The sequence below is a fragment of the Candidatus Hartigia pinicola genome (assembly GCA_020541205.1).
Lineage (GTDB): Bacteria > Pseudomonadota > Gammaproteobacteria > Enterobacterales > Enterobacteriaceae > Hartigia > Hartigia pinicola.
The window spans coordinates 749728-807398 of the sequence record CP048208.1 but is presented as its reverse complement, the minus strand read 5'-3'; the positions used below and the strand labels follow the sequence as shown (position 1 = coordinate 807398).

At 24.2% G+C, this 57671-nt stretch carries 15 protein-coding genes; 6 read left to right on the top strand and 9 right to left on the bottom strand.

The window, feature by feature from the left end; genetic code table 11:
- Window positions 1-1059: 1059 nt before the first annotated feature.
- The 3 genes from GFV14_RS01570 to rplY form a co-directional block, all read right to left on the bottom strand.
- Complete coding sequence (locus GFV14_RS01570) at window positions 1060-1239, bottom strand: YoaH family protein (RefSeq protein WP_457914588.1); 180 nt, start codon at window positions 1237-1239, stop codon at window positions 1060-1062.
- A 1529-nt stretch (window positions 1240-2768) separates the two neighbouring features.
- Window positions 2769-3347, bottom strand: coding sequence for a Fe-S biogenesis protein NfuA (gene nfuA / locus GFV14_RS01565; protein WP_457914670.1), 579 nt, complete (start codon window positions 3345-3347; stop codon window positions 2769-2771).
- Window positions 3348-7247: 3900 nt separating this feature from the next.
- Window positions 7248-7529 carry a 50S ribosomal protein L25 gene (rplY, locus tag GFV14_RS01560; RefSeq protein ID WP_457914669.1) on the bottom strand — a complete coding sequence of 94 codons (282 nt, stop codon included), beginning with the start codon at window positions 7527-7529 and terminating at the stop codon, window positions 7248-7250.
- Window positions 7530-17177: 9648 nt separating this feature from the next.
- On the opposite strand from rplY, the gene GFV14_RS01555 reads away from it, so the two are divergent.
- From GFV14_RS01555 to GFV14_RS01535, 5 genes are all read left to right on the top strand, one after another.
- On the top strand, window positions 17178-17765 hold the full coding sequence (locus tag GFV14_RS01555) for a TerD family protein (protein WP_457914587.1): 588 nt from the start codon (window positions 17178-17180) through the stop codon (window positions 17763-17765).
- Window positions 17762-18934: a TerD family protein gene (locus tag GFV14_RS01550; protein ID WP_457914586.1), complete on the top strand. Its 1173-nt coding sequence runs from the start codon at window positions 17762-17764 to the stop codon at window positions 18932-18934. Before GFV14_RS01555 ends, GFV14_RS01550 begins: the two co-directional genes overlap by 4 nt.
- A 21-nt stretch (window positions 18935-18955) precedes the next feature.
- A complete protein-coding gene (locus tag GFV14_RS01545) occupies window positions 18956-19411 on the top strand; it encodes a tellurite resistance TerB family protein (RefSeq protein WP_457914585.1) in 456 nt (151 codons plus the stop codon).
- 32 nt (window positions 19412-19443) lie between these two features.
- Window positions 19444-20463, top strand: a complete 1020-nt coding sequence (locus GFV14_RS01540; RefSeq protein ID WP_457914584.1) for a TerC/Alx family metal homeostasis membrane protein — start codon at window positions 19444-19446, stop codon at window positions 20461-20463.
- A gap of 68 nt (window positions 20464-20531) precedes the next feature.
- Window positions 20532-21110 carry a TerD family protein gene (locus tag GFV14_RS01535; protein ID WP_457914583.1) on the top strand — a complete coding sequence of 193 codons (579 nt, stop codon included), beginning with the start codon at window positions 20532-20534 and terminating at the stop codon, window positions 21108-21110.
- A gap of 982 nt (window positions 21111-22092) precedes the next feature.
- Here GFV14_RS01535 and ispH read toward each other — a convergent pair.
- The 6 genes from ispH to GFV14_RS01505 all read right to left on the bottom strand — a co-directional run bounded on the left by ispH (window position 22093) and on the right by GFV14_RS01505 (window position 55380).
- Window positions 22093-23037 carry a 4-hydroxy-3-methylbut-2-enyl diphosphate reductase gene (gene ispH, locus GFV14_RS01530; RefSeq protein ID WP_457914582.1) on the bottom strand — a complete coding sequence of 315 codons (945 nt, stop codon included), beginning with the start codon at window positions 23035-23037 and terminating at the stop codon, window positions 22093-22095.
- A gap of 9424 nt (window positions 23038-32461) precedes the next feature.
- Window positions 32462-32950, bottom strand: a complete 489-nt coding sequence (gene lspA, locus GFV14_RS01525) for a signal peptidase II (protein WP_457914581.1) — start codon at window positions 32948-32950, stop codon at window positions 32462-32464.
- Entirely contained in the window at window positions 32950-35760 is a 2811-nt protein-coding gene (ileS, locus tag GFV14_RS01520; RefSeq protein WP_457914580.1) for an isoleucine--tRNA ligase, read from the bottom strand. The genes lspA and ileS overlap by 1 nt, the downstream gene beginning before the upstream one ends.
- Window positions 35761-35786: 26 nt before the next feature.
- Complete coding sequence (gene ribF, locus GFV14_RS01515; protein ID WP_457914579.1) at window positions 35787-36725, bottom strand: bifunctional riboflavin kinase/FAD synthetase; 939 nt, start codon at window positions 36723-36725, stop codon at window positions 35787-35789.
- Window positions 36726-47643: 10918 nt separating this feature from the next.
- Entirely contained in the window at window positions 47644-49923 is a 2280-nt protein-coding gene (gene metE / locus GFV14_RS01510) for a 5-methyltetrahydropteroyltriglutamate--homocysteine S-methyltransferase (RefSeq protein WP_457914578.1), read from the bottom strand.
- A 4233-nt stretch (window positions 49924-54156) separates the two neighbouring features.
- Window positions 54157-55380, bottom strand: coding sequence for an FAD-dependent monooxygenase (locus tag GFV14_RS01505; RefSeq protein ID WP_457914577.1), 1224 nt, complete (start codon window positions 55378-55380; stop codon window positions 54157-54159).
- A 1920-nt stretch (window positions 55381-57300) separates the two neighbouring features.
- Between GFV14_RS01505 and zapA the strand changes: the two genes are divergently transcribed.
- A complete protein-coding gene (gene zapA, locus GFV14_RS01500) occupies window positions 57301-57606 on the top strand; it encodes a cell division protein ZapA (RefSeq protein ID WP_457914576.1) in 306 nt (101 codons plus the stop codon).
- Window positions 57607-57671 lie beyond the last annotated feature (65 nt).

The window sequence follows — 57671 nt, the reverse complement described above, 5'->3', positions numbered from 1 at the left end:
TACTTATATTGAATAACATTATTTTTATTTTAAAAAATTATAGTATTTTAAATCTTGTTGATCTAAAAAGATATTTTTTAGATTATTAAATATTAGTTCAGTAAAATAATAAAATAAATATAAATTTTATACTTGAAAGATTATGTTTCAAGAGAGTTACAACATTATTAAACTTTCGCAAAAAGTTTGCATAAAAAATATAAGAATATAATAAAATATGTTCAAGAAACATTAATATCTCATAGTACGTTATCAAAATATTTCTGATATTTTAAACATAAGAATTGTTAGATATTTTATTCTAAAATGTAAAAAAAATAAAAGAGTATCTTCTTATTATTTGATGTGCTTCAAATACACTTAATTTTCTATAATTGATCTACTAAACTATTTTTATACAACTCTCAGTTAGTATAAATTAGATAGTGATGTTAATAATAGTATATTATTAGTATTTAGAAAGTAAATAACTTTAATACTTAATGATTATTAAATTAATATAACTGATTTTTTATAAGATAATAATATTGCTTTCCTAATGAAAAATTATATTATTAAATAAATTTAATTTTAAATTTTCATCACTTATAAGACCAAAATACTTTTAATTTTTTATAAAAACTCATAATAATTGTTTATATATATAGTTATTATTCTTTTATCTCAAATCGCAATTTAAACAAATTCTTACAGATAATGAACAGCGTAGTATAATATTTTATTCCTACTTAAGATACAATAAAAAAATAGCAACTCACTTAATGCTTGTTATGGAATATTTTTAGATCCTTTGGTTCTTAAGTAATATTATAGTTCCCATATTAATTTATAATGAATACTTACATAAAGATAAAGTTTTCATGATTATGATGTTCTAAGTATTATTTACTCATTAATTATAAATTAATCAAATTATTTAGAGTTATGTAATTAACTAAATTAGTAATTTATATATTAATATAAATAACAATAACAATAAAATTTAACGTTACGCTCAATAGCATTACTAAACTAATTAGTGTGATATTTAGCATATATGTTAATTATTTATTTTATATATTAATCATGATCCTCAAACAAAACATAAATTTGTTCTTTGTCTTTATATTTATTACGGATCTCTTTTGCTACATATGTAATCGCTTCTCCAGTTTTCATTCCATCTGTCATTAACTTATGTATTTTATTCACTGCTTCTTGCTGTTCTTGATAATTAAGTGCTGGCATATTTAAAAACATATTTTCGCCTTGCTATGAAAGAACAAGTTTATAACAAAAAAACCATACAAATTCCAATAACTATTTATTTTTTCAAAAATAACGTCTTATTTTTAAATCTATTAAATTTTTTAAATATCATACTACTCATTAATCTCATTTCACAATAAGAAAAACTTAACATATTGATATCATTTAGTAATTTTTATAAATGAAAATTCTTTTATACAGAAATTAAAACATAAAAATCACTGACTGAGAACTGAATATTTATACAATTTTTTATACGTAACTCTATATCTTAAAGGTAAATCAATTATCAACACCGCTCATTCAGTTTTTTTGTCTAGAGCAGTGCCACAGATTACTCTTTTAAACTTCAGAAAGATTTACTAAAAAACAATACTAAACTTAATATAGAATTAGTTGACAATATGGTCAAAAAGATTTATATTAAAATTATTTTTAAGTACTCATATAAAAATTTCATCATTATTAACATATAGAAACAGATTAATCATCTGTATAAAACTTGTAAAGTTTATAATATAAATAAAAAAACTTTAAAGTAAAATAACAAATTTTAGAAGACATAGCAAGTATATGCTATAAAATTATAGTAATTATGTAGAATATTTCGAATAAAAATCATCTAAATAGATTTTAGTGTACAAAAAAATCACTTTCTTACCTAAAACATATTAAGAATAATAAAGTGTATTTATATAAAGGAAATATTTTAGATGTTGCATATCCTATGTTTCATACCATTACTCAAATAGTGAAATATAGTTAACTCCAGGCTTTAATGTAATCCTTAACTTTTACTAATGATACATTATATTAGAAAATTAGCAAAACACTGTTAAATATGAAGAAAATATGAATATATTATCAGACTTTTCTTTAATATGCTCATCTATTATTTATTATCTTTCTATCTCGCAAAGCTACTTAGTTTCTATTAAATCTTAGCTTCTTATCTATCTATAACTAGTTCTGTATTGCTTTACTTACTTATATATAATTAAATATATTAATTATTTTATTACTAATAATATATAATCTATTTTAGGTTTATTCAAAAAAAACAATCTAAAATATACATACCTGTTCTCACTAAATATATAAAATTTATAACAATTTATAGATGTTTATTTTAAAAATCTAAATCATTATTTATCATATCAATAAATTTAAAGCTAATATTTATTAAATATCATCTAGTGCCTTACTTGCTACAACAGTAATAACTAATTACTATACAATTTTATAGTTAACTTATTTTGAAAATGCTTTTATTACTTCTTAATTAAGTGATATTAATAATTCATATGACCTATGTAAAGTTTTATGAATATTGTATATTATTACTAATATATTATAATAATTAATGCGTTTTGGAATTCAAATGCGCTAATATAAAAGTATTAATTTTATATAAATACAATATTTTAAACAATAGATTTTCAACAGAATAATAAAACATACCAAACTAAATTCTAGACCTGATATATTCATATACGTTTACTTTGAGCTGATGTCAGTAATTAATAAAAAGAGTGTGTGCCATGTTGATGCGCAGTCCAGTCCTTAACCCCTTTCAATTCATCTTTAAATATTTTTAACAGTTCTTTCTCAATACCTTCTTTTAATGTGACATTAACCATAGAACAACCATTGCAACCACCACTAAATTGTAAAATAGCAAATTTTTCATCAGTAATTTCTATTAAAAATACGTAACCACCGTGTTTAGCTAATTTAGGGTTAATTTGTGATTGTAAAACATATTCAACACGCTCCATTAAAGGGGCACTTTGTGAAACTTTAGGAATTTTCACATTATGTAGTTTAAGCGTAAGCTGTGAGCCTAATTCATCTGTCACAAAATCAATATCGGCATTATCTAGAAATGGCGCGCTGATTTCATCAAGAAATACAGATAAATGTTCAAATTTTAATTCTTTATCTGTTGCTTCAACAGTGTATGGTAAACAATAAGAAACTCCACACTCTTCAGAAGGTGTTCCTGGATTGATCACAAATACACGAATTTGAGTTCCCGGTTCTTGCTTTTTTAATAATTTAGCGAAATGAGTTTGTGCTGCTTCAGTAATATTAATCATCATTATATACTCAGTTAAAGTTATTCTCTCTAAATTCCTCATACTACGAGTAGCAGAATTATGGTTTATTTAATTACATAAATGATATGCTTTATATATTTTCAATAATAATCTCGCTTGTTATTTGTTAATAACTTGAATCATGTTTTATTAAATTAGTCGTAATACTTATATTGACTTTTTTACAAGGTAAAATACATAGTCTAAACTTAGAGACTATAAAACTATTATATAGTAGCTATTATACAGAGAATGCATATTTTCTGAGTATATAACAAGAAAATTACTAAAAATAATCACTTTACGACTTATGAATGATGTCATAAGGGTAAATACTTTATATATTCTGTAAATTCTATGAGATTATCTTAGCTATATTATTCAAATCACACGCTACATCATGATTATTATAAAAGAACGCTTTATCTCTTCACATGTAGAATAAGATAAAATTATTTAACGCAAAAATATTATTGATCAAATAAAAAAATTTTCTATAAAAATTAAATATATAAACATCAATTTAAATGAAAAGTTTATTATAAAGTCAATTCCTAAAACATAATAAAATCAATTTAATTACTTTACTTTTGATAATTTAAACATTAATAATATTTTTATATTACATATTAAAGAAATATTTTATTCGTTACCGACATTATAATACAATTCATTTTAGAGTATAGTGATATTTTTAAAAATTACTATTTTACATCTTGTATCAGAATGAAAATAAATATGCTATGATATAAGAAATACATCAACAAATTAATATTTTTTGTGGAAAAAAACTAAAAATCAATAGATGTTGTGAGTAATGTATATAAAGTCTTACGTGAGTATTATATATCCGAAAGACAATTAACAGTCAGTTTGTTTGTTTAAACATTGGACTGAAATACTGTATATTAATGTTTTAAACTTTTTAAATAAAAAATAAAACACACTTTTAGATAAAAAAACAAACATGTACTAATACTTTATATATTAAAGTAATGAAAATACTAACACTACTTTTTTAATAATTAAAAACTCAACATTAAAAATATAAAACACTGATCGTACAATACGCTAATAATATTAGGAAAAACTTAAAGTATAAAATAATATATTTAGAGGTAGATAGTAACAATTACACAACACCATTCAAGTAAAAATATAAAAGTTCATAAATAAATAAAACTACTTGATAGTTTTAGCTTGTATACAATTATTTATACATATAAATATATATGGATAGCAGTTATACAAATCAAATATTTTATATAATATTTCTTGTATACTAAAACAATAGTTACAATACTACAATGTAATAAACTGCATATTTTCATATAATATTTTATAATTTTAAAATCAAAATATAAGTACTGTTGACTCATTTAATTAATATTACTCAAAAATATCTGCTAAGATTTAGTATTTTTTTACTAAAGATGCGAAAAAGAAACTTTCAAAAACAAACATTATACATCTGAATATAAGTTAACAACCAGGTTAAATAAATAAACTGACTATTACAAACGTTTAAAAAAAATTAGCAATTAATTAAAAATTATAAACGAAATTTAGAATATTGATATTTAAACAGCGACAAACGTATTGTAAATAACAATTATCAAGTTTTAAACTAAAAAAATACCGATATTCCATGAATTTATACTAGAAAAACGTTGATATATACTGAATATCAAATAATAATGCTCATTTTACTTCTGAAAACAAGATAGAATTATGTAATTAACTAAGTTATAAAGATTAATGTTATGCAATTGCTTAAGCTCAGTAAAATTTTTAATGATTCAGCCAGATCTATCTGTTGATTTTTAATTGCGATTTTTTGAATATCATCAACATTAACTTAGCCCTAGATATTTATCTATTAGATAATGTTCTGCATTATAATTACAATATTATTATAACTATTAGTAATAATCCACAGATATTTATGATCAAAACTAAAGTAATTTTCTCCTTCACTGTAATGATCTAGAAACTTTAAAATATATAATCATTACCACATGATACCTATCAAAAGATCTTGATAGTTTCATTAATTTATGAATCTTTTAGTGTAAGGAATTGAATCAGTTAATAAATAACAGTGCGTATATTTTACTCACAACGTTTCTTAGTAAACAAGGTAATATGTTTTGTAAAAACAAGCTAAATTAGCACCATTGATATGGTGACACTTGAAGCAATACAAAAAGCTTGTAATTCATTAAGAATGTGATCAAGATTATTAAACAATATACCATACAATCATATTAAAATATAAAACAAGTAATATAATGATTTGAAAACTTAGAATACGTTTCTTTCATGATTCAGTAAACAATATGTAATTAGCTTTTAATGTATTATCTAAATCATCAATAACCAGTAACGATCAGTTGCAATCTATACTTTAATTTCAGAAACTCAGTGGTTTGAGTAAGTATAAAAATTTTAAGGAAGTTTAGTTTTCCATATTAGAACACATGACTTTGATGTTCAGAAAAATCTATAGACTATACTTATCGAATAGTGTGCTTACTTTCATTGTCTGTACAAGGAAATAGTTATATCACTGCATAGTAATTAAATGATAAAAATTTATATCTAATTGTAAATACATTAAATATGATAAAATCAATTTTACAATGAATAAAATAGCTAATAACTTACTAAAATTTTAATAAATCAGGCTGCGTATTTCTTCTAAACCCAAGTAAAAGGTAACATTTTCATAAGAAAGATTATGCGTATGCTAAAATATTAATTTTCATTCACATCTTCTTTCTTTTTTCCAGTATTAATAACAAGATCTAAAACTTGGAGAATACAATAAAAATCACATTAACTATACACACGAATATCAAACATTAGTAGTGCAATACCAACCGTAAAAGAGTGACACGCTCTAATCTTAGAGGTAAGTAAGAAATCATCATACAGTTAAAGAAAAACAATAAATAAGTAAGAATATAAATTATAAACTAAAGTATCTCATCGAACTAATCAACAAAAAATTTGCCAGATAAAATTTTTAACCAATTAAAAATAAATAGATACCTACCACTTAGAACAAATATGAGTACAGTATTAAGCAATAAAAATAAACGTCTAAAATAACCATCTTTAAAACCGTATTATAGCAGCGTTGATGGGTGATCGTACTGTTTATTTTATTAATGTATTAGTAATAATCATTATTAATTGATTTTAATACTGGGAGATTACAATACTACATTGGTTAATAATATCTTCAAATGAGATATCACTCAGTATATAAATATTTTACATAAATATTTCTTTTAGCATCAATTTACCTACATTAAAAATTACTAAAACTCAATATATTCTTTATTTTTTTAAAATATCAAAACAGTAATGAAGTATATAATATTTTGTGAACCAGTTACTCATACCTAAAAATATAAAAAACACAAGCACCAAAAAAGTTCTTTATCATTTTATTACATAGTATAAATCAATCAAATATATGCCATCTTTACCATTAAAAAATCCATAGTAATTATACTTAATAAATTGAATCAAACTAAGAAAATAAAAATGCAAACGCTATCAATCAACTTTTTGATAATTCAAGAGTACAATTTTCGTATTTGACATATTAAAACAATTAGTAAATAATTTTCTACTAACCAAACGACATTACAATAATTAATTTAATTTTCAATAAATATCAATGAGATAATTCTTAATTTAATATAATATTAATAAAGAAAAAATTTTTAATATCCTATAATTAATATATTCATAGTTCATAATATACTACCTATATTATATACTCAGCTTGAGAAAATAAAAAATAATTTTTATTATAAATAACGCAGCTATTTTAATATAATTTATTTCAGTATGCTAAAACTTACGCAGTTTATTTTGTAGCATTCATTAAACGCACAAAAAGTCAATATGCGTCACTTTTGGTTTAAATGGATGACGCTGCACAGCCTGAACCTTGACTTTCATTTCTTGACCATCAATAACTAAATTCAGAACTTTGTAAAATTCATCTTTGCCTTCTTTATTAATAGTATCATTGTGGTTCAAAGTAATAGAAATAGCTTTTTTATTTACACCATACACGATAGCTGGAAATTGATTTTTTCTGCGCAAACGACGGCTTGCACCCTTACCCTGCTCTTTACGTAAAACTGCATTAATAGTTAACATCATAATGTCTCTATATAAAAAATAAAACCTTACTGCAAATAACACAATAAAAGATTTCATATTAGTGAAGTGATAATTTAATATACAGATGCGATACACTTAGATAAACGATACGATAATAAAACATGTATCCTAGAACAATTATAATTTTATTATTATTCATAATATAGCCGATAGGCTATGTACATAGCTCTATTATCATTTTTTTAAATGTGCTATAATTATTTTGTATGCATCTCACAAAATATATCTAATAAAAAAAGCTTACTAAATAACACCCCCAGTATGCGAACAAAATAAAATAGAAAATATCAGTGATAGTCATATCAGATAACACAGTACAACACCTATAACCATGAGTAGAGATATATCAAACTTAAACATACTGAAGCAGAGATGCTACCTTGATTATCATAAAGAGTAAAATTACTTTTCTTGAATAGTAATCTAACTCTCACTTTGGTACGTTAAAATAGTATTAACATATTTTAAAATTTTGATACTGGTTTCAATCTATAATCAGAGTTAAATCATATCTTACCATATTTTTGGAAAAACATCTTTTAATATTTTTTTAAATGCCCAGTAATCACAGCGCTTAAAGTTAAAACTAAAACTAACCTAACTAGTTATTAATATAAATTATTTTTAATTTAATAAATTTTTACTACAATTGTCATTAAATAAACATAACAACAAAAATTTATACCAATACATTGCGAAAAGTAACGTAAACGAACTTTATTAAAAGAAAAAATAAATCATTAGAATTATTTTCATACGTTAATATCATAGTAAAAACTAAAATATTAAGTAACATCTCACATCTACTAGATGTAATCCTGTATTCTGCATTAGAAGATCATGTAGATAATCGTGTAGTTTATATTTTAATAATTTTTTGTATAAATAGTAGAAATACTCATAGTATTTGATATAATTCACACAAAAAGCTATCATTAATTTGCAAAGAATAGTCTAATAATAAGTTTCCCCAACGAAGTTGGAGGAATCTATTTTTCAAAATACAATAAATAAGAGAATATTTTATTTGTAATCTTTTATTGATAACTGCAATTACTTGCAATTAATACAGAACGTATGTTTTATTCATTATTCATAAAAATCGGTTTTATTAGCTATTAATGCTACCTCCTTAAATTATGTGTAAAAGTCTTATTATAATCATTATTAACTTCATTTATTTAAATCTTGGTCTTCTCACTCAATATGTATTACATATATTCATATAACGAAAAAATTTCTAAATTTTATATTTCTTAATTTTTGTGTATTACACTTAAAGATTTTTTAAAATTCATATTTTCAATATTTAACTTAAATGATGGATTTTAAACTAATCGCAACATATATGCAATCCTTAGAAAAATCAACAATTGCAATAGATACTCTAAACTAATTCAATATTATGACCCTAGAAATTTAGTGATTCATAAATAACTCATAATAATAATGTCAAGTAAATATTTATCTCTACTTAGATGTATATGTACAAAACCAAATCTGCGATATTTTATACTACTTATTTAATATTTCACTATGGTTTAATCCCAATAAATTAAATTTTGCCATAATACGTTATATTTTATTTTTCATGAAAATACTTACTATTTCACTTAATTTCACGGATCTCTTTCTAAGAAAGAGATCCGTGATTTAATATGATAAGATCATGAATATTAACTAAGCAACAAAAAGAAAAAAAATTAAATATCTTAGTAAAGAGATCATAAAATTCACCAAACTAAAAATACTATTTTAGTATTATATTTAGCAGTGGGAATACCACAAAAATTTTTGTATAGCTCTATTATATATTAATCGTGATGATAAGAATATTCATAAATTCATAAACTGTTCTATAATTTTTATACAAGACAATTTAAAATCTTCCAAATCTTACATGTAATATTAATCTAACATTATCAATTTAATATTGATATGAATATATATGAAGATTATGCATTCAAACTTCACGTTGAACAATATAAGAAAGAGCTTGCAATTTTTTATTATGCTAAGTTAAAAATCTTAGACATACTATTGTATTATTCAACCTAATCACATATGTCTTTATAAACTTATTTTCTTCATACGAGAAATATTCACTTTAATTGCAATAAAGCTATTAAAGTGAACTTAGCATTAATATTTTCATTTTAGTACTACTTCCATTTTAATACCAAAATCTTCTTGTAAGAAATTACTTTCTTAATGAAGCTTAATAATATCCCTTTATTTTTTAAAATTATTAAACAATATACTATCATCATTAAAATAACAGTGAGAATGAACTAAAAAAATCGTATCAAGCGATAAATACTGAATAAGCATTAACCTTGGTACTATTTAATCTTAAAAAGATTGATATACTTATTTATATTTAACATTAAGATATGATCTTAATCAATAAAACAAACAATTAATAATTATAAATTATATAATTTAAAATCAGTTTAGCAAACTGTACTTATTGTTCATTAAATAATAATCATAGTAATATCTATCAATATAATAAAATTTTTATTTTATTATATCAGTAATGTAGAGCTAATAATCTAGATATTCACTTAGTTAATATATATTGTACACAAATCCCCAACAATCAACAAAAAACTATAAATCAATATTTACATCTCAAAGAAACTAGAAATAAGGTAAACTCAGAGATTTAAGTTAACATTTAATCGAATTTAATAAAATTTTTAAACTGTTTAGATAAAAATTTAAATACTACTGTATTCAACACCAAAAATAAATGGTATATAAAATTGTAGAGTATAAAAGATAATGTTATTTTACAAAATAGCAAGACGTGTTATCTAGAATTGACTCAATATTGTTAAGCTTATATTAATAGTATAAATTTTCACTAGGATCTGACTTTTATCGCCAACACAGAAATTATAACTTATTACTCAAAATACGCGCTCAGCATTAATATTTTTTATTAGATACAATATAAAATTTTTAAATAAAAAACTGTGTTCTAAAAACTTTAAATGACTGACTAGACTTTATTAAACGCTGAAAAATAATAAATAGAACTCCTTCTATAATTTTATTTTTACTATTATATTTTAAATAAATTTTCATAAAGTTAACACACACGAACTGTATTAAATAACTAGGAGCAGTTATTTAGCTAAAATAAACGATCAACTTTTTAGTATTGATATCTTTAATGATAAAAAGTAAATTGTTTTTCTTTGGATCTAATCTTATTCATCTAGTAATTTTTTGATGCATTATTCCTTAATAAACAATCAATTTTTTTGACATTGAACGTAATGCTTTATTTTAAAGAAAATATTTTGTGATTTCCTGATAAAAATGATTGAATTTCCTTTCTTGTATCTCTTTGTCATAAAACTCTTAAAACTATTTTAATACTAAAAGTTAACATCAGATCAGACTATTCCAAAAAAAAAACAGAAATATTTTTCTTACAACAATATGCCTCCCTTAGTTTAACATTGTTGCTAGCGTATAAATCCTTATTTAACACATTCTGAATTACATCATGCTATACCTGTTTCCTTAAGTGAAAAAATATAAAAAGAATAAGATTATTTTATATTTTTATAAAAGTTCTAAAATCTATTTATATTTTTCTTTAGAACACATACAATTCATCCACATAAATAAACTTAAAGTGGTATGAAAATATTTTTCAAAGTGATTCAGATTCAATAATATTTTCTCGATAACCTTCTAAGTAAGTTCAACGAATTGTATATTTTAAAATTTTATTGACAGTACAAGGTTTGTGCTCTTTTGTGATCTCAAAAATGTTTCTTAGTATATTATATAGACTACTCGAGAAATTTTATCTGTATCACTCGTAATCGTTAACACATTTTTATACATTCAAGTAATTATTATAATATTTAAGAATAATAAAGGTTTTTTGTTCGAGATATTGTAAAACATTTCTAATATCAGTATTATTTTATAGGATAAACATTGAGTGCATATATCTCAATATTTTCTATTATAATTTTTTTAAAAATCGTACTCATATTCTTAGCGATCTTAGTTATTTAAAAATCTAAATCGTGCTGTTAGTATTCTTATTCCTTCTGAGAAATATCTAGTTAAATATTTTATGTTAGTTTTAGAAGACTTAACTCTGTTTTTAGTTTTTCTATGTCTAAAAATGTTAAATTTTAACGTAAAGATCTCTTTCTAAGTCAATGATTATAAAGAATATTATTTTATAAAACCACTATAAAGATATAAAAGTTAATACACAAATCTAACATATATTGATTCATTATCAGTATGCATATTTGAGACGTTTGAGTAATAACATTTAATATATTAAGATATATATTTATTTATACTAGCGCTAAAATTTATCCTGTTCTGAAAAAATACGTAAATAATATATTACAAAAGATCATAAATAGGTTTTATAATAATTTTATTTTTTCATCAACTATATACTTACAATATGTTATACTTCTTACTATGAATTTGGATAAAAGGTTTTACTTGCATGTAAAACTAATAAATTTACATATAATAGATATTATTATAAATATAATAATTACATTAGGTTTATGAGTTATTAATTAATATTGAATCAATTTTATACATACCCATGTATTTCTTGATTGTATACAACACCTAACACTTCTATATTATTGTTACATAAGTGAGCGCATGGTATTGTAATATTTTAAATACCACCTATATTAAGTATTTATTGCGTAATGTATCAAGACCTGTAGATTATAATACCACAAAAACCTATTTTATTTTACTTATCAATTTCAGATAGATGATCAATATACATACTCAACTATTGCAATATCAAGATTCATTCTTTCTTGTACTTTAATCATCATTAATATATTTACATGCTATTGTAATTGAAAACTAATGACATAATTTACATATAAAATGAGTATTGAATAAGATAATTTATTAGAGTACTATAAAATAGTATAAATGATACAGTTTAAAAAAATAATATTGATACATAGCTTGCCTCAATATATCAATCAACTATCTACTTTAGCCAAAAGTATCTAAATATTTCATTTGTCAGAAATATTATTTAAATGATATCAAATATTTTTTTTAATTTTTAACATCGAAATGGTATATAAATAAATATTTAATGATATTTCACTATAATAAGTAAAAAAATTCCATATAAATTTCAATAATGAAAACTGTCAATCACACTTAAATTGGAATTACGCACTATTTATTTTCTTATTTTTACTTATTTTAAGTAAATGTTATCAAGTGAAAACTACTATTACTCATTTTCTTATAAAGTTGTATATAATATCAATTGCAACTTTTTTAAGTTATTACAGCTACAATATCATGCTCACTAACTAATTTTTATTCATACCTTCATTCATATCTATATGTATTATTAATATATAAAAATACCATTAATTTTACAAAGTAAACATTTACATTCTATTATTAACATTATTAATAATAATTCTTACAGAATGTTTCCGATATCATTAGTAACTTCTTTAAAAGCAATACTTTAATGTGTCAAATTAATCAAAAAAGAAATACATAAATTATTGACATCTCTAACAAACATAAATTCTAAAATATACTCCAATATAATACGAGTCACTTTTTCTACAATCTAGGTTTATATGAGAAATATGAGTAATGTGATATATTTTACTAAAAATTTTATAATTTTTATTGCATTAATGTAATGATGAATATTCTTATTTTAAAAACAAAAAGTACTCATAAAATGAATATTTACTTTACTGCTCTATCCAGAAACACTTTAATAACTACTAGGCGATATTCACACTTACTCCCTTGATTATACTTTAACAAAAATATAAAATCTAAACTCAATCAAAGTTAAGTATAGTATCAGTCCAGAATCAGTAGTTTATAATGCCAAAAAATTAATTAATCATCTAAATTAGCAGATGACTAAGCATAGAGAGAAAGAGTCTACATCAACCATTAATCTAATCTATTTTAGGTATACTTTTCTATCAGTGAATAAATATATTAGTGAACCGCTTATTGCATCTTTGCCTATCTTCGTTATCTACAAAATACAATTTCTACAGCGCTATAACGCTGCTCCATCTTGTCTGGAGCATTAGTACCATTTTTTCTATTTAAAAGAAATATTTGTACTATAAATAGCGTAACTTGTTTTTTATTGCATACAGAGTTTGTTACAGTATGCTTCATAAGAAAATAACCCGCTACAAGATACAATCGTGAACAAAAGTGATATTTTAGTAAATTATTGACAAAATCGATTTAATATAGCTGTTGCTATGCCTCATGTTTAAAGTCTGATTAAACTTATAATTATTTGACTCTTTACTCTTATATCAATAATCATGATAGATTGTAACCAACATGAACATCGTTAAAGAAAAGTCCCCGAAAAAAGATTCGAAATTATGCGTTGTTAATACAACCTAAAAATTGTTTCAGTAATTTTATGTATCAGTTAATTTTACTGTAATATAATTACGCCAAATAAAAACTACAGAAATCAATGGTCATTCAAACTTGCATCTAGAAAAAACTAAAAAATTCCGCATGCACATCCTTATTTATCAAGTAAACAGGGAATCAACTTTGTCCTATTATTAACTCAAAAACTACGAAATATTGTTGTTATCATAGATATAAAGATTTTATTAAAAATAATATCGTTTACTACATCATGCTTAAATATACATTATGAAATTCAGTTCTAACATAATGTTTTATAAGCAAATAAATTAAAAAAATCGCACTCCTAATTAATGTAATCCTAAATATGTATATGAAGTATTTTCATTAGAACTATAATATCTTTCTGTATGTTTCACTAATTTTACAAGATAGTTATTAAATGATCTAAAGTTTCCGCTCTCAATTTCTTATCTTTTTTAATTCTCTAGCATGTAATATTACTGAACTATCTATTGCAATGATTCACAACTAACATAAAAATGCAATATAATCTATTTCTTCTGTTCCTTCGAACTTTCACAAACATTGAATCCATGTTTTTATTGGTTCAATCAAATCAGTATCAATTATTCTTCAGTCGTAACTCTGTGAGACATTCATGCTCTATATATAGCACTTTGATAAATAGCAATTCAATTAAGTTCATTAATAATTTTTCTATCAATTTTAAATGATATTATTTTATTTTATAAATTTACGAAATTATTTATAATAAATCACCTGCACATTTTTAAGCTACTTTACTTAATGAATCTACAAATACTGCATAATAAATTTTTTTTAATATTTTAATACAGAGTAAAAACGTAAAACATGAGATCAATCATTTTTATAAATAGAGTAAAGAATACCAATCTCGTGTTTCATTTTAAAAATTTTTAATGAAATTCATATGCTTATTAAAATAGTAATATGAACAACAGAACTATATTCAATCTCTGCACAGATATTTTTTAACTGATCATCCAATGAAATAATTTTTAGAAAAACTGGTGCGAACTAATAAAAAGTGATTTTAATTAGAAAACACGGATATAATACTTTAAATTTTAGATAGTCCTTGTAATTCTTTTTTGAGAAATAACTTAATATTACAAGATTAATATTAAACAAAATTAAAAATAGTCGCATTTTTATTTTTAAATCCCATTGACTATAGACTAAGAAAACGTTTTATAGATAATTAAAAACATATTTCTCGTATATTATCACGCCAAGCCATTTTAAATAATAATTACTATTTATGTAATATACTAAATTACGTTTTTCTCTTTTCACACATAGAAAATGACTATCTTTATTTCTAATTATCATTTTATAGTTAATCAATATCAGTGTTTAAATATTTTAAATATATTTTACGATAGATAAATAAAATAGCCTATCACATAACTTTTCTATTAAAATCATAAAGTAACTTTCCACATTAAATAATATTTAATCTAATTTAAATAAATATTTTATTTATAATACTTGTGTATACAATTAAATATACTAACATCTAGACCTACTGTAATTTCTGTTATTTCAACAAATAAATAAACCTTTTAAGAATAAAAAGAGAGATGACTAAAATAAGTATTTATAGATTGTTAATTAAGTAAAATTTTTCTAGAATAAATGAACTCAACATCTTACTTAACAACAAAAATCCACGTGTATTTTTACATTTTTCTATAATATTCAAAATATTCATTTAGCGCTCACCAAAAAAAACATCTTTACACCACTATCAACATTCTAAAAGTCACATATCTAAAATGAAGACAAAAAAATCTGTTGAACTCTTTATGATTAATTTTTATCTATGATAATTAAATATATTTTATCAAAACTTTCATTTCTTCAATTTATAATTGAGTATATAATAGTAAATAAAAAATGAATTTTATAACTATTGCTTATTATTAGCTGACTAATCTAAGTTAATATACAGTAAAATTCTGGTATAGTGAGTGACGTAATTTTAGATTGAGCTAAGTGAAAATGGAAACATATAAATCTTTAAATCTTAAACAGCATTATATTTAAAATATTATTTAAGGTTTGCTGATTAATAATACTGTTATCTTAGCATACTATCACTTAAATATAACTCCATTAGTAGAAATCATTTCAGCTCATCATTCATTACCATTTTTAATTTACAAGAAGAAAAATGTTATCACATCAGTATTATCAACAACTTGATCTGCTAAGTAGGTTCAACCTAATCAATACAATATACAAATAAGAATTTTAAAGATTTGAGCTGATTTATCCCTCTTAAATATAATTTTAAATTAACTAGATGGTTTTCAGTATAAACAAATACCAACATTGATAAAATGGTACTATTAAAACACTACAACCTATATTATAAAAATCTTTAACAAATTTAAAAAATACATAATATCACTTGATGAAGTTATGAATAAACAATAAATATTTACAACTTATCCAAAAAAATCTTTTCGAATAAACAAGACAAAAGAAATAGCATTTGCATTAAATATACACATACATATTGATCATGAACAATACTAAATATATTAAGATCGGATGTTCCAGTAATTAAGTAGAGATTCAATTATTTAATTTTCATTTTATCAGATTTAAACTATCAGTTATTTATTTTAGACTAGATTATATTAATGTCTTTTCTTTGTGCGAATTCATAAATTTACAACAGTTTTCAGTATCTAATTTTATCTAAATAATTAATAATCTAACTAGAATCATATTCCATTTCACAGTTATGAAAATAAGAAGAAATATCATAATTTTTAAGATATTAATGAAGACATTAACATAATGATCCTGCTATACAATAAACTTTTTATATTTTACTTTTAAGTTTTAAAATACTCTTTAAGAGAGCTTACGCGAACTTGAAAATAATTACACCTAACAAGTAGTATGTTAATCATGTTATAATTTTTTAATGTAATAAGTTTTTTCAAAAATTGATATAAAAAAATAAATATTTATTTCAACTATCTTTTAAAATAAATTATTTTTTAATTTCAAATTATTATATTAAATTCAATTAATTTTAATAAAAATAATATTACTGAACTACTTCATCATGATAGCATTAACTTTTATATTAATATTTAAATTGTTTAAATACACTATTTACTATACATTTAAAGGAATTTCCCTATGATTTCATTGAAAAAAAACCAAACTGTCTATCTGAGAAAACACAATCCTAAATTGAATCATCTAATGTTTGGTTTAGGCTGGGATCCTATTAAGAAAAAAAGATTCCTGAGTGGACTATTTGGTCGAGGTAGCTCTATTGATTTAGATGCTAGCTGTATTTTACTTGATGAAAAAGGTAATCAAATAGATGTTGTATTTTTTGGTAATCTACAATCTACTTGCAAGTCAGTTACACACTCAGGTGATAATTTAACAGGTGAAGGAGATGGTGATGATGAATCTATTCTCGTTCAATTAAATAAATTACCGTTAAATATAGAATATCTAGCCTTTACTGTTAATAGTTTTCACGGTCAAACGTTTAATGAAGTTGAAAATGCTTTCTGCCGTGTCGTGGAACAAACTAGCAAAATAGAGTTAGCAAACTACAAACTTACTGAGAAAGGTTCACATACAGGTATCATAATCGCCTCCTTACGTCGCAATCATGGTCAATGGGATTTTACAGCTCATGGTGAACCTTGTACTGGTCAAACAATCCAAGACATGAAAACTGATATTATAAATGTGGTAATACGCCCATGAATATGATCCCAGGTGAAAATACTGTAGTGCCAACTCAACTACTGATTATTCATATTACATCAAGCATACCTGTTAATGCATCTGTTTTCTGTTTATATGAATCTAAAAAAGTAAAAAATAATACAGATATGGTATTTCATAATCAACCAACTAATAATGATCAAACTATTTCTTATCGTCTGGAAGATAATAAAAATACCTTTACTATTGATTTAAAACACTTAAATCAAAGTGTAAAAACAGTAGTTTTTACTGTAACTTGCAATAATAATGAAACTATTTCTATATTAAAGGGTCTATCTATTCAGGTTTACACTAAACATAAAATACTGCTAAATGGTACAGTTGAAACTTATAGTCGACAAGAATCAGCTTTGATTCTTGGTGAATTATACCTACGTAATAATACTTGGAAATTTCGTTTTATTGCTCAAGGATTTAACGGAGGTCTTAAGCCACTAGCGGAATATTTTGGCGTTAACCTCAAAAATACACTTACATCATCTTCTGCGTTATTAACGGCTTCATCAGAATCTATACAACAATCACATAACCTTAATAAGGTTTCTTTAACTAAAGAAACACCTATTATTAGTTTAACTAAAAAAAATAGCTTTAAAGATATTCGAATAAATCTTAATTGGCATCGTAATAATAAAAATTACTATTCATCTAATTTTTTAAGTAGTATATTTAATATTAAAAATCAAGGTATTGACCTTGATTTAGGTGCTTTTGTAGAACTACAAAATCGTGAAAAATATGTTATTCAAGCATTGGGAAATACATTCGGAAACTTTCATCAATCTCCATTTGTTGCACTGCAAGGTGATGACAGAACCGGAGATACTTCTGATGGAGAATGGATACATATCAATGGATTAGAATGGAAAAATATTAAACAGATATTAATCTATGCTTTTATTTATGAAGGCATACCTTGCTGGGAAAAAACCGATGGAGTTGTGACTATTCTTATTCCTGATCAACGACCTATTGAAACAAAATTAACTGAAGGGAATGATAATCTTAGTATGTGTGCTATCGGGCGCTTAGTGAATAATCACAATACTATAAAAATTGAACGTATCAACCAGTTCTTTCAAGGACATAAAGATATGGATAATGCATTTGGCTGGGGATTTCAGTGGTCAGCCGGATCTAAATAATTTAAAAATAGAGGAATAAATATGAGTTTTTTCAATACATTAAAAGATGCAATTAATTCAAGTCGTTCTGAATTAACTAAACAAGTCAGTCGCTTTAAAAACAAAAAATTCATGCAAGGAACTGTAGCTATTTGTGCACGAATTGCAATTGCAAGTGATGGAGTCAGTTCTGAAGAAAAACAAAAAATGCTTAGTTTTTTAAGATCATCTGATGAACTTAAAGTTTTTGATACTAATGAAGTCATGAATTTTTTTAACAAGTTAATTACTAATTTTGATTTTGATTCAGAAATTGGTAAAGGTGAAACAATGAAGTACATTCTTGCAATGAAAGATCAGCCAGAAGAAGCTCAGTTAGCAATTCGCGTTGGTATTGCAGTTGCGAAAAGTGATGGTGATTTTAATAATGATGAAAAAGAATCAGTACGAGAAATTATAACACTATTAGGCTTTAAACCCTCAGACTTTGGTCTATAATTTTAATTAAGGAACCTGTTGAGGAATTATTTATGGTATCCACTCAAATTGGATTTCCGACTGAAACCGTGGTTATCTTTATAATCTTAGCCATTGGAACAATTTTTATTGATTTGTTTATGCATCGAGTAGATCAACCGATTACATTAAAAAATGCGATTTTCTGGTCTATATCTTGGATTGCTGTTGCAATGGGATTTGCTGGATTCCTATATATCCATCACGGTTTAGAAGTTTCTAGCTTATTTCTTACAGGCTATGCGCTCGAAAAAATTCTTTCTATTGATAATTTATTCGTTATGATGGCTATTTTTTCTTGGTTTTCTGTGCCAGACAAATTCCGACATCGGATTCTCTACTTTGGGATTCTTGGCGCTATCATATTTCGTGCAATTTTTGTCTCCATCGGTACTGGTCTGCTTAGTTTAGGACCCTATGTTGAAATCATCTTTTCTTTTGTAGTTTCTTGGACCGCGCTAATGATGTTAAAAAATAGCGCTACTGATAATCAAATTGAGGACTACTCTCAACATATTGCATATCGGTTAATTAAACGTTTTTTTCCAGTCTGGCCTAAAATAAGGGGGCATTCATTTTTATTAACACAACAAGAAGTCAATTTAGAATTAGTTAAACCTGAAAACAAAGACATAGCTATTGATCGTACAAAAAAAGCAATATTATATGCTACACCACTAATGTTATGTATCTCTGTTGTTGAGCTATCTGACGTGATGTTTGCATTTGACTCTGTACCCGCTATTATAGCAGTTAGTCGTGAGCCACTCATTGTTTATAGCGCAATGATGTTTGCGATACTAGGTTTACGTACGCTTTATTTTGTTCTTGAAGCATTAAAACAATACCTTTCCTATCTAGAGAAAGCTGTTATTATTCTTCTCTTCTTTATTGCTATTAAACTTTTCTTAAATGCAACAGATGAGATTTGGAAACATAGCTATAATATTTCTGCTAGCACAAGTTTACTTGTCGTACTTAGTGTACTTATATTAGGTGTAATTGCGAGTATCATTTTTCCAGAAAAAAAATAAATTAAAATGTGAACAAATAATTCACATTCTTTTATAAAGCGTTTTTAAAAATCAAAGGAGTTATAATAATGAGTGTGTCTCTATCTAAAGGCGGAAATGTTTCTTTAAGCAAAGCGGCGCCAACAATGAACAATGTCTTAGTTGGACTTGGGTGGGATGCTCGTTCAACAGACGGTCAGGATTTTGACTTAGATGCTTCTGCATTCTTATTATCAGCTAATGGGAAAGTGCGTAGTGATGCTGATTTTATTTTTTATAATAATCTTATCTCTTCTGACGGCTCAGTCACTCATACAGGAGATAACCGTACTGGTGAAGGTGATGGTGATGATGAAGCACTAAAAATTAAATTGAATGCGATCGCTTCTAATGTTGATAAAATCATTTTTGTTGTTACTATTCATGATGCTAAAACTCGACGTCAAAATTTTGGACAAGTATCGGGTGCATTTATTCGTTTAGTGAATGATGATAACAAAAATGAAGTAGCACGGTATGATCTAACTGAAGACGCGTCAACAGAAACAGCAATGTTATTTGGTGAATTATATCGTCATGGTACTGAGTGGAAATTTCGTGCAGTCGGTCAAGGCTATGAAGGTGGTTTAGCCTCTGTTTGTACGCAATATGGTATTCATGCATCATAATATAAATTAAATAATATAGTAAACATCAGTAAAGAATCTGATCTTTCTGTTTTAAATAGCAAAAGAGATTATATAAAACATTTTCTTTAACTAAATATGATATATACATCTAAAGACATAACAAGCAAAAAATGACAATTGTAATAATCAGTAAGAGAGTAAAATTCTTATACTCACTGACAGTACAGATCTGATTTAGATACGTCTTTATTGATGATTAGTAATATAAGAATAGCTATCACATCAGCTTATAATTTTATCTTCTTTAATCATAAAATAAGCTGATGTGGTTCTATAGAGAACAAAAATTATTACCGTACTAGTACGTAATAATAAGTGATGGTTAACACATTACAATTAACGTTGTAACGGTGATTTAATTAAATTAAATAGTTTCTTTGTTAGTATTTAGAGAGCTGAAGACCATAACTGCAATTGAAGTATATACAATAATAGTGTATATATTTATAATAATTATAAAATTTTAACTTATCTAAAATCTATCAACTAAATTATAATGGTATTCGTGACTGAACTATACAAAACAATCATCAGCAAATATTTAAAATAATAAAAATTAGACTTTATAATCTACTAAACAAATACTTTAGTAATTTCATGTCGCTATTTATTAATTTTTTTCTTGATTATTATAACAATAGTTTTATTATAGAAATAACGTCATGATATATATTTTACTAAATATCATTATTCACAATCTCTTCTCGTACCTCCTAAAAATGCAAGATAATTTTACACAGATCATCATAGATCTGCTTTAATTGTTTTAATATTGTCTCATGAGAAAAATTCTATCTTATAATGTTAGATAAAAATTTTAAAAAATAAACAACTATCTTAATAATTTAATTATATTATCAAACAAGTTTATTATCAGATATTCATACCTACCCCACAACGACACACTTGATATACTCATACTTAAAAATATAAATTCTTTATTGTAAGTAATATAACTAATTTATTTTCTTTCAATCTGGAGATCTTTAGAAATTTTAAAAACAATATTTTCTTTACGACCTTGAAGTTCAACAACGTTATGAACTCCAAATTCTTTTAGCTTGTTAACCACTTGAAGGAGCAAAATATCTGGTGCAGAAGCTCCTGCCGTTACACCAATAATTGATTTCCCTGTTAACCATTCAGTTTTAATATTTTCAGCGCCATCAATTAAATAAGTTGGCTTTTTCATGCGAGAAACTAATTCAGCGAGACGGTTAGAATTTGATGAATTTTTAGAACCAACAACTAATACAATCTCAGCTAACCTAGCAAGATCTCTCGCTGCTTTTTGTCTGTTTGTTGTAGCGTAACAAATATCATTTTTACGTGACCTCATAATATTTGGAAAACGTTGAATTAAAGCATCAATCACATCAGATGTGTCATCTACAGACAACGTAGTCTGGGTCATAAAACATAAATTATTTTCATTTTTCACTTGAACTTTCCAAACATCTTCTGGTTTTGCAACAAGATATATTCCACCTTCTTCATTAGTATATTGCCCCATTGTTCCTTCGACTTCTGGATGTCCCGCATGACCAATTAAAATAGCTTCCTTACCTTCTTGACTGGCACGTGCCACTGCCATATGAACTTTGGTTACTAATGGACAAGTTGCATCTAATAACATAGTTAAATGACGCGAACGAGCTTCTTGTCGTATCGCTTGAGAAACACCATGAGCAGAAAAAATCAAGATTGACCCATCAGGTACTTCAGAGATATTTTCAATAAAAATAACACCGCACCGTCGCAAATCATCAACTACATAGCCATTATGAACAACTTCATGACGAACATAAATAGGGGCACCATAAAATTCAAGTGCTTTTTCTACAATACTGATTGCACGATATACTCCTGCACAAAATCCACGAGGATTAGCCATTAATATTTTCATTATACTTCTCTAGTTTAAAATGTATTGCTAGCATTGTACTATTACAAATCATTTAGTATTTTACTAAAACATTCTTAAAATCTCTGGTGATTTATAATCACCTTATATTAATGTTACTATTAGTAATATTTAGATTATATTTAATTTTATGAAACAAAAATAATAATAAAATCCTAAATATTCCTATTTTATAAAATTAAGATAAATATTTAATTAAATTAATATTATATTATGTAATACATCGTATATTACGATATATAAAACTGTTTAACTCTTAATTCTAATCATAAAACTTTCTTGCTAGTTTAGATCAAAAATACAGCCCTAGACTACGCACACTAATTTTCCTTAACTAAATGAAATATGTAGAGATTAAAAGATATATTATTTTTAACGTAAAATATGGTAATATTTTAAGCTGTGTGTTTTTTTGAATAAGCTTAAATCACATTTTTCTATTATAGAAATTACACTAGCATATCTAAATTGAGAATATTAACGTTCTAGCTTATTTGATATTCTTTTTACAGTACAAACAAGCATACTCCTAGAGTAATCAATGAAAGTATTACCACTCTTTTAGATTTTTAATATTTTTCTATCAAGTAAACGTATATTTAACTATATAATACTTAAAGATTCCATTAAATATGGAGTGTTATTGTATTTCACTATTACAATTATTACGTACAGATTGTATAACATACAATATGAATATACGTTTCATCAAGATCAATCTTATCTGCTAACGCATTTCATGCATACCAATTATCTTCTTCAGGAAGAAAACTATTAAGTATTTGTTTTTAAATAATATTGTTAATTTTGAGTACAATTTCATAAAATAAATTTTAATTTTTTTAAGATGTATTATTTAATACCGAAAAAATTTTACCTAGATTATATAACGTTTTATAACCTGTGCTCTTATTTACATCTTTTTTGATTAATTATCATGGAATTGTATGCTTATTTCTAATAAATAATGAGGTGACTTTTATAAGCTATCTTTTAAACCTCCTTGTCTAGCATGAATAAAGTTCATCTCTAAATTTTTTAAAAGTTAAAACAATAATATAGAACATTTTTCTAGGAAAGTAATTGAACAGGTATACAGATCAAAATAAATTACAAAATATATAATAATATAAAATATCTACTTTATATGCATTAATTATTCTAAAATAAGCGTTGTATTTTCTAAAGTAGAAATTCAATCTATAAAAATTTTTCAATTAATATTACTTTTTCAATCTGATCTGGTGATCAGATTAATATTCAATATCAATAATATTTAAAATTTCTAAATATAATTTAAAAAATCAAAATTAACTTTCTATCATCAATTATATCATTACAATATTATCATTAATAAAAACTGATTATTTCTTAATAAGAAATACTTTATAGGTGATTATTTTTTTAGTTATAATCTAGTTAAATAAATTAGACTTATACTATATATATGTTAAAATTACCCGAAATAATTAAAATAAATATTATATTTTTCTATTACTTATGTATAGATATATAAAAATTTAGACATTTTAGACTATAATCGTCCATAAAGATAGTATAGAGATATATTTTACTGATAATAAATTTTTATTAATATAATATACATCACTAATTATAATTTTTATAAAGATTTTAAAAAAATATTTCAAGCTTTATAATGAACAAATACTTTTTAATTCTTAAATGTGAAAACAACATGATGTAATTTATGCACTCAAGATTAGTTCACTTATATTATTATGCTATTTTTATTAAAATATAATATTTTTTTCTTGACAACTTTATTGTTTTAAAGAAAGTTATATGTTATAATTTTTTTTATTTAATATGTCATATTCAGTAACCCGATAGCTAATTTTTATTTGTTGCTATTAGGTTTTTGTTATTTCCCATCAAACAGCTTAACTACTATTTAATGACTTCCATTTATATACTAATATTTAATATGCAGTAGTTAATATTTTCTACGACTATCATTGTTTATAAATACTTATGATTATATTTAATTTCACAAGATTGATACGTACACCTTAATAAAAAATATCATTTAATATTAAATTATATATTAATACTTGAAGTATGAATGTAATATTAATTACATATCAATAAATATTTAAAATATTAGTTTTATTTTAAATATATAAATTAATTTAAGAGAATTCATATATATAATAATCATATCATAATTTCAATATTAAATAACTAACACTTTTGATAAGTTATATTATTTAAAAATAATAAAAGTTATTTTGACTGATTCTATAAAATTAAAATAATAACCCTATTTTTATTTTAAATACTTCATATTTAATTAAAATTATTACAATCTAATATCTATAATATTTTCAGGATTATGTAATTTATTTTTTTATCTTCATTTTAATTTAATTTTATGTTAGTAGTATAATCAATTGTCAGAATATTGATAGTTATTTAAATTAATTTAATATTATTTATGTATTAATTAAATTTAATATAGTTAATAAAATAAAAATATATTCATAAAATAGTAATGAATTATACTAATCTTTTTACTATATAATACACAATATTTAAAAATATATTTAAAATTTTTAAATATAGTTATTGTATATATTTTATCAGAATAAAAAATATCATAAGAACGATTTATGTAAGTCAAAAATATTTCAATAAATTTAATCCTTATTGCTCAGTAGTAAAAAATTAAGACTTTAGGAAAGAACTGATATATATGAAGTATTATGTGTATGCTACTGTAAATTCTAAAATATGTTATCAAAATAACATTCTTGTCTTTGATTTTCTTTAAATTACCGTATATTAGTAGTTTCAACTACAGAAAGAGATTCTATCAAAAAGAGAAAGAAGACTGCTTCAAGCAGAAATTAAAAAAATCTACCTTTCAAAATAGATTTGAAAAAAATAATTAAAATACGTACTAATATAACTTTTATAAATATTCATATGTAAGACTTAAGAATAAGGATATAACTAATTCTAAATTAATATAGCTATAACACTCTCTATCTATCACTAAACAATACGACACTCTAGAAAGTTAACTACTTATCTTTATCTTTAGATAATTTTAGTAAAACTGACAATGTAACAGATACAAAATAAATATTGATAATAACTGCTATATATAAAATGACTAGACTGCATATAATAATATATTAAAAAATTTAAGTATACAGACAAAAATATTTTTTCATGGTGTATATTGGTGTACTCGACATCATGGTTAAGACAGAAAAATACAATCTATTCTATATTATTCATATATATTATAATTATGATCGTCATCAATTGAACATTTAATCTTCTACAAGCACACTATTCAATATGAAACAAGTATAAAATATATGTAAATATCATTTTCATTATGTAAATTTGTATCTGTCTTCTTTAATTGCCTAAAAATACTAAGTAGGTACTTGAAAATATTATTTTTAAAGTGTTCATTGATGCTTATCATACTTCACATTACAAAATATTTAAGAAGTAAGTAATACAAGTCATATCTTACAAACAAAGATCTCATGTGCTATTCTGAAATAAAAATTCTTTTCATGATTATTCGATTTTTCCTTTAATATTTTATTAAATACATAATAAAAGTAATAATAAAAGTGAATATCATGAGGCAGATATCTTTTACTAAACTGTAAAATTCATGTTCACATTCACCCTCAACCATTTAGAAAATATTGACTTGTAAACTGATTATAAAACTGAATATTACTATTCAGTAAAATTATTATCAGTACTCAAGATATGAATACTCATATCAGTTATTTTTATTTAACATTCATTCAAAAAAATATTGCATAGTTTTTGCTTAATATACTTTTCGGCAATACTAATGACTAGCTTTCATCACCAACAATATACATAATAGCAAAAGAGAGAAATTCTTATTTTTGTAATGATTACTGATTTACTGTATTTGAATTATTGCTTTTCATTTAGTAATTAACTATGTTTTAATATAATTTAGTCATATTCACACACATTTTATTTTAATTAATTTGTTTAAATTGAAATAACCGTTAACATTAATATGTATGTACTCAAAAAAATTTTATTTACATAATCAAACCAAAATATAATTATAAATACAAACCTATAGATCAGAAAATAATTATATTAACAAAAATTATTGAATCAACAACACTTACACGATTCATTTAAGAAACGTAAATATAATAATATAACTTTCTCAACTTACTCCTACGATATATTCTCACTTATAACCATGGATTTCTAACGTTTTATTTATTTTAATTATTAAAATTAGTAGTATGGTTGCATTCATGATAAATAAAGACCTTATATAGTATAAAATAAAATTTTATTCATTCTAAAATAGTTTCAAATATTGTTTAACTCAGTTCTAAAAACTTATTAAATAATATTTCATGCAACTAAGCTATAATATTACCACATTTCAGTATTTTCACTTGACAATAAACAAATAGTATATCTAGATATTTTATGATTGAAAATGTCTCTGTAAAAAGACTGTATAAGTATACCCAACAGTTTATCTTCCATGATTGTCTAACCATACAACCATGCATGCTGAAAGTAATAAGCACCGTAAAGCACATTACAAGGTATGCATTCACATTTTATATTCAAGTCTATTCACATATAAGTTAACTAACTTTATTGCATTCAGTTAAAAAATGCAAATAGATTGTTGTATTATTCGAGATTATTAAATTTTCCCTTCGAGACATATTAATTTTATTCTAAAAAAACAATAAAATGCACTTAGATTAAATAATCTAAATAAAGAGTATATTAATTTTTTAAACATTACATACTCTATTTCATTAAACTATTTAAATCTAATTTAGAATAATATTTTATGTATAAAATATAAAAAATATTTTATATTTTTAAAATTCTAATAAAAAATATATAATAACCTATAACTATAATTAATATTATAATCACTGTATACTCAGAAATAATAATTATTTAAATTAAAAAATTATTGTTATATTCTCATATTTATTAAATACTTAAAAGATAATAACCTATTTGCGACCTAATATTAAAAACTAATAAAACAGTTAACGTACCTAAAATTTTTAATATAAATAAAATATTTCAAGTAAATTTAACTTATTTATACTATCTATGACATAGTGAACCTACAATACAACTAAAATCTAATAGTATCTCAAAACAAGATTTATAATCTTATGATTCGACCAATTATAAAAATAAATCAGGTTTTGTTAATTAGATTTAACATCAAGAATACCTAAGAAAATAGCAAAACCTATTACCAGATTTTTCAATATCTCTATATATAGAATAAGTGAGATAACTAATATTAAAATTCATATCATAACATATTACGTTTTTTAAAAATTACACAAACAGGAAACTGTGAATAAAACTTAAGAAATAACATACTATAGAATTAAAATTCTATATAATAACTTAATTATATAAAATTTTAATTTTTTAAATTAACAAAAATTTTTATAGAAACACATAAGTTAATATAAATGTAATCAAATATAATTAAAATTAGTAGATAATATATAAACACTAAACATAGAAAACTCTCATTATTACTCTGACTTTTATATTACTTCATTTATATTGTTTAATAATATCTACCTAATCTTAATGTGTGTATTAAATTTTATAATATTGTCAAAGTACAAAAAAAAGATAGATGCGAACAAAACTTAATAATAAAATAAGTGTATTACATTTCTTACATAAAATAAACAATATAACTGAATAAAATACTCAATACAGCTACTATAAGCGAAAAATTAAATATTTTAGATCTATCAAGAATTTTATGATTTTGATTACTAATTTTAGAAACTAATAAAAATCTCATAAATAAATGATATTATTTATTATTATTACTTATTTTATTTTTTTCAACTAATTTCCAAATAAAATAATAAATTATTATGTAATTAATCTACTAAATAATAATACGGTATAATATTTAATTAAGTAATATTTTAATAAATGATAAAACACTTATATGTCAACGTAATAATATAAATCTTTTAAGTTCTTAAATTACATAAAAGATAAATTAACATAATCTTATTTTATATTACTAATATAATAATATACTTGTATTTTTAGATACTATTAAGAACTTAACAGGTTTAAAGATAAAAATTTATAATAATTTATAGCATAGTATATTTTCTAGATATTATTACATATACCATAATAAATAAAAAATATAGTGTAAGGCGAATATTATAGTTTTTTTAGATTTTAAAGAATCATTATAACTGAATGATATCATTTTAAATGTACCTAATTTTATTCTATATTTAATTTTTAATTTAAATGTTTATATTTTTTTATAAAATCACTCAATAAAATATTTATACAATTAGTATTAATCTTTAAAATTAATACTAATAATTATTTAATATTTTCATTAAAAATTAATTTTATATCTTACCAGTATTTTTTAATAGATACATAATAATACAATATATCTCTATAATGTATATTATTAATTATATTACATAATATTTTACATTGATACTTGAAGTAAATTTTATTTCTATAAATTTAGTTAAATTTCTATTCTTTCACTAAATAAAATTTATTAATATGTATAGTTAAATTTTTATATCATGAAATAAATAAAGTAATAAAATAAATAATAGTACTATTCTTTTTTAATCTAACTAGTAATTTTAATAAATTATTTCAATATATATAAAAATAAAAAAATAAATAATTGATTAAATACTACTATTATAGTATATGAATCTATATAAACATTTTAAGTATATATTATGAATTAAGTTAATAGATTTTTAACTTTCTTAAAAAAATTTTCGAATAATATTTTTGTATATTATATTACATAAAATTACTTAAAATAACTAATTTAAAAATGTATAAATATATTATTTATTTAATTTACAGAAAAACTATGTATTTTATTACACGAAAATTTTATCGTGTTTATAATCTATTTATTTATATTAAAATTATATTTTATTTTCAAACATTATAAAATATACGAATTTCAAATTTTCAGTATGTATACTAAAATAAATATTTCACATACTTGATTTTAAAAAAAGTAAGAACCTAATTTTATAATATTGTTAACATGTAAATTATTAATTATATTAAATAATTAATTAAAATTTAGAATTTTTGACTTAAATAATGAGATTCTTAGATTGTATTTAATATAATTATTTAAATTATTTTTTGTTTTTAGAATAAATCATGAATATTTTATAAATTCTGTATGTACTGTATTAAAAGTCACTTCTATTATTTAGTTTCTTTTAGAATATGACGATTGACTATTCATTACATTTACACTTTATACATTTATATAAAATAATCAAGATAGTACTGTAAAAATTTTTATTTTTAAAAATAAAAAATATATTTATAATTAAAATAATTTCATTTTTAATTCATTATATTTCTTTATTAATTACCTATTTTAAAAAAAATTAAATTCTCGTAAAATAATCTATATTTAATATTATCTAATAATGTAAGTATAATCTAATAAAGTTATAGATAAGGATTAAACTAAATACTAAAATAAAATGAGTTTATTTAAGAATACAATTAATAATCTTAAAATAAAGAATTCACTCATGAAAAAAATAATATTTAGATATTAATAACGTTCTTCCTTAGTATAGCATACACTTTATTAATTATAGAATATAAAAATATAAAATATAAAATAACTAAACTATTTATGAAAATATAATAATTATTATATTTTCATAAATTGTATTATGATGATTTTAAATTATTTTATATAAATCATGTAATAATATATAAAATAGAATTCATACTTTTAATAAGTTATACTCATATGTTTAAATGAATATAAGTCACATTAATAATATGGCGGTCATTTTTCTCTTTTAAAAATATTCAAAAAATAAGCATAATTGTATCGATTCTACTACATTACAGATTTTTATCATCTCCTTGTTATAGAAAATTATATAATTACAACAAATTTATAATAACAGTAAAGTCCATTAAATTATTTTATAATTATATTTTATTATGAATAATAAATTATATATATTAATGATGAAATTTATCGTAAATAATATAAAAACCTTGTTAACTATTTTAGTTTATGGTAGATTGATATGAAAAGAAAATTAATCTAATTAAAAAATAATAAAATTATCTAATAATATTATTTATTTATTGATTAGTAGATAAGTAATAACTTCAGTTTCATAGAAATATAAAATATATGAATTTTAAAATAATAATTTATTATTAAAATGCTATATTTGTATAAATATACAAATATATTGTGTATTCAAATGTTATGGTATTGCAATTATATCAGTTTTATAATAAATAATTGATAATCTTAATTACTTACTCATTAAAAATGAAATCACACTATCTAGATATCAAAATAGTCTTTTTTAAATAACACACGTTAATCGAAAAAATAAGATATATAATCAATACGTAAGCATTTATATTATTATATTTTATATACTAATTTTATTTTTTATAAAAAATAAATATATGTATTAATTTGATAACCTATTTAGTATTTTCGTCACAGAAAATACAATAAATAACATAATCATAAACTTATGAACAAGTATTCAAATGTCTCTTAAATTTCATATTTATCCGACTATATTGTCATTAATTTAACTATGATGCACTAAATATGCTAACTATGTTAGGATTATATTAAAATATACAATTCAGTATATGTCAGTGTAAAAATAATTATACTTAGGCTATGGTTCCATAGCCATTCACAAATCTTTTAGAACAAGAAATTTATTCACTAACATTTTTTATACATTTGAATAATTTTTGTATAATAAAATTATGTTTTCGCTTTTTATTCATGATAAAATTTTAACATTCAATAATGCAAACTTGCAGAACCCGACTTAATAGATCATTTAATTAAAGAAAGTTTTACCTATATTATAGATTTTACAGGAGTTACATCTATATGCTTCATTGCTTTTTACGTAAATAATTATGAAATGCTATTAATATTCCAATAACTATAGACACTAAATCGCTAACTGTGTATTTAAAATTTTTTTCTTAAACAGACTATCAACTATTTTAAAGTTTCACTTGCTAAAATAGAAAATATAACATTCAATACTCCCTCTGAAAATACAGTTCAGAGGTATATGGCACTAGTAATTGTTTTGTAAATATACAGTAATACACACATATAATGTTTAAATATCAATTTTTTAGAAACATTTATCATTATTAGAGGCTAATTAATAAAAATTGCTTTGTGAAAATATTGATCGACTATTCTACATCACTATAAATTTTTATTCCAAAAATATAAATAACACTAACTACATTTGAAAATATCTAAAAACAAACTCACCATCTCAATAACGGTAACTAATTATTTACCATTATCCAGTAAAAAACCTTCTAATATAATCAGAAAGACACCAATACAAATTGAAATATCTTCAAGATTAAATGTTGGATAATGCCAGTTTCCGATGTAAAAATCAATATAATCAATTACAAAACCATACATTAAGCGATCAGTAAGATTGCCAAGAGCTCCACTAATAATCAATGCATATGCAATATTAGTTAACCATTTTTCTACACTTTGACGACACATGATTATTATTAAAAAAATTGATATTACTATGGAAACTCCAGAAAAAAACCAACACTGCCACCCTTCTTCATCTGCTAGAAAACTAAATGCCGCACCAAAATTTCGTATATATATCCAATTCAAACTAGGCATAATTGGATAATTTTCATATAGATTCATTGTGTTTATAACAAACTGTTTAATACCAAAATCTAAAATAAGAAGCACAAAAGTTAACCATAACCAATATATCCCACTAGAACGAATAAGCTTTTTCATTATACAAACTTACGTACTTCACCACTGCCTACTATGTTAGTAACACAGCGCCTGCACAGTTTAGGGTATTTAGCCTCTACACCTATATTCTCAACATAATGCCAACAGCGAGGGCATTTTTCCCCCGATGCTTTTCTAAAAAATATTTTTAAATTATTCAAATTAGATTGTTTCGCATTTTTTGGTGCAGAGTCTATGTCAAAAACAATAACTTGAGAAGTTAATAGAACAAAACGCAGTTCATCACCTAAACTATTAAGTTTATTCGCAAGATCTTGATTTGCATATAAAATTATTGATGCCTCTAAAAAAGAAGTAATGTATTTATTCACACGTGCTCGCTCAAGTACCTTGTTAACTTCACCACGAACAACTAATAGTTCTTCCCAAAAACCATCATGCATTTTTTCTGATAAGCTCAAACCAAACAATTTATCATACCATTCTTCTGTAAAAACAAACTGAGCATGTTTACCTGGTAACTCATGCCAGATTTCATCTGCTGTAAAGGAGAGTACTGGTGAAATCCAACGAACTAACGCTTCTAGAATATGATATAAAGCTGTTTGACAGCTGCGACGAGCAATGCAATCATTTTTTAAAGTATACTGACGATCTTTAATTATATCCAGATAAAAAGATCCCATTTCAATAGAACAAAAATACATTATATGTTGAATGACTGACAAAAAATCATACTCATTATAAGATTTTACTATTCTTTCTTGTATTGACTTAGCTCGACCAACTATCCATCTATCTAATATAATCATATTTTCTGGTTTCACCATATCAGTATCTGGATGAAAACCATTTAAATTAGCTAATAAAAAACGCGCTGTATTACGAATGCGACGATAAGAATCTGCTGTATGTTTTAAAATTTCATCTGAGACGACAATTTCACCAGTATAATCTGTTGACGCTACCCATAGACGCAAGATATCAGCACCTAATGTATTTATTACATCCAGTGGGCTGACTGTATTGCCTAAAGATTTAGACATTTTTCGACCTTGACCATCGACTGTAAAACCATGAGTAAGAACCTGACAATAAGGCGCTTTCCCTTTTATTGCTATTGATAGCATTAAAGATGACATAAACCAACCACGATGCTGATCAGAACCCTCTAAATACATATCCGCAGAACGACCATAATACTCTGGACGAACATCAATAACTGAAAAGTGTGTTGAGCCTGATTCAAACCATACGTCTAAAGTGTCTGGTATTTTACGATAGATATCAGCTTCATCACCAAGCATCTCAGTAGAATCGAGATCCCACCATGCTTGAATACCATCCAATTCAACACGCCTAGCAACTTCTGTCATTAGTTCTAAAGTACGTGGATGCAATTCATCAGTATCTTTATGTACAAACAATGACATAGGAATACCCCAAGTACGCTGACGTGAAATGCACCAATCCTGACGGCTTTCAATCATCGATTCAATTCGTGCACGACCCCAATCTGGTATCCATTGAACATGTTCTATTTCTTTAAGGGCTTGCTTACGCAGATTATTATTATCCATGCCAATAAACCATTGTGGTATTGCACGAAAAATAATAGGAGTTTTGTGGCGCCAACAACATGGATAACTGTGTAAAATAGATTCTTCATGTAATAATGCATTTTTTTCTTGTAATAGTTTAATAATTAAATAATCAGCTTTAAAAATAAATACACCATCTAAATTTGGATAGGTATTATTTAAATAACAACCATTAGGACCTACTAGATTCACAATCTTTAGATTGTATTTTTGACTGATCACATAGTCTTCTGGACTATGTCCAGGTGCGGTATGCACGGCACCTGAGCCTGAATTTAACGTAACGTGTTCACCTAAAATCGCAGGAATATCAAAATCCATAAATGGATGTTGAAAACGTAAAAATTCTAATTCGCTACCATCACAGTCACCAAGGATTTTCCACACTATAATACCTATTTTCTTCATGACCGGTTTTACTAAATCTGCTGCTAAAATTACTAACTCATTATTTAATTGAATTAATTGGTATTTAAATTTTGAGTTTAAACAAATTGCACGATTCGCAGGTAAAGTCCAAGGTGTAGTTGTCCAAATGATTAATGATGACATTTTATCTGTTTTTACACCGAATTTTTCATTTACCTTTTTACTATCAACCGCAGGAAAACGTACATAGATAGATGGTGACGTTTTGTCATAATACTCAACTTCTGCTTCAGCTAGAGAAGACCTACATGTTGTACACCAATGAATAGGCTTAATTCCTTTGAATAAATGACCATTAGCGATAGTTTTATTCAGTGCTCTGATAATATTCGCTTCTGTTTTAAAATCCATCGTTAAATATGGCTTATCCCACTCACCTACAACACCTAAACGCATAAAACCAGCTCTTTGCTTTTCAACTTGCTGCGTTGCGTATTGACGACACTGCATACGAAATTCAGCAGATGAAACTTTTGTTCCAGGTTTCCCTATAATTTGTTCAACTTGATGTTCAATAGGTAAGCCATGACAATCCCAACCAGGGATGTAAGGAGAATCAAAACCCGCTAATCCCTTAGCTTTAATAATAATATCTTTAAGTATTTTATTAACTGAGTGACCAATATGGATGTTACCATTAGCATAAGGCGGTCCATCATGCAGAAAAAAAGTTTTTTTGCCAAATTTTGCTTGACGAATTGCTTGATATAAACCTTCTTTATACCAGCGCTCTAAAATTTTTGGTTCGCGTTTAGCAAGATCTCCCCGCATTGGAAAATCTGTTTTTGGTAGATTCAAGGTATGTTTATAATTACTCATCAATTGTTCGTTCCATTTCCACTAAATTATTTTACACCTATTTCAGCTAAATACTCTCTAGCTATAACTACATCTTTAGCGATTTGCTCCTTAAGTGCATCCAATGAAACAAAACGCCTTTCGTTACGTAATTTTTTACGTAGCACAACATTAATATGACACCCGTATAAATTCATTCTGGAATTAATTAGATGAATCTCTAATTGTTGGTCTTTACCCGATACTGTTGGTCTACTACCTATATTCGCTACACCAGGCAATGGACGTTTTCCTAATCCATATACTTCTACAGCATATACACCCATCACTGGTGTCACCAGTCGTTTTAGTGATACATTTGCAGTTGGAAAACCAATTGTTCGCCCTAATTTATTCCCATGGATAACACGCCCACTGATTCTATAGGGATGACCTAATAAAAGCTCAGCAAATGCAAAATCATGAGCTTTTATTACTTTTCGAATCACAGTACTACTAATACGTAAACCTAATTCGCAAAAACTCTCTGTATTGAAAATGTTAAATCCATATTGGCTTCCAGCGTTCTCTAGTAAACTAACATCTCCAACACGATTTTTACCAAAACGAAAATCCTCACCAATTGCAAGATATTTTACACCTAATTTTTTGACTAATAAATCAGCTATAAATGCATTAGGAGTAAGAGAAGCGAAATACTGATTAAACTCAACACAAAGCAGATAATCAATATCACACTCTGCTAAATATTGCACTTTATCACGCAGACACGTCAAACGAGCAGGTGCTTTCTTGCCAATAAAAAATTCAAGAGGCTGTGGTTCAAAAATCATTACAATAGTTGGCAGGCCTAACTGTCTACTTTTTAGCTTTAAATTCTTCAGTAAAATCTGATGTCCTCGATGGACACCATCAAAGTTACCAATAGTCAATACGCACCCGTAATGATATGATTGAATATTTTGTATACCGCGAATCAACTCCATAGTAAGCTCAATGCCGAGGAAATTACTAAATTATACCTCATATAACACTTCAGGTTACCATGTTGGTTGTAAAAGGTTATATTGAACTTTAAATGTAGACTGAAATATTTCTCTCGAGTAATGTTTCACTTAATTCTTGTAAATTCATCATTATAATAATACACATTATATTTAATTAAACATTAAAAATATTTTTTAAAAAATATTCAAAATTTTATATACAAAAAAACAATAAATTTTATCGTCATAAATTTTATAATAAATATTTATATACTTATTATAAAATTTAAGTTAGTCGATTTTTCCTTTATAATTATATTAGTTAATCAACTTAATATTTTATTTTACTTTATAATAATACAGTGTATGAGATTTGTTTTATTATAATAATTTCGTAGCATATACTATGCACATCATCAAAAAACTTTTTTACTCATATAAGCTCTGTCCCATTGGTGCAATAAAGAATATTTAAAATTACAAAATGTAATTAATAGCTAATTACTTTTCTTCTGAGTATATTTTATACACTACATATCTGATTAGACATACGTTACTCTATTCAATCAATACTATTTACTAACAAAGATGTAGAGACTGTTTCATAAAACTCTATAAAAATACAAAATATTTACTATTACGTCTAAACAAGAATATTTAGCTAATGTTTATTTATATGAGGGACATGACTCATGTCTACTTTGAATAACTTAGAAACTGTTTTCTATTTCCAATATTTAGAATATGCTCAACAGCTAGTATCTACTCTATTTACATTAATACTCTTATGAATATAAAAGACAATGCTTTATACGCATAAAAGTATCAATAACATTTATTACATTATAAAAAATAAATAACTCTGCATCTCTAATTTAGATCTTCACATAATCAAATCTTTAATTTTATGATGAGTTAATCAAGATTTTATCTACTAAAGTAAATGCTTATTTTAAACAATGTAACGCAGTATTTTATTTAGTTTTTAATCTATTCCAATACTAAACTTATAATTAATAGTCTATTCATTCATTTATTTTAAATAAATTAATTAAGATTCACATTAGTATTTAATTATTGTTTAAGCATTCTTTATATAAACAATTTTTTATTTATAACTTTTTCGTACTTTCTATAACATTTATAATCCCTTATTTTAGTAAAATAATATAAATTATTAATGAGACAATAACCTAGATTTTTAAAAACAGAAAATTACGTACAATGCGTTAAAGAAACATAATCATGAATTTATCAATATATAAATACGATATCTGAAAATAATACAATTATCTCTTAAAATAAAAAATTCTTTTAGTCAAAAACAGAGATATTGATGAAATCATTAAGACAAAAATATTATTATATGACTTAATAATAATATTTATATGTGCCATGCGATTGAGACGTATGAATAAACTCAAAAATTGAGAAATATAAATAATAGTGACATTCAGTTATAGATGATGATTAACTTCTATAGCTATTATATTCATAATGACATGAATAACACGCGTAGATCTCTCTTAAAAAATGTTCACCATAAGTAAAGATAAGTGTTTAATATATATAATCCAAGCATTAAAAATTTTCAACATTATTACTCCAAATTATCTAATACAAACGCGAAAAATTTATTTTAAAGATACCGTCTTATTATCTCAGGAAAATGTTGAGGCCACTATAAAATTGTATTATACACTGCATAAAGTTATTCTCTTGACGAGCTATGATATGGAGTACTATTAGCTTAAACGAAGCCAGTATAATTTAAGTATTCAAATAAGTATTAAATAACATTTAATCAAACATGAACTTTAATTAATGTTCAAATTATTCAATATATCTAAAAATGATGAACTAAGAGGAGAATATATCCAGAACTAAAGTTATTTAATTGAAATTTCAGCAAAATTATCGAGCCATCACAAAATCATTTCTGCTTAAAGCAGACAATAAATACCTAAATAATTACTCTGAAAAATAGAAAAACTATATTTTCTAGATCATCTAAGTCTTATCCTAGTACTAGATATCATTTAATCTGTTCTCATGTCTAAATTATATATTAAGATATGTCATGTCCAAAATTCTAATAATGTTTCAGTCTAGAGTAATAATACGTAAATTTTTAAATAAAACATTAGTCATATTTTTAAACTAATGAACGATTAAATAATAACAAAGTGCTATATACACTTAATGATTGTCTTAACACACATGATGTGCATTAGAATTATATCAAATGCTTATTCTCTATGTTACCCATCTTTATGCTGAATAATTCATAATCAAATAAATACGTAACTATTATCTGCGTTATATTTAGTATAATGATCCATTATAGAATTCCAAATTTTCGTATACTATCCATAACTCCACCATAAATTTAATATAGTCTATTTTAACGATTGAACATTAAAAAAAGATCTTCTATATAGCATACCTGTCAATATTCTTTTTTCATTAACAACGATGAATTATTTTCTAAACACAGGCACACTCAAAGCATTGCTGCCGATTTCTGGTATGACGACAAGAATCGAAGCGCATATTGCTGGCACTAATTATTTATAAATATTTACTACGCTTCTCCAACTGACTCTACTGATTTTAATATATATACAAAGATACCATAACACTTCATTATTTATAAAACTAACCAATATAAAAACCAGTACTATACACTACAAACACATAGAATCATAACAAAAAAAAATAAAAAATCTAGGATCTTTTTCCTTCTTCTTGCTTTCTATCACTTATGATATAAGATATATTTTTTGATATATTTTTAAACTAACATATAAAATAATGATCATTATTTTATTCTCAAAACTCACAACTGCAAACTTTTTCGTTATACTAACCATGTTTAAAACATATTTTTAAAAAATGTGAGCCTTACTTTTTATGTCGTATAGTGTTATATAAATAATTTATTACGTTTTCTAAAACGATTTCGTGATTGTTCCTTATCAGAGAAACTCATGAAATTAATCTAAATATTCTGCCATCTTACTTAATCACACTATTCATCAAGTAATAAATTAGTTTAAGAAGCACTATTAATAACTTTAGCCTTGTTAATCCGTTTCACGTATCCAAGTAAAGACTTAAATACCCAGCCAAGATTGACTGAGTCAAGCTGCACTGATAATTAAGATCTTACGTTGCTATAAATCAATCACATTTAACATATGTCATTATACTAGAACAAGTTAATATGCCTTGTTTAAGAAAAATACTCTAATTATTCATGTTCATGATAATAAAAAATAAACTTGTACAATATTGAGGTAATAACAAATGAGTCACTTATAGCTTTAACTTAAGTGCCGTAATACATAACAATAGCGTAAGACTAAATAAACTGCTAGTTCATAACTAATATAATCATAAAATCACCATTTCCTAAAGATATTATTGTTAAACAAATCAGAGTCGTACATAAAATTTGCTATAACATTTTAATATCAAGAAGAGCTCATAACTAACGGCGTTTAAGTATAAATAGAAATTCTTCCTTGAAATAAAAATTAAATTATTCTTAAGAGACTAATACAATCAATAGTCAAAATATACTGCTTAGTACTACTTATCAAGATAGTTTAAAAAAAATGCTTGCATGCCTAAAGTACCGTGAATAATTATGAATAAACTTATTTGTCAAATACTTTAAAGAAATCAACTACAAGTTTATTTTAATATCAAAGTTTATGTAGTTGTGTTTGGTAATTTATAGACCTCTCTAAGAACAATACAATACATTTACAAAGTATCGTAATACTACTGCTAATAATGAAAATATAATTTTATAACACATTAAACGTTTTATTTTCATAAAAAGTTTGATTAATAAATATTAACTTTATTATTGAAAGTAATAATATTTCCCAAAATAATTTTAAGATTTAATATCTTCTTTAAATTAAAAGTTTATCGCTTTTTAAACAAGCTTGTAAAAATCCAGAAGTATAAAGAAACTTGATAGCGCTATAATCTATTATCAAGATTGTCTTATGATATTGTGAATGCCCTAAACCTTAATTAATATTAAAAGCACTAAAACGATAAAAAAATATAAATAAATTAAACCGGGTTAATCAATAATTATTTCTTTAAATTTAAATACTTATAAGCGTAAGATCATTTATATTTGAGTCTATCTATATTATTATAATGTTACATATTCTGACTAATATAACCTGTATGATACCACTAAAATATAATAACTGCTAAGTTAAATTAGTTTATCGAATCAATTAATCACTATTAGTGTGCCATGTACATCCAATATCATTCGCTTTAATTTTATTTATTTATATAAAATACTATACTATTAAGAAAAAGCATACTATAGTAATTGTTGCTATTCTATTCAGAATGCTAACAGCTTCCAGAACTCTGAATACTAATATAAACTATCTAGTGATAGTAGATATTAGTTTAATATTTTCTGAAGATTTCAGTACCAAAATAAAAGAAACTTATCAAGTTCTTATAATAAAAGACCGTATCATTTAAATATAATCTACAAATATTGCAATGCAAGCAACATTGACTTTGAAAGCTCAGTTAATACCCACTAGAAAAGACTATTGCCTAACAATAACAATATTTTTTTAGTGATGATCTGTTACTCTAAGAAAGAATTAATGCTAAACAAGAGCGCTAAGTATTATTATATTGCTATTAAACAATGATGACAATACTACAATAACTTTACAACTGTATCCGATTTAATAACAACAAATAATCTCCCTAAGTAACCTATATTATCTTTATATAATATATTGCTAAACTAATTACATGTTCAGCATAATCTCAGCACTTCTATCTTATAACCTCATAATTTTGTAAATTATTTATAATAAAAATTCACTTAAAATAACCATAGGTTTAATAGTTATTTTGTTTAATTTTAACTAGTCTAAGTAATTTCATAAAGTTAATGGGTCTACAGTTAATAACTACTATCATAGTTGATAATTGTGCTGCTATTGTGAAGTATCATAATAACAATCGTTAATACGGATATTAAAATCATTCAGTTATTGTAAAGATATTGTAAAATATTAATTGATAATTTTGTAATTAATTTCAATAATAATTAACAGTAAGAAGAATGCGATCTGAAGGTTTTGTTTATAAGAACATTAAAAAAATCAAGCTCGTTAATTTTTAACTCTAAACATAAAACTAAAACTCATTAAATCTTTGCACTTTTTAACTAAAATATAATCATGTTTCATCTAATGTATTACGTTATATTTTAAATGATCAAGTGTATTTATAGACATTGAATAATTTCTATAATAAAACATTATTTCAGAGTTAAACAATAAATACAAGATCAAGAGAACGAAGATACCAGTTTTTGTATTATTGATAAATGAGTATATTTATGTACAATGCTATTCAAAATACTTTTGAAGTATTATTATATTCGTGTATTTTATAGGCATAGAAACAGACTATAAGAATGATATTATCCAAAAAAACATTTCAACATATTGACTTATTATTACTTATCAGTAATATACTTATATATACTAAAAAAATTGATATATACTTTACAACGCTTTCTAGTAGGACATACTAATTCATTATCTTGCAAAAATAACACTGTATCTTACTATTATAAACTGTTATAATAATAATTTTATCAAAGATAGAATGAAAATTACTAGTACAGGTATTCAAACTGTCATTGGAAAGATCCTTATTTATAATGGTTAAAAACTAACACTGATTTTACAAATCATTAATATAAATAATTTATAAAATAAACATAGTTTGAAAAAAAATTGCAATACAACTTAAAAAAGTTTTCTGTTTGAAACGAAAAATGACTGATATACATCAATCATGTATTAACAGATAAAAATTGTTTAAGTCAAAGATTTTTTGGATAGCATGCAGAATATACTAAACAAACATTTTTAAATAGTTAAAGATAATAAACTTAATATTTTAATATGGAACTCTAAACATTAGATTATCTAATATAAAATAAGATTAGAAGAAAAAATTCCTACTATCAAAGATTTAAGAGATATCATAATACCAGATTTACATTTGTTAAACTAAAATATATTATATTTTTATGTAAAAACTATACAGACCTTAAAAAAGAACGAAAATTATATAAAATAACATACAGATCTCTCAATAATAATTTAATATTTTTAAGCATTTATTTTTCGTAGTCACTCTTGTGACAAGAGATAAGATGTTCAAGGTAAACTAGAATAACTTCGCACTTAATTTTTTAGGATTATTTAAACTATGTACTGCTATGTAATACATCTTAGTTTTTATATTAGCTATCAATAATAGCTCTGAGAAATACAATACATTCAAATAAACGCTAATAATTAAAACAGATCATATATACAATTACTCTACTATTTTTAGTTGTTAAAATCACTAAAATCTCTAGTTTTTTAAAAAACATTATCTATCGCTATCAGATGTGATGAAAATTATTTTAAAAATATAGAGTACGATCTTTAGAGAAAGTAAATTTAAATATATGCACTATCTAAATATACTCTTGAATGTTATTATACAGTCCTCTATACATATAGAAAATTTAATCCAAGAAATAATGCTTTAGATAAGATACCTACAGGTTTTACCTAAAAAAATCCACAACTGACTCAGTTGTATTTTATCTGATTTAAAAACTCAAGAATATAACTATTTTTCAAAAAAAATTCAAAAATCATTGAATGAACGTATGTTAATTGCTTTAAATATGCTTAACATAAAGTCACTTAGTAAAAGCTTAGTTTATTTTCTAGTATCAATTGCATTAAAATTAATATTCTCTTTTGCATATTGATAGCTTTTATCTATTACTATCATTTCTTAAAATAATATAGTATAATTACTAAATTATTCAGTAAAAACTAATTTCACCCAACGCTTATCATACTTTATAGTATCAATATCGTTCAAATAATTATATTCACTATTCTTTTTAGTTTTTTCTACATAGATAAAAAAGCAATAATATAGTTTAATATCATTAATATGATCGATCATAAAAAATGATAGAAATCATCTCCAATAATAGCTATTTTAAAATAACTCAATAAAATATTTCATGATATTAATAATAAAAAATTATTTTTAAATTATATCGTATTCTGATACGCTGCTAATAATCTCTTAGACATAGAATGCAAATTCTATCTATTATTTAATTAAATAGCTTTTATTTTTACCAAGACATTTTTAAATGACTTCAACAGTGAACTTTTAAATAACTATTCATCTTGTTAATAGAATAAAGATGAAAATTTTCTATAATTATTAATGTAACTTCTGAATTTAAATTTCAACTATTTTCACTTAATAGCTTACTATTTTTATATAATTTAAAATTATTTTTACAAAACTAAAATTTTTCTTAGATTGAGAATAGTAAACTGTAATGGATTTTCTACTTATATCTAATCATCACTAAATAATTGATAGATACAATAAGCTAAGCAGCTTAGTTACTGGTCTTTCAATGTTACAAAATTGGCTTCACACTTACTGATTCTCTACATCCTCTAGACACACAATTTATTGTATATGATTTTCCCTAATTCATTGAAGACTTATAGAAAAATTCCATTTGAAAATCAGTTATTATAACATTAAATATATTCTATTGTTTTATCATGCTAACTTTATTAACAGGTGCAAAAAAATGCAAGTGCACCTCTTCAGTTCACTGAGTTAAGTATTTACACGCTTTATTGGAATAATTCATATGCGATAAAGCACCAGCATAATATTTAGTTATTACAATCTTAAAGGTTGAGAGAAGACTATATTTTATAAATCATAGTTGAAGCAATACAGATATTTATTAAAGATTTTAGTGAAGTCTTTATGCTCATAATAATGATAGTTATATTATATATACTTATAATATATAAACTAATTTTAATTAAGAAATTTTAAAAAATTGACTGTTCCTAATAAGCTTTCTCATTTTATCACCCGATAAATTATAATAAATTATCTTTAAGTAATATATTTAAAATACACATTATAACAGTACAAAAGTAGGGTATGGAATTTTATTTTTCTAAATGAGGAATTTTAAAAAAGATCTTATATTATTTAGATTTATTAAAATACTTTTTTAACATTCTGAATTTACATGAAAAAATTCTTATATATATTAAGATTTATGTCTTTTACGAAACTTCATACTTATTTTATAGTTATGATCTATTTAATAAAATTGTAAAAATCTGTTTTAAAAAACTATTACTTTAATAATAGCTGAATAATATATCTTTAATTATTTAAATTATGAAGATATTGGTAATTATCTATCTTTATTGTGAATATCATAACATTAGTGTCATTCAAAAACTATTTAACTAAAAATATAGTTTATTAACTTGTCTATTATAAAATTATTAAAACTGGCAAACCTCTTTATACTTAATATTATCAAACTTTGATAATATCTAATTCATGAAACTAAAGTTTACTGATAGAAGTAAAACAATTTTAGTAAATGTAAAGTATCTAAGCTATTTTTTTAAAATCAAAAAAATCAGACGAAAAATATAAATATAAAAAATAAACGGATTTTAAGCGTTTATAAAATAATGAAAGAAAGCGATTGAGAGGTTTAGAAATCCAAGTGCAATCACAGTAAAGTCAATCAATTAACAATCTAGATATTAAGATAAGAGCCAAAATAGAAGCAATGTTAAGTGCTTAGAAAATAAAATTTATAAACACTTTTAAAAAATACTTCAAAAATAAAACTATATATAACAACGTTAATATAAAACGAGTTCTTATTTTAAAAACTACAAGAAACAATTCTTTTGATATTTTAATATGATTTAATATTTATTCATTAACAGCAACACTTACTGAACATGATATAATTTTCATGAAAAAAAAGACACCATGCATTTATTTATTGCTATTTTAAAATATATGTTGAAGATGAGGTGCTGTTTAATTAAATATTATAATATTCTTAATAGAAAGCACAGTATAACTCAGAGACAGCTTCATAAATGATATTATAATTAAATAATTCTTCGTCTTTATTCAATAAATACACTTCTAAGACACCTATATCGTATCTAGATAACAAAGAACAAAACACTTTAATAAAAATAAAGTTTATTGGCTATATAGGTTACTTTTCTCTGCTCAATCATATTAATTAAACCTGATCTAGGTTGCATATATTGATTTAATTGATTAATTGACACAGAAAATGTTTTAAATAGTTTTTGAAATCATTCTTACAATCTCACATGCGTACACTTATAAAAATAAAATAGTAAGAATTAATATGATATATCATAACACTACCCATAATAATACCTAAATAATTATTAATAATGAGTATTTAATATTTTTGTAATGCTGAGATAAAATTAGATACGTATATAATAATCTTTTTATCTGTTAAAATTATATTGATTAATTTTGGACTCTAAAACAAGAATGTGTATAAACTCATCAATAAAATATTATCGTTAAAAAAAATACTTACAACAATTACTATCAGGCGCTCTCTTCTTAGAATATCATTCTCATGAAACTTTATAACTAATATCTTTACTAACGATAAAGTTGCATAACCGGCAGAGATATATTCCAAGAAATATCTATATATATTAATTATTTTTTGCATTGATATATATCTTCAAGATCTGCAACATCAGTTATCAAAAAAGTTTTTTCACCATAATTTTTTTTAAAAAGATTCTCATATTTACTATTGTAAAATTTAAAAAAGACAGATCATCAGAAAATATAGTTATATATTACCAGAAATAACATTAGACGTCTGATTGGAAAAAATTATTACAGAAACATACAAAGCATTAACAAACTGTTATAGTGATACATTTAAAAATATTAAGAATACAGATGAAACTTATACATAATTGTATACATACGATTCAATAAAATATTTCTAAAATTAAGCGATACCTAACAGGTATATATTCAATCTTTATTTCAACATAATGATAATTACAATAAATAATATTACAGATATCTTAATATCATATAGATACTTCTGATTCTGAAGATAATGTTTTCCTTCGTGAAAATAATGCAATAAATAACGATGAGACTAACAAAATATTTTTAAATAAGCTTAATCATCATACTAGTTAACATCATCATAATACTGAAATACAATGCGTAACATACTTTTAATATGCACATACAGGATTCAATTATTCAATATATATTAAGTGAACAGAAAAGGATTACTGAATATAGTATGATAAGTAAAAGAATATTCAAATGATCTTATTTAATCTTTAAAATAATATTTACTACATTTTATTATACAATAACATACTAAATACACTCTTAACACAAAAAACCAGTCTTATAGTACTATAAATATTATTCTAATCTTAAATAATAGATAACATTCCAAAAAAAATTATAAAAATCTTTCCGTTAGTTTAATCAATAAAAATACTACGCATAAGTTTAAAATGTTTAATTAATTGAAAATTTCTTAAGAACTATGAATTAAATTACATTATTTTAAATATATGAATATAAATAAACTACTTTGTAAGGGTATTGTTTTTAACATGTTATCACATTATAAATACAATATGTTTGAAAATCACAATAATGAGTTAATAAAATGTGCATCAACAATTGTGATTACTTGATTAATCGATGATTTTAAATAGCACTTAAACTATTACTACCCTAAGTTAAGATCATTTTTATTCCACTCAAAGGATAAAAATAACATCATTAAAAACTTCATATTTTTTCTTGATTAATCACTATCAAAAGTCATTATCAGTATAAAACGAGAAAATCAAAAACGTAAGAATACAAAAAAATAGATAGATTACTTTATTGATTCACCTATCTATTTTTATTAAATTAAATATTAAGATTGAAACTCAATTCTTAATTGTTTAGCCGCTTTAACCATATTAGCAAGTGATTGGCGAGTTTCTAACCAATTACGTGTTTTTAACCCACAATCTGGATTTACCCATAGACGTTCAACTGGCACGCGGTCTGCTGCTTTTCTTAACAATGAAACTATCGAATATACACTGGGCACATTTGGTGAGTGAATATCATAAACACCAGGCCCTATCTCATTAGGATAATCAAAATTTTCAAATACATCCAGCAAATCCATATCTGAACGCGAAGTTTCAATAGTAATGACGTCTGCATCTAGTGCAGAAATTGATTCCATGATGTCGTTAAACTCACAATAACACATATGAGTATGGATCTGAGTATCATCTTTAGCTATCGCAGCACTTAATTTAAAAGCATTTACTGCCCAATTTAAGTACTCTACCCATTCGTCCTTGCGTAAAGGTAGACCTTCACGTAACGCTGGCTCATCAATTTGAATGATACCAATGCCCGCTTTTTGTAAATCATCTACTTCATCCCGTAATGCTAATGCAATTTGCTTAGAAATAATTTCTCGACTGAGATCTTCACGGGGAAATGACCAGCTCAGAATAGTCACAGGTCCAGTTAACATGCCTTTAACAGGTTTTTTTGTAAGAGATTGTGCGTATTTAGCCCAGTCAAGCGTAATAGCTCCTGATCGACTAATATCACCAATAATTACAGGAGGTTTTACACAACGAGAACCATAGCTTTGTACCCAGCCATTTTGAGTGAATACATAACCATTTAAATGCTCACCGAAGTACTCGACCATATCATTACGCTCAGCTTCACCATGCACAAGAACATCAATATCTAATAGTTCTTGCTCTTTAATTGCTTGCTTAATATACTCATTAATACGTGTGTGGTAATACGTTTTATTTACATTACCTTTTTTAAAGTCTAAACGTAGCTTTCTTATCTCACTTGTTTGTGGAAAAGAGCCAATTGTTGTCGTCGGCCATAAAGGCAAATTAAAACGCTCACGTTGACATTTTGAACGAATTAAATATGAGTTATTACGCTCAAAATCCTCCTCACGAATAGTACTTAGACGTTGTGACACTGCTAAATTATTAACACGAGTTGAAGTTTTACGCGAACGAATTGGTGTACTGTATTTTTCTAATGCAGAAATATTGTCTTCTGTTGGCTGATTTAACGCTTTTGACAACATTGCTAACTCTTCACATTTTTGTAGAGCAAAAGAAAACCAACCTTTCACTTCTGTATCCAAATGTGTTTCAGTATTTAAATCAATTGGGCTATGAAGGAGAGAGCAAGATGAACCTATCCATAAAGCACGTTGGCCAAGTAGTGGTTTCACCCGCAAAAATTTTTCACTTAAATCTGACTTCCATACATTACGTCCATTAATAATTCCAAGTGATAATACCCAATCCTGCGGTAGTGATTGCTGTAATTTGTGAATGTCATCACAACCCGACACTATATCAACATGTAACCCTTGTACTGTGAGCTGTTTAATTAAATCAAGATGATGACCAACACTATCAAAATAAGTTGTAAGTAGTATCTTAACTTTACCTGTTAATGCTTGATAAGCTATTTTATAAGCCTCTTTCCACTCATTAGGCAAGTCCAAAACTAAGGTTGGCTCATCAAGTTGAACCCATTCTATGCCTTGTTGAGACAAACGTGAAAGAATTTTCTGATATACATCTATCAATTCATTCAATAATGATAAACGGTCGAATGATTCGCCTTTTACTTTCCCTAACCAAAGGTAAGTCAACGGACCAATTAATACAGGTTTAATCTGATATCCTAAAGCTAATGCTTCATCAACTTCATCAAAAAGTTGTGTCCACGATAGAGAAAACTTTTGCCCTTTTGAAAATTCAGGAACAATATAGTGGTAATTAGTATTAAACCATTTAGTCATCTCTCCTGCTGCTGCAGGCTTCCCTGTTGGTGCATGACCACGCGCTACTCTAAATAAAGTATCTAAATCAATTAAATTATCATTGTTTTGATGACGAGGCGGTATATTACCTAATAGTAAGCTGGTTGACAACACCTTATCATACCAAGCGAAATCTCCTGCAGGTAATAAGTTCACACCGGCGTCTTTTTGTTGTTGCCAGTGACGAGTACGCAGTTTATATCCTGTCTCTAAAAGAGCGGTTTGGTCGATCTTTCCTGCCCAATAATCTTCTTGTGCACGTTTTAATTCTCTTTTTAAACCGACACTTGGAAAACCAAGTGTATGATTTATAACAGACATGTTTGCTCCTTAAAATATTTAGCCGTCTAAAGATTTACATATTTATAATCAATCAAGAGCCTATAAAGTACAAGCGCAAATTATTCATTGTTACCGTGAAGATTTCTCATGATCAAATTAAAAAATGTTAAAATATTCTAGGAATTCAAATAACATGTGATTAACAAAAACTTCAACATAGCAATGATTAACTTCATTAGATTTTTACCTAAATGTAGTAATTTCAAATATTATTGAAGTTGTTAAATTTTTATTCATCACGATTAATTAATAAAAACTAATTAGTGTAATGATAATATACGCATGAAATTGTGTAATGGAATATATTTCTATCGAATACTTATAGAAAACTGACTTTATGACAAAAAGATGCAAACTAACCGACAGCTATCAATTTAATTTCAACAATTCGCTGAAATAATACAATTTCACAATATCTTTCATAACTTATTGAAAGTAATGAACTAAACAAAAACTTATTCTCATAAAAAACACTATTAACACACATTATCCATCTATTTCACATAAAAAATAAATATTAGTAAAATATATATAAATTATATTATAATCATAGACTTACATGAATACAACAGAAATTATACTTAGTTAGTATGTTTAACTAGTATATATAGCATACTCACTTTTCTGCACACTTGTTATCAAAATACAAAGTACACAATATATTTTAAAACCTGGATATTAATACAGATAATTAACGATCTAGATATCTAATAAGCCACGCCTGTACTCAACTAAAAATATTACGAAAAGAACGACTTCATTACAAATTATCAAATGATTTAATTATTTTTAATATTTTTAAGTAGTGCTTTTTAATTAAAACGAATTTAATAACTTTAGATACATGAAAAGATTATAAAATTTCATTAGTGAAAGATTATTTAACATGTTTTCTAAACTAGTTTAAGATAATAAATATTAAGCTTACATTCTGAAATTGGTATATTAAAATATCACTCTCAGTTTTTTCTAAAAGCTAATATTCTTTCCGTGCATTAACTATCCTTCGCAACCTTAAAATGTTTCTAATCACATTGAAAGTGCAGTGTATTAAATTGTGCGATTATCACAATCACGTTCAGTGTATAATCAACAGATCCGATTTTTTATCCGAAAAATTTCAAAGTTGTTCATACATTTTCAATACAGAAAAATAATTATTTCTAAAAGTTACAAGGTATTCAGATATTTTCTATCTGTCACTAAGGTTACCTATTGTGACGATAATTACAGTGCATTTATCTTAAAGATCTACGACTATATCTTATTTAAGATTAGAAATAGTTTTATCGAATCATATATATTTTACAAAATATATGTATATTCTTAATATTTTATTATATATAATTATGCATATTATATACGCAATCTTACACTGCTAGAAACAGCTTCAAAAGCAGAATGTTTAATACTTTTTTTTGTAAAAACACAGATCTATTTTTTTAGTATTTATTATTTAAAATTTTAAATAATAATGTAGCATTTTTAGTAAAAATTACTGCGATCTCAGTTTTTTAATAATTACTCTTTTTGAAACTATATAGAAATCTATAAAACATGAAAACATATAAAATTTTTATAAATAAGTATATTTTCAATATTGAGCAACAAAATGAAATTTATTGAATATCTTTGACTAATCTTATTTTTTAAACTTTTTTTCATATTGAGAAAAAGTTTTAGCGTTTTACTTTACCTGATACTATTTATTACTAAACTTTTAGTTTTCATGACTATTTCACGCAATATGTAATATACACAATAAATCTAAAATAATTTTAATAAAACTGATCAAACTATGGTTTTTATAAAATGGATATATTAATATACAAACTTAATTTTTGCTAAAAAATGAGAAAAAAAGAAAGAAATAAGATTATTATCTCATAACTTCTGACAAGATAGTTTTTATAATATTTATTTAATAAACTAATTGCGTGAGTTAGTCAATGTTTTTCTCAGTAAAAGGATATATATCTTTCGAACACACTAACAATGACATTTTGATATACAATCTCTTTCAAAACACATCTAAAAAATAAAATAACTTCTCTTCAAGAGAAGTGTATATATTTTCTCTGATAGATCCATGTAGAGTTGAAAAATTTTAATGAACTTACTGATATTACCAGATCTCTGTTTTATTCTTTTATCTTTTTTAATTAATAAAGACGCTTTTAGGATTCACAACACACTATTATTAACTTAATAATAGAATATTCATCTACTCTCCCCTTCAATTTCCTTCCACAAATTATACTGAGTATAATTTCATTATATAATCGTATAATTATTTTTTTAAAGAGTTACAACCTAAAAAAATTCTAAATTCTTTAAAAAAAATATATTAGAAATTATCTATTAATAATCTCTTAACTCATTATTCATAGAAATGATTTTCTTTATTAACAAAATATACATATTAGAAATTTCTTGCACTGATCGAACCACTGAAAACTCACTGTTAATACTTAAAAAAATCTACTATATAACATAAGTTAATAAATATAATTTTACCAAATATTATTTGTCGATGTTCAGTAATCAACATCATCTATTTTCCATTATCTTCATAACAAATCTATTTATATTCAAGTACATACTGAAACTTATTAAAAAGATTGCTCATTATCAATACATTATTTTTCTAATGCTACATATTTTAAAAATATATATAAATTTACTAAAATGAATTAAAGTTTTCTAAAATCATATAAAACAGATTATATAATCTAAAAATATTTTTTTGATTAAAGATTTAAAAATTATTTTGTTTTATATTTTATTTTACATTTACATTAATAGAAAATTGAAATTTCATCTTAAAGAAAAACAGAACATTTTAATTATCTATCATTTTAGATTAACTATACAATCAGTAAACAACAGATTATACGCTATATATATTTTGTCTTTAATAACATAACCACTAACTCTCGGTAGTTTATTTACGTGTCTTCTAATACCTTCTGTGATATTAGAAATTTTCTAGGTTTTACGCAATAACGTCGTCTAATTTTCGTTAAAAAGGATAAAAGTTTTATTTATATTGTTTTTATATGAATTTAGATAAGATTGAAGATGTAAAAGATGCGTTTTAACTATCCTGTAGGATAGGCACATTATTTAAAAAAATAAGCACGACAAAATTAACAACCTAGATTATTAATCATACGCTTTAATGTTGTGTATTCGCTAGTATAATAGTTGTAGAAATAAATAAAATTACTTGCTTCAACAAACAAAAGGCAACTTCATATTTAACATTGAATATACTACTAATTAGTGAATACAAATAAATTATTTCTTAAATGAGTATTACGCTATTTTCCTTAAAACTCTAACGATAAGATCATAACAATAATTAATATAAGATTTTATGTATTCCTCAATCCATAAACATTTTGATCATTTTAGAAAGTTCAGCACTAGAAAACAGAAAGTGATTGTTATAGTAATAAACTATCAATAATCAACAGAACTACAAAAAGTATTTAATATGTTAATATAAAATATTTTACCTTATCTATTGATATTATAAGATTCTTCAGTAGAAAAAGTATAAAAATCATGGTAATTGGTACAATATAAATACACGGTTATAATGTGAAGTACATCAAATCTTTCTACATCACTTACATGAGTGGATAATATGTATTAATTTTTAAACGACAATATACTAATATTACTTAATTATACAAATTTAATAATTTTTATTAAAAAGTTATATTTTTTATAACACAGTATAACATTGTATTTTCATAAATATCTGTTTCATTTGAATATAAAAACTTGCACTCTGATTTCTTTTATACAAAAGAAATATTTTATCATGTTTTAAATTTCAAAATTTACATATATAAATAAGACCTTCATTTTATCACATACACATATATGTTTTCAGATTATATCAAGCTACTCTCTTATACGTACAACTTAAATTAATTTTAAATCTATTTAGAATCTTTTAAAACGCTATTATTCTACATTGTAATAAAACATAAGATATATTATTATCGCTACACAATAATTAATAAAATGAAAACTACAATACGATTAATAAATTATGAAAATTACTCAATTATTAATTAATCAATACATTAAAAACAAAAGTGATCATAAATAATTCACTTAAAATTATAAGTAGATAACATCATTAAAGGAGAAAATGTTACAGAAATTAATAATTATTAATAAATGCATGAGAGTATTTTATCTATTTAATCTGTATTTTCGTAACCAATCAGGCACATCAAAAACTCCCATAACATGACTAAATATGTATGGTTTAACGTTTGGAAAACGATCCGCTAATGATAACCCTAAATCTCTTAATAATTTTTTTACTGGATTTTTTTCATCAAACAATTTACAAAAACCTTGCATCCTAGCAAAAATAATCGCTGAATTATATTTACAACTACGTTCAAAATTTTTCAAATAGCAGTGTTGCCCGAAATCTTTTCCTTCCTTACTTAAGTATTGAATTTCTCCTAACAACATAGCGACATTCATAAGACTTAAATTCATCCCTTGACTTCCAAGAAGACAAGTGTTATATGCGGCATCACCTAACAAAAGCAAACGCTGTGCAGAAAAATGACATGCATATCGACCAAATAATTGAATATTTACTCTATCACTTTCTAAATGACATAATCCTAAACGCATATTAAAGGCAACCGATAACTCTTTTTCAAAATCATCTTTATGAAGTTGTTGGCGCCTTACAGCTTCAGTTGTTGGCTGTGACCAAATAATTGCACAACGGTGAGAATTAATAAAAGGTAAAAATGTTAATATTCCTTTTTTATCAAAGACTTGACGAACTATATATTCATGAGACTGTTTCGTCCTGATCGTGGCTAACAAAGCGGTCTGTTCGTAATCCCAAAAAATAAATGGAATATTTGCATATGTACGCAGCCATGAATTTACTCCATCAGCCCCAACAATCAGTCTCGCTGTTAACATAGATTGATCAGCTAGAGTGACAAAAACATTATCTTCACCCCAAATCACTTTTTGTATTGTAGCAGGAACTAGTAGAGACACGTTTTTTAATAAAACTGCTTTTTTCCATAAAACATCACGAATTACATCATTTTCAACAATATATCCTAAATAACTAGGATTTTGATCTTTTACGGAAAATTGAATACGCCAAAAACTATCATTACTCCAAACTTCTATACCATGGTAAGAAGAAACTCTCATCTTTTTAATCACTGACCAAACATCCAAGTACATTAATAGTGTTTTGGTCACAGCATTAATTGCAGAAACTCTAAATAAGTCAGTATTATCATTGAACCATACCGTGCTAGGTAGACGTTTTTCAATAACAGCAACGCGTAAACCTGCCATCTCTAGACCACAAGCAAGCGCTAAACCAACTATATCACCGCCAGCGATAACTACATCAAATAATTGCATATGTTATTCCTGTTAAATACTATTCAGTATTTTTTTCTACACCATAGCAAGACAACCAATATTTTCTTAATACACCAAGCAAGATGTTTAAAGATAGCGTAAAATTCTTTCGTATGCAAAAAAATGTTCCTACTAATTAATACTTAGACTAAACAACCTTGCATATCAAAGGATTACATTAAAATATAAATTTCATTATGTTTCTTATTTCAAAAATTATACCTAATCTATAATGCATATAGCATATACATTTTATCCGTATCACACTTATCTTTTACATAATTTCATAAAAATAATTGATTTTAAAATCTATAATTATAACTTCTTGTTTTTAATCTATCAGTTTGCACATCAAGCTTTTAAAGCTATACTTGCATTAGATAAAATTTTAGTATTTACGGTAGTAGATTATTTAATTTTATAATATCTTATCTTAAATCTAACCTCTACTGGCAGTTTCTGTTTCTAAAATTTACAATGGTGATAAACAATAGTTTTCCTAAAAAATCACTGCTTAAAACGTTCAACTAAAAATAAATTCTAAAGATATATTGGGTATACAAAACACTGAATAAACAATATCTTTTAAAGTGCATTGTTTAAAAATTTCAAGCATACAAGTGAAAATTAATTGCAATGCTTTTTTAACTGAAAGTATATTATACCTAACTCGTTCTGATAAAATACACAAAATCATTATGTTGAAAATCACTTATTTATAAATCCACAAAATAATAGTCCTAAAATTAAATTTTATTAATTTTTATAAAATATCAGTATTATTTATCTTTTAACATCAATAATTACGTGAGTACTTTGAGAATTTAAATAACTGAGATATAAATTTTCTAATTGCTTTTAAAAGTGCTATCATTAGCATCATCTAAGTATCATGTAACTTACAACACTATACATGTTGTTGATGCTAATAATACAAGTCATGAAATATGAATCACGACATATTATTATATAATAATATATACGTAAGTTTATATATTTCACCAAGAAAGGGGGTTTTTGAAAAAATACTGACAATATCAATCAATGTTAATAAATAACTTTCTAACTTTTTAATAACTTGTTAATTGCTCAATGAGCAATGAAATAATATAACTTATTTTACAGTAATTCAAATATACACAATAAGTTTATCATCAATCTTAATCTCACTCTTAAAAATTTCATCTTCTCGTCACAATTAAGTATGCTTATATTACAAAAAAAATTATTAATGACTACAATATTTTTTATATTAATAAAATTTTTGATAAGATTACAAGAACTTTTTAGTGGTAATAATAAATTTACCTAAAAGAACATCTAGATGAGCAAAAAATAGCATGTATTTTCTCAGCAAGTAAAATTGAAAATAAATTCTAATCTATAGTATGACATGAATAATATCAAATAACTCACGTAAAAATTGAGTAATCATTTGCAAATGAACTAAATTATTATTAACTAAATCATAGATTAAAGTTTTCCAAACTATGTTTACAACCACATTACACACTGTACATTATATAATTAATTCATCTATGAATTTCAACTGTCATCAGAATCATTATATTCTGTTAAAAAATATACTGTATATTTTATAATGCAATCAAATTTTTATATAAAAATCTTCACGAGTTATATTATCTAATGATTTATTATATGTTATAATATAAAATAGTTGTTAGAATAAAAAAATTTAGCTACATTTTAAGAAAACTTTTGTTTATATACTATATATTCCAAATAATTCCGAGTACATTTAAATACGGTAAGTAAAAAAAACGAATAGAAAAACTTCAGTGAATTAAGTTGGTATATTATGTTAGTTAGCATTTTAAAACATGACGCGCATAGAAAATTTATTTCTAATACGTCACACATTCTTTTTTTTCAGTAAGTCATATTTTTTATAGAGGCATTATGTCTACACAACTAGTTGATATTCAAATTCTCGGGCGCTCAATAAAAGTTAATTGTCCTATAGATCAAAAAGAAGCTTTGTTAGTATCAGCGCAAGAAATTGAACAACGCCTACAAAATCTAAAAAATAAGAGTGGAGTAACAAATACAGAACAGCTTATTTTTATTGTTTCATTAAATGTATGTCATGAATTAACACAAGAAAAAACAAAAACACGTAATTATGCATATAATATTGAAGAGAAGATAAAAATACTACACCAAACTCTCGAATCGAGTATTACTCGATTAAGTAAAAATGACTAACAGTCAAATCATGCTGATTGAAAAATAATTTAAACAACATGCTTTTATTTCACTATGATAATGTA

Excerpts from the sequence above, each read along its gene's own strand:
- GFV14_RS01570 (WP_457914588.1), bottom strand. The coding sequence starts at position 1,239 with ATGTTTTTAAATATGCCAGCACTTAATTATCAAGAACAGCAAGAAGCA.
- nfuA (WP_457914670.1), bottom strand. The coding sequence starts at position 3,347 with ATGATTAATATTACTGAAGCAGCACAAACTCATTTCGCTAAATTATTA.
- rplY (WP_457914669.1), bottom strand. The coding sequence starts at position 7,529 with ATGTTAACTATTAATGCAGTTTTACGTAAAGAGCAGGGTAAGGGTGCA.
- GFV14_RS01555 (WP_457914587.1), top strand. The coding sequence starts at position 17,178 with ATGATTTCATTGAAAAAAAACCAAACTGTCTATCTGAGAAAACACAAT.
- GFV14_RS01550 (WP_457914586.1), top strand. The coding sequence starts at position 17,762 with ATGAATATGATCCCAGGTGAAAATACTGTAGTGCCAACTCAACTACTG.
- GFV14_RS01545 (WP_457914585.1), top strand. The coding sequence starts at position 18,956 with ATGAGTTTTTTCAATACATTAAAAGATGCAATTAATTCAAGTCGTTCT.
- GFV14_RS01540 (WP_457914584.1), top strand. The coding sequence starts at position 19,444 with ATGGTATCCACTCAAATTGGATTTCCGACTGAAACCGTGGTTATCTTT.
- GFV14_RS01535 (WP_457914583.1), top strand. The coding sequence starts at position 20,532 with ATGAGTGTGTCTCTATCTAAAGGCGGAAATGTTTCTTTAAGCAAAGCG.
- ispH (WP_457914582.1), bottom strand. The coding sequence starts at position 23,037 with ATGAAAATATTAATGGCTAATCCTCGTGGATTTTGTGCAGGAGTATAT.
- lspA (WP_457914581.1), bottom strand. The coding sequence starts at position 32,950 with ATGAAAAAGCTTATTCGTTCTAGTGGGATATATTGGTTATGGTTAACT.
- ileS (WP_457914580.1), bottom strand. The coding sequence starts at position 35,760 with ATGAGTAATTATAAACATACCTTGAATCTACCAAAAACAGATTTTCCA.
- ribF (WP_457914579.1), bottom strand. The coding sequence starts at position 36,725 with ATGGAGTTGATTCGCGGTATACAAAATATTCAATCATATCATTACGGG.
- metE (WP_457914578.1), bottom strand. The coding sequence starts at position 49,923 with ATGTCTGTTATAAATCATACACTTGGTTTTCCAAGTGTCGGTTTAAAA.
- GFV14_RS01505 (WP_457914577.1), bottom strand. The coding sequence starts at position 55,380 with ATGCAATTATTTGATGTAGTTATCGCTGGCGGTGATATAGTTGGTTTA.
- zapA (WP_457914576.1), top strand. The coding sequence starts at position 57,301 with ATGTCTACACAACTAGTTGATATTCAAATTCTCGGGCGCTCAATAAAA.